The following is a 57,671-nucleotide window of genomic DNA, read 5'->3' as shown; positions in this document are numbered from 1 at the left end:
GAATCTGTTTCGCAAGGTGTTTTTGAGAACGGGATATTTATTACAAATGAAGGAAATAGCGCTTTATCTACTGCTTCAATTTCATTTATTGCAGAAGACGGAACAGTAGAACAAGATATTTTTAGAGCAATTAATCCAAACGCAGAAGAACTTGGAACGTATTTACAAGATATGTTTTTTGATGATACAAGAGCCTTCATTATCTCGGGAAGCGCTAACAAAATTACAGTTGTAGATCGTTATACTTTTCAATATATCGCAACTATTTCAACCAATATTAACAACCCAAGATATGGAGTTGTAGAAAACGGAAAAGCATTTATTGTAAACCAAGCGGATTGGTCTACTGGAGCTGATGATTACGTAACGGTTGTGAATTTATTAAATTACACCACATCTACTATTGCTTTAGAAGTTTCGTCTGACCGTATTACAAAAGCAAATGGCAAAGTTTATGTTTCCAATGGTTATTATGGAAGTGGTAATTCTGTTTCTGTTATTAATCCTGCTACAAACGTAGTTGAAGATGTAATTGATTTAGGAGCTGGTAATTCACCTTCTACATTACAAGAGAAAAACGGAGTGCTTTATGTTTTAGCGGGTGCTGAAATTTTTAAAATAAATACTGTTGATAATCTTATTTCAGGTTCTACTGCAATTCCTACAACAATTGAAAGACCAAAAAATCTGACTATTGCAGATAGTAAAATTTATTTCACAGGAAATTCAACTTCGGTTTATGCAACAGAACTTAATGCTACAACAGTTTCATCAACAGCGATTCTAAGTTACACTTCTACTTCAGCTTATGGTCCTATGTATGGTTTTGCTGTGAATAATGGCAAGATTTATATTTCTGATGGTGGGGATTTCGCATCGGACAGTAAAGCGTATGTGTATTCAACTTCAGGATCTTTATTAAATACTCACACTGTGGGCGTTGGTCCAAACGGATTTTATTTCAATTAATTATCTCAAATTATAAGCAGAGGCTCTCATTGGGCCTCTGTTTTTTATACCATATTTTAAATTTTCAATAATGACAAAAAATTACCTTTTATCCTTTTTATTTTTATTTTCTTCTTTTTTCACATTTGCTCAAAGGGAATTCTTAGATGGAATTTTGGTATTAAACGAAGGTGGACGTTCTACTGTCAGCTTTATTTCAGAAACAAGTACAGTAACTAATAATTTATATGGATTGTCAAACGACGACGGTCAAATGGGGAATATTGGTCAAAGTTTAACAATGCACGACGATATTGCAATTATAGCTATAAACGGGTTTGATAAAGTCGTAATTGCAAATAATAAAACTTTTGTGAATATTGCTACAATTAGTTCAGGCGTTGTTAACCCAAGATATACCGCGGTTTATAATAATAAAGCTTATGTTACATGTTGGGGAAGTGGTGTCAATGCAACGGATGATTATTTAGCAGTTATTGATTTAACTACTAATACTTTAGAGGCTCCAATTCCAATGCCAGAAGGTGTGGAGAAAATTAAAGAAATAAATGGGAAGCTTTATATTGCTCATCAAGGTGGCTATAATACAGGTAATATTGTTACGGTTTATGACATTAGTGCTGGAACTACAACAACTATTAGTGTGAATGACGTTCCTACAGAAATGATAAAAGCTGGGAATTTTTTATATGTGTTATCAGCAGGTTTACAACCTTGGCAGACAGGCGGACCAACAGCTGCAAGTTTAGCAAAAATAGATTTAAGTACCGATACCGTTCTTTCAACTGTAAATTTTGATGCATCTGTAACTGCTTTTCATATGGATACTGATGGAACAAATTTATATATTACTTCAAATGTTGATATTTATAGATATAATTTAACTACAGATACTTTAGAAGCGACTTCGTTTATTACAACTACTGCTACTGGATATTCGGGAATTTATGGACTAAATGTAATTGATGATAAAATATATGTTGCTGATGCTAATGATTATGCACTTACGGGTTTTGTATATGAATATAATTTAATGGGTAGTTTATTACAAACTTATACAGTAGGTCAAAATCCAAATCACATTTATAAATCGGCTCAAAGTAATTTAGGTAACAATACCAATAATTTAGCACGTATTTCTGTATATCCAAATCCAACAACAGATTTGTTTTATGTGAATTCAGTAAATGATTTGAAAGTTAAAATTTATGATTTATCAGGAAAAATGCTAAAATATGTAAATTCTTCGAAAGAAGCTATCGATGTTTCTGATTTTTCAAACGGACTTTATCTTATAGAATTAGCAGGAGAAAATCAAAAACAAATAATTAAATTAATTAAGAAGTAATTCTTTTAAACGGATCATGAAACAACTATTACTAATATTTTCTATTTTTATTACAAACAGCATCAATTCACAATCGTACGCTCCTGCCGCAGGTTTACCTGGGTCTACAGCGATACATAAAGATGATACTCAATTCGTGGCTTGGGCTACAGGAGTAAAGGTAACTAGAGGTTATAAAAACATTGCAAATCCTTCTTTAGGCTACACAACTGTTGGAAATCCTGAAGATGTTTTAGGTATTCCAAGTGGTCCACTAGTGAGTTTAGGAGATAGAGGAGAAGCAACAGTTACTTTTGCAAATCCTATTTTTGATGGACCAGGTTTTGATTTCGCTGTATTTGAAAATGGTGGCGTAAGTTTTCTGGAATTAGCAATTGTAGAGGTAAGTTCTGATGGCGTAAATTTTTTCGGATTTCCAACACATAGTGAAACTCAAACGGCTACTCAAATTGGTTCTTTTGGATCACCTGCAGCAGAATATTTAAACAACATAGCAGGAAAATATGCTGGAAATTATGGAACTCCTTTTGATTTAAATGAAATTCCAAATAATCCACTTTTAGACAAGCAAAATATTACACACGTAAAAGTGATTGACGTAGTAGGAAGCATTGATCCAATTTACGCTACATTCGATAGTTTTAATAATCCAATAAATGATTCTTACCCAACACCTTTTCCTTCCGGAGGATTTGATTTGCAAGCAGTAGGTGTTATTAATGAAAAAGTTTTGAGCAGTGAAACATTTACCTCAGAAAAATTTGTTCTCTATCCAAATCCAGTAAAAGATGTTTTCTATATCAATTTTACGGAAAATGTTCTAGTTGAAATTTATGATATTACTGCTCGTTTGGTGAAGAAAACGGACTCTGTTGAAAGCAATGGAATCAATGTTTCTGATTTACCTCCAGGACCTTATTTTGTACATTTTAAGTACGAAGAAGGTAAAATTGTAAAGAAGATAATAGTACAATAATTAGTTTTCAAGCATAAAAAAAAACTCAAAACGATTTTGTTTTGAGTTTTTTTTGTGCCTTCTTTTACTTATAAAGCTAAGAATATTGATTACTTAAATTAGTCTAAAGGATTATCTAAATACATCTCGTTACCAAATAATCGCATTGATTTAGAATCTTCAAAGTGATTGAACAGTTTAGCCGGTGCTCTTTGCTGAAATCTTCCGTTTATATTAATGTAATTTAGTGCTGTATTTAAAAGAGGATCGGAGTTTTCTCCAAGTGCACCTAGATTACCTAAATCTTCTAATTGTGTTTGGTCAGGTTCTAGGCCATTAGTGTAGTCACTAAAATCAGCATTATTTGCAATTTTAAGAACTATAGGTTGCATTGCATATTTATGTGTTGGATTTACATTTTGTTTTCGGAAAGATGGCGAATCATATACTGTAATTGAACCTACATTTTTACCAGCAGTAATGTCACCGATTTGAATTACATCAATATAAGGTGCAAGTCCATTAATAACTAACTCACTAGCTGATGCCGAACGTTTCGTAGTTAAAACATAAACCTTATTTAAATTTAAATGATTGATTCCATTACCATTTGACAATGAACTGGTAAATCTATTTAAAAGATCTTCTGGATTGTCTATTATATTTCCAATTTTGTAATTCCACTGTTGTTTCGCAAAAACTTGATTGTTAAATTGACCAGTTATCATACTTGCTAATCTTGTAGCGGTATTTACAGAACCTCCAGAATTATAACGAAGATCTAAGATTAAGTGTGTAATTCCTTCTCCTTGAAAATAAGCAAAAGCATTATTTAGTTCGTTCTCATAATTGCTATAAAATCCATTGTACATCAAATAGCCAATCTTTTTTGAACCGTCAACAAAAACCTTTTTCATGTAAACTGGATTTTCTGAGAAGTTTGTTTTAGTTAAAGAAACAGAAGTACCATTAGGTGTAATTGCACCAGCGTCATAAGATGCAAAGTTTAAGGTGTAATTAACTTCGTTAAGCAAACTTTTGTAATTAGAAGTTGTAAGTGGAGTTCCATTTACTGCATAAAAAATATCACCACGATAAATAGTCTTGGTCGAAGCATCTGAATTAGGTAATACGTAACGAACCCAACCAAATAATTCTGTAGAACTTCCTTGTTTGTAGCGCAACTCAAAATCAACGCCATTATTCATTTGTGTTCCTGTCAGTGCTTGTTCTAATTGTGTATAATCAGAATACAAAACACTAAATCGGTCAATAGAAGGATCAACTAATAAATGACTAAATAAAGCTTCAGGTGAATTATAAGAATTAATAAAATTGTTATATTCACCAATAGTTGCGAATCGATTGTCAGCTAAATCAGGAGAATCAGTAAGCCAATAGTAATATTGATTTAGTCCTTTCCAGATAAAACTATTAACAGATCCTTGTGGTACTTTATCATCAAAGTCGTCAGAACATTTTATAAAACTCTGTGCTAGAAGTACTAGTAATAAAGTAATACCTATTTTCTTCATGAATTTTTTTGTTAAATATAATTATATTTTTAATTGTAACAAAATCAATTTACATTCGTCTTCTTAATATATCAATCTATTTCAATGAACCAAAACGAGTTTATAAAGGTCATAACTCCTTTCAAAGACAAATTATTTCGTTTAGCGAAACGAATGCTTGTGAGCACGGAAGAAGCCGAAGACGCTACTCAGGAAGTAATGGTGCGCTTGTGGAATAAAAATGGTGACTTAGAACGTTATAATAGCGTAGAAGCTTTAGCGATGACAATGACTAAAAATTATTGTTTGGATCAGTTAAAAAGCAAAAGAGCCACTAATTTACAATTAGTTCACAGCAATTACCAAGACCATCAAGTGAGTGTCGATAAGCAAATTGAACATCAAAACACATTGCAATGGGCAGAAAAACTGATCAATGATTTGCCCGAACAACAACGATTGATTTTACAACTTCGTGAAATAGAAGAATATGAATTTTCAGATATTGCAAATGTATTGGAAATGAATGAAACAGCAGTTAGAGTCGCTTTGTCACGAGCACGCAAAACGCTAAGAATACAAATTGAAAAAACACATAATTATGGAACTTACGTTAATTGAACAATTAGTAGAAAAATATTTTGAAGGAGCGACTACTATAGCGGAAGAAAAACAATTAAAAACGTACTTCTCGTCTGATGATATCGCACCACATTTGGTAAAATACCAGTCGTTATTTGGTTACTTTGAAACTGAAAAGGCAACGAAATTTGAACAAAAGTTGAAAGTACAACCTAAACAAATTAAAATCGCGAAATGGATAGGAATTGCAGCGAGTTTTGTGGTTCTGTTTGGGTTAGCAACATTTTTTCTATATCCATCGGAAATTAAAAATACGGATCTAGGAACTTATGATAATCCAGAAGAAGCCCTTGAAGCAACGCATAAGGCTTTATTAATGGTATCAGAACAAGTGAATATTGGCATGGAAAGTGCAGTATATTTAGAAGAATATGAAAATACAACAAAAATAATTTTTAAATAAAAACAAAATGAAAAATCTAATAGTAATAATCACTTTTTTAATGGCTTCAGCTTCATCTTTTGCACAAAGTGTGTTCGATAAATTTGAAGACAAAGATGAAATTGTCTCAGTAATTGTAAACAAGAAAATGTTTGAAATAATGAGTAAAGTTAAAGTTGATGCAAAAGATAAAGAAATGCAACAATATATGAATTTACTTAAAAAATTAGATAATTTAAAAGTATTTACAACTAGTAGTGCAAAATATGGAGCAGATATGAAAGCAACGGTAACAAGTTACTTAAAGTCAAATCCATTGGAAGAGTTAATGCGCGTTAATGGCGATGGCAAAAACGTAAAAATCTACGTGAAATCTGGTGCGAATGATACCATTGTAAAAGAACTTTTAATGTTTATAGAAGGTGCCAATAAAAAAGATGCAAACACAATTGTTTTATCATTAACAGGAAACTTTAATTTAGATGAAATAGCAGTATTGACAGAAAAAATGAATTTACCTGGAGGTGATGATTTGAAAAAAGCTTCAAAAAAATAAGCACATGAAAAATTTAGTTATACTTCTATTTGGAACACTTTTTTTAGTAAGTTGTGCAGATAGACCGTCCCTTCAAAAGTACTTTGTAAAAAACACGGAGTCGAGCGCGTTTATAGCGGTTGATTTACCGCCAAGTCTTATAAAAACGGATAAATTTGTTTTGTCTGAAGCAGAAAAAGAAGCTTTGAAATCGTTTGACAAGATGAACATTCTGGCTTTTAAATCAGACTCATCTAACGCGGTTGCTTACGATAAAGAGATTTTAGAAGTTAAAACAATTCTGAAAGATGAAAGCTATCAGCAATTAATGAAAGTAGGATCTGGTAGTGACGGAGCTTCAATTTATTTTGTAGGTGCTGATGACGAGCACATTGAGGAGTTTGTAATTTTAGCTGGTAAAAAAGAAAATGGTTTTGCAGTAATTAGAGTTTTAGGAACTAACATGAATCCGACACATGTTTTTAATATGATTGCTATATTACAAAAATCAGATGTAAATTTGGAACAGTTAAAGCCTTTACAAGCATTAGTTAAATAATTTTTTCTATACCAAGAAGAAGTTGTAAATTGCTTTACAATACAAGTTGAAATATATTATGAAAATTAAAACAGCATTATTTTTTGTATTTTGTTCGCTATTTTCTTTCGGCCAAGTGCCACATTGCGGGTTTGATTTCACATCTTATTTAGTTGTAAAAGCACATGAAGAAGGAAAGTCAGATAACATTACAGATTTGAAAATTTCGTTAGTCACTGAAAGTGGAGAAGAAGTGATTAACGAGAATAATAAATACAGTTGGAAAAACGGAAACCAGCCTTTAGTTTTTACAAAAAATTATTTAATTAGTAAACCGGAAGAAGCACCAAAGTGGTTTTTCCCTTATTCGGAAGACACCTATTTACTTTCGGTAACAAACACATTTCCTGCTGCTGACTTTTATATAAAAATTCAAGATGCCAAAGGGATTTACAAAGAACAAATTTTGCAATTGCAATCGTTCAATATGTATATTTTATGTTCCAGTGAAAACGAAAGACAAGCTAGGTCATTTGGACCTCGAAGTAATAATCCAATAGAAGTGATTCTGGAGAAAAACAAAAAAAACACCAAGTAAATTTGGTGTTTTTTTTATAACTATGTTTTTTTGCTACTAGTTCAAGTAGATCTTTTCTTGTAATTGCTTTTTCTCTTTTTCTTCTTGAGAAAAGTAAATGTCTTTGAAACTAGCATTTGTATTTTCATTAATTCTTCTAAAGAACGTATCTGCATTAATTTCTTCTGGATTTTCGTATCCACAAGCTCCGATAAATTCTGACAAGGCTTTTAAAGTGTTTTTATGGAAGTTAGCCACACGAACTCTTTTATCTGAAACATCTAATCCTTTGTATAAAGATTTGTCCTGTGTTGCTATTCCTACGGGACATTTTCCGCTATCACATTGTAACGCTTGAATACATCCTAAAGCAAACATCATTCCTCTTGCACTGTAACAAGCATCTGCTCCAAGCGCCATTGTTTTTGCAATATCAAAAGCAGAAATAATTTTTCCAGAAGCAAGAATTTTAATATCTTTTCTTAAACCGTAATCTTTTAAAACTTGGTTTACTAAAACAACAGCATCTTGTAATGCCATTCCCATATAGTCAATGAATTCTAAGGGAGCAGCTCCAGTTCCACCTTCAGCACCATCAACGGTAATGAAGTCAGGTATAATATTAGTTGCTAACATTGCTTCAACGATATCAACAAATTCTTGTTTCTTACCAATACAGATTTTAAATCCAATCGGTTTTCCGTTTGATAAAGTTCTTAATTTCTTTAAGAAATATAACAATTCAGTCGCATTCGAAAAAGCCGAATGACCTGAAGGCGAATGAACCGTTGTATGCGGTTGTATTGCTCTAATTTTCGCAATTTCTGGTGTGTTTTTCTCTGCTGGCAGTAATCCTCCGTGACCTGGTTTAGCTCCTTGAGAAAGTTTAATTTCCACCATTTTCACTTCTTTATAATTGGCTCTTTCTGTAAAAAGCGCATCATTAAAGAATCCTTTATCATCTCTACAACCGAAATATCCAGTTCCAATTTGCCAAATTAAATCACCACCTTTTAAATGGTAGGCACTAATTCCACCTTCACCCGTATTGTGTGCAAAATTTCCTAGTTTAGCGCCTTCGTTTAAAGACGAAATAGCAGTTTTACTTAAAGCACCATAACTCATTGCACTAATATTAAAAACACTAGCACTGTAAGATTGTGAACACTGTGAGTTCCCGATTAAAGTTCTAAATTGACTAAAGTCATTTACTTTTGGATATACCGAGTGCGCTGCCCATTCATAACCAATACGGTTAGGCTCATCTTGCATTCCAAATGATATAGTTTGTTTTTCATTTTTTGCTCTTTGGTAAACAATAGAACGTTGTCTTCTGTTGAATGGTTTTCCATCTAATTCACCTTCAAAAAAGTATTGACGAAATTCAGGACGAACCGATTCAAAAAAGTAACGTAATCTACCAATAAGAGGATAATTTTTTCTAACAGAATGTTTGGTTTGGAAAGTGTCTATAGCTACTAAAATAAAAAGTAGTAAAGGACCAGTTAAGAATATTAAATGTAATTTGGTGAATAAAATAAGAAATAAGGTTCCTGCTAAAACTGATGAAGCAATTAACCAAATTATTTGTCTTGCATGAAGCATTCCAAAAGGATTTTTTTGTGACATTATTCTAATTTTTTTTTAAAGTATTCTTGGGATTTAAACGCTGAAATTGTTTTGTTATAATTTAAAATATATCCTCCGTCTTAAGAAGTAATTGAACAGACGGAGGCCTTGACGCCGAAGGCCTTAACGTGGCAAAATTTTGATACTTTAAAAGGTAAAGTATGATTAGAGAACATTATATTTAAACTCTTTAATCTCAAAAGATTCGTTTTTTATTAGGGCAAAGATATATAAACTTATTAGTTATATAAAAGAATTTACTTCCATTTAACATTGCATCCAATGCTTGGTTTTTGTTCCGGGTTAATTCCTCTTCCAGAAACTACGCCATCAATAGCACTTCTTAAATCTGAACCACTCACTGAAACCCCATTGTCTGGGCGACTATCGTCCATTTGACCTCTGTAAACGAGCTTGTTTAAATCATCAAAAAGATAGAAATCAGGTGTGCAAGCAGCCTGATAAGCTTTCGCAACTTCTTGAGAAACGTCAAACAAATACGGGAATTCGAAGTCATTGTTGTAAGCAAATTCTGTCATTTGTTCTGGACCGTCTTGCGGGTACTTAATAATATCGTTACTTGAGATGGCCACAAAGCCAATTCCTTGCACTCTATAATCATTTACAATTCGAATCATTTCTTCAATTACATGCAAAACAAACGGACAGTGATTGCAGATAAAAAAAACTACAGTTCCTTTTTCGCCTCTGCAATCTTCAAAGCTAAAACTATTGTTAGAATTAGTGTCTCTTAAATAGAAATCAGGAGCAATTGTTCCCAGAGGAATCATAGTAGAAGGTGTGTTTGCCATTTTAATTTTTAATTTAGAAATCAGTAGTATTAAATTTACTCTAGTAATTGATTTTGAACTTGTTCTTCCTAATTATACGTGCTAAATCTTTTATTGTTACAAAACTTCGGAATACTTTTTTCTTGGATTACTATTTTATACTTTTGCAAAACAACAACCTTACTATGTACAAAATTTTAATTCGTCCGCTACTTTTTTGTTTTGATCCAGAAAAAGTACATTATTTCACATTTTCATTGATTCGTTTTGTGAATAAAATCCCTGGTTTTTCAAGTTTATATCAAGCGCTTTATGAAGTAAAAGATGCCCGATTAGAACGTGAGGTTTTCGGAATTAAATTTAAAAACCCAGTTGGGTTGGCTGCAGGATTTGATAAAGACGCCAAATTATATCAAGAATTATCAAATTTTGGATTTGGATTTATTGAAATCGGTACATTAACACCTGTTGGACAAGAAGGAAATCCTAAAAAACGTTTGTTCAGATTAAAAGAAGACAATGCCATTATTAACCGAATGGGCTTCAACAATGGTGGTGTAAAAGAAGCGGTAGAACGTTTAAAAAAGAATAAGGGCGTTTTGATTGGTGGAAACATCGGTAAAAATAAAATCACACCTAATGAAGAAGCCGTTAAAGACTACGAAATCTGTTTTGATGCTTTGTTTCCTTATGTAGATTATTTTGTGGTGAATGTGAGTTCGCCAAACACCCCGAATCTGCGCGAATTACAAGATAAAAAACCATTAACTGAATTGTTGCAAACGCTTCAAGACAAAAATAATGCACTACCAACGCAAAAACCAATTCTCTTAAAAATCGCTCCGGATTTAACAGATGAGCAACTTTTAGATATTATCGATATTATTAAGGAGACAAAAATTGCGGGAGTAATTGCTACAAATACCACAATTTCGCGCGAAGGTTTACAATCAGATAACAAAACAGAAATGGGCGGATTATCGGGTAAACCATTAACCAATCGTTCCACAGAAGTGATTCGTTTTCTTTCCGAAAAAAGTAATAAAGCATTCCCAATCATTGGAGTAGGAGGAATTCATACAGCTGAAGATGCTATTGAAAAATTAAATGCGGGAGCGAGTTTAATTCAGTTATATACTGGATTTATTTATGAAGGACCGGCTTTAATTAAAGCAATCAATAAAAAGATTTTAGAAAACAGCTAAAATTTATATCTTTGAAGCTATGAATGATATCAAAATTATTGAATGTCCACGTGATGCTATGCAAGGCATTAAACCTTTTATTCCCACAGAAAAGAAGGTAAAATATATCCAATCGTTGTTGCGTGTTGGTTTTGATACCCTTGATTTTGGAAGTTTCGTTTCGCCAAAAGCCATTCCTCAGATGCAGGATACGGTTGAAGTCTTGGCTCAGTTAGACTTGTCGAAAACCACTAGTAAACTGTTGGCGATTATTGCCAATACAAAAGGAGCTGAAAACGCTTCTATACATAAAGAAATTCAATATTTAGGTTTTCCATTTTCTATTTCGGAGAACTTTCAAATGCGAAATACACATAAAACAATTGCCGAAAGTCTAGTTACTTTACAAGAAATTCTAGAAATCGCGGATAAAACCAACAAAGAAGTCGTGACTTATATTTCTATGGGTTTTGGAAATCCTTATGGCGATCCTTGGAATGTTGAAATCGTAGGCGAGTGGACCGAGAAATTAGCGAATATGGGTGTGAAAATCTTATCGCTTTCGGATACGGTCGGAAGTTCTACGCCAGAAGTCATTGATCATTTGTTTTCTAATCTGATTCCTAAATACCCAAACATTGAATTTGGAGCGCATTTACACACCACGCCAGACAAATGGTTTGAGAAAATTGACGCTGCTTACAATGCGGGTTGCCGTCGTTATGATGTTGCTATTCAAGGCTTTGGAGGTTGTCCTATGGCGAAAGACGATTTAACAGGCAACATGCCAACGGAGAAATTATTGTCATATTTCACTACCAAAAAAGAAAATACTAATACAAGTCCTATGAGCTTTGAAAGTGCTTATAACGAAGCGACTAAGTTGTTTAGTGAGTTTCATTAGAAGCTATTTCCAGCTATACATTACAAGATTTTAGCAACAATTCTTTTTTTGCAAGCACTAAAAAGAGCTTCTTTAGGTCGCTTTTTTAGCACAACAAAAAATAGAATTCTTTTCTAAAATGCTTTCCATTCCTATCTGGGCTAAAACACATTTACTCTATTACTCTTTAATTTCGTAAAAGTCTTTATATAAATTTTTGTTGATTTTAAAATAGATATACTGATTTTTATAATCGAGAATTATATCGAATTTCTTCAAAAAAGCATTGCCAAAAAAACCGGCTAAATCATCGGTTGCATCAATTCCTTCGGTAGAATTAGAAAGAGCAGTCGGAATATTATACAAATGTTTACCTGCAAATACAATTTCCGGACATAATACAATGGGCAATTCGTATTTTGAACCATCAGAACCTTGAAACTTTACTGCACCTATTTTTTTCGTTTTAGCAATGAAATTGTTCTTTTTAGTAAACGGTGAGGCTAACGTTAAGGCGTCTTGCGCTCCTGTATCAATTCCAAACATACCTTTATATTTTTTGCCATCAACGATTAGTGTGCTTGTTACGCAGGTAGGATAAACAGCATCCGACATTTTTAATTTGGTATAACCTTTATAGTTTATACTCTTATCATTTTCATCATAAAAATTAAGCACTTGTTTTTCATAGTCAATTTCTATAATGTGTCCGTTCATTACGTCTGTTCCCATAACACCATCAAAGGAGGTAGTTCCCATTTCAATAATGGCTAACACCACTTCTTTTTTGTTAATCTTTCCTATGAAAATATTATTTCCTGAGCTTTCTTCCACTTCATTAACTCCGTTAGAACCCCTATTTGTGGAAAGCCCATCAATTTTAAGTTGTACTTTTTTTATTGCTTCTTTATTCATACAAGTGCCATCTGCACCGGTATCAAAAAGAAATTTCAAGCTATCGATTTCGTTTACTTTAGCATAAAAGAAAATGTGATTCTTTTCCAACTCAAACGGAATAGATTCAATAGGCTGAGATTGCGAATAAAGAGAAAGTGAAACAAAAGTCACTATGAGAACGAGTATTTTTTTCATTTTAGCTGCTGGTTTTGTGAAAGTCTAACTTCGTTCTCTTTATGCAAATTCTTGATACATTGCATTAAATCTTCGAGCTAAAAACCGATTGACTTTGGATTATTAAAAACTAAAAATCTTTAAAACATCTTTAATTTTCTTTGGGTGCGTAAATCTATGTTTTTTACCAATTATGTTTAAATACAAATAAATGGTAACTGAGAAAAAGACAACAGTAATCTGTTTACCTATAACATTACCAATAATTAAGTCTAAATATATATCGTCAGAAAAATTATTTAAGGAATAATAAACCACAGAATCAAATAAGCAAACTAAAGAAGTGGGAAGTAAAATCTTTAAAAATAAAAATTTATTCTTGAATTTATAATTCATCAATTCGTATAAAATTATTAAAAAAATGGAATCTAAATATAATAAACACGTACCAAGTAAGAATAAATCAGTATCATGATTAAAGATGTTTTTTATAAACTCCACATTATAAGACTTGTTGTCTAAATAAATTTGTTGCAGTGAAATATAGCAAAGTAGCGTAATGGCTATGTTAGAAAGTAGCAAACCGTAAATTAAACTTCGCACTTTTTTTATACTTTCTGTATGAAATACCAAGAGGATACAGAATAAGGTGGAGGTGAATAATACACTGGAACCTGGAGAAAATATATACTTGTCAAAATATAAATTATAAACACTGCTGGTTAAAATAATTAAGAAAAACTGCATAGAACCCATTAAAACAAAGAGTGGGCCCATCCCGAAATTTCTAATAGCACTATGGAAAATCACGATGATAAGTGCCATTACCATAGTTTCCAGTAAAAGATAAAATAACGCTTCCAATTTGTTAATTATTAAAAATTTATTGTAAAAATACTTTTTTTAAGGTGATAACAAGGTTTTGTGGTACATTTTTAACTAAAATTTTAATTTCTTATCAACATTAAATTTTTATTTTAATTTATTCTAAATAAAGCTTGTGTAATAAAATTTCTCTTATTATTTTTGTACTTTAATTTTTATACAATCTAAATAATAATAATATGCGTTTAAACAAAATTACTCTTGCATTGCTATCCGCTACTTTATTTGTAGCAAGTTCATGTTCAGACAACGATGATAGTTCAGACAATTCAGTAGTAACTCCAACAAGTTACACATTTGAAAGAAATGGTTCATCTTCGGTAAATTATGAAGGGCAATCTAGCAGGATATTAATGCTTAACGAGTTAGGAAATTATATAAAAGATCAAGCAACTACTGGCGATCTTATAGATGTAGCGGTTTTAAATAATATGTATACTAATGTTAGTAATCCTTTTTCTACTACAGCATTAAATACTTCTGAGAAACAGTTGAGAAATAAAGTTGCAGCATCTAGAGATTATTTTGTTAATCTTGGAGGCGCAGGTTCTACAGTGGAGCAAACTGCAGTTAGAAATTTTTTCGCAAGCCAGTTTAATGATGCGAATGAAGCTAGCACTGGAAATGTTGCTGCAGCAAACGTTGCAGGTTCTTATATAGACGGATCATCTGTTCGTTTATTTGCTGCAAATGGTTTAGAGCCACAACAAATTTTATTAAAAGGAATGATGGGCGCTTGTTTTATGGATCAAATTGCGAATCATTATTTAAGTACTGCTGTATTAGATGAAGGTGGTAGTAAAATAGAAAACACAAATAAAGTGTTAGAAGCAGGTAAGAATTACACCTCAATGGAACACAAGTGGGATGAAGCTTATGGCTATATTTATGGTGCTGGTGGCTCAAAATTCTGGGATAGTTATATCAATCAAGTGAATGCAGATTCAGATTTTAACACAGTTAAAGAAGCTATTGAAGTTGCCTTTAGAAAAGGAAGAGCTGCTATTGTTGCTAATAATTATGACGTTCGTGATGCACAAATTGCAATAATTAAAAGTAAAATTGCAATGATTCCAGCGGTTAGAGCCGTATATTATTTAAAAAGTGGTAAAGAGAAATTAGTTACTGACAATGGTGCAAAAGCTTTTCATGCACTTTCTGAAGCGTATGGTTTTATTATGTCACTTCGCTACACGCAAAACCCAGCCACTAACGAGCCATATATGTCTAAAGTTCAGGTGGATGCAATCTTAGCAGAATTAACTGCAGGTACAAATGGCTTATGGGACGTAGATTATTTAAATGAAAAATTAGACGGTATTGCTGCTCAAATTGCTGCTCCTTTTGGTTTTACAGTAGAGCAAGCACAAACGGTTAACTAGAAAAACATAAAAATAAGTAGCTTGCTTTAAGAGATGAGCTACTTATTTCATTAATTTTGCAAAAAAAAATAAAACGATGAGAAAGATTCTTTTTTTAACTGCTATTCTTGGTTTATTTGCGTCGTGCTCTAGCGACAGTGATTCGCCTGCTTCCTCGGGTGATAATTATGACAGAGTAGCGCTACTAACTAACTGGGCTGATAATATAATTATCCCTAGGTTTGAAGATTATCAAAGTAAGGTTGTTTTATTAAATAATGATGTTGCGACATTTACAGCTTCTCCGAGCCAAGATAATTTAGAAAACCTGAGAACAAGTTGGTTAAATTCATACAAATCTTATCAATACGTGAATATGTTTAATATTGGTAAAGCCGATGATATCAATTTCACAGATTGTACTAATATTTATCCCTTAAATACGCAGGGAGTTCAGGAAAATATTGCAGCTGGAAATGTAAATTTACAGTTAGTATCACAATATAGCAAGCAAGGGTTTCCTGCCCTAGATTATATGTTGAATGGTTTAGCTACTTCGGATAGTGATATTCTATATTTTTACACAACAGATGCAAGTGCCTTAAATTATAAGGAATACTTAGTTGCATTAACAACAAAATTAAAGTCAGATGCTGATGCAATTGTTAACGATTGGAACGGTTCATATAGAGCAACTTTTATCGCTAGTAGCGGTAATTCTGTAAGTAGTTCTTTAAACAGAATGGTTAATAATTTTGTAAAGTATTTTGAAAAGGACATTAGAGCCGGAAAAGTGGGTATTCCTGCCGGAGTTTATTCTGATGGAGCAACTTTACCTGATAAAGTAGAGGCATATTACAAAAACGATATTTCAAAAATCCTATTAGAAGAATCTGTAAAAGGTTCTCAAGATTTTTTCAATGGAAAACATTTTAATAGTGCAACGGAAGGTAAAAGTTTAAAATCGTATTTAGACTTTTTAAACACTGTAAGAAATGGACAAAATTTAAGTGCAATTATAAACAATCAGTTTACCTTAATTAACCAAGCAAATGCAAATCTGAGTGCTAGTTTTTCTTCTCAAGTAAGTACGGGAAATGCTCAGATGCTTATTAGTTTTGATAACTTACAGCAAAATGTAATTTATTTTAAACTGGATATGATGCAAGCTTTAAATATTACTGTTGACTATGTAGATGCTGATGGCGACTAATAATGATTAAAAACACTATAAATTCATACTTGGATAGGAATGTACCAGCTTCAACGCTAGCTTTTTTTAGGCTAGCGTTTGGTTTAATGATGCTTTTTAGTCTCGTTAGATTTGTAAGTTATGGATGGGTGGATAAATTTTACATTCAACCTCAATTTCATTTCACTTATTATGGATTTGATTGGGTTAAACCTTTTGGAAATCTAACTTATTTGTTGTTTTTAATTTGTGGTTTAGCTGCTTTTATGGTGGCAATTGGCTACAAATATAAAATAGCGATAATTACTTTTTTTCTGACTTTTACTTACATTGAGTTAATGGATAAAACGACTTATTTAAATCATTATTACTTTATTTCAGTTGTCAGTTTTATACTTATCTTTTTACCTGCAAACGCAAATTTTTCGGTAGATGCTTATCGCAACGACAAAGTTAGATCGTTAGTAATACCAAAATATACTGTGGACGTTTTGAAATTGATGTTGGCTATAGTGTATTTTTATGCAGGCTTAGCTAAGTTGAATTCAGACTGGTTATTGCACGCAATGCCACTAAGAATTTGGTTGCCAAATCAATCTAATATTCCATTAATTGGAAATTTAATGCACGAAACGTGGGTCCAATATAGTTTTTGTTGGGCGGGTGCCCTTTATGATTTAGCAATTCCATTTCTGTTATTTAATAAGAAAACTAGAAATTTCGCCTTTTTCCTAGTGGTAGTTTTTCATATCATGACGAAGATATTGTTTCCTATTGGTGTTTTTCCGTACGTAATGATTATAAGTTCGCTTATCTTTTTTGAAGCTTCATTTCATGAAAAAATATTGAATTTCATCGGGAAGATAATCAAAATACGATCTACTGTTTTCACCACTTCGGGAAATTTCGTAACTAGTTTTTCTTCTCGATTGAATAATTTGAAAATTACTTTCTTAGCATTTTTCATGCTGTTTCAATTAGCATTTCCATTTCGATATATGTTATATCCGGAAGAATTATTTTGGACTGAAGAAGGTTTTAGATTTTCATGGCGCGTTATGTTGATGGAAAAAGCTGGTTATGCCCAATTTTACGTTACGGATTCCAAGACCAATAAAAAAATATTTGTTGATAATACGCATTTCCTAACAGCTTTCCAGGAAAAACAAATGGCTTTTCAACCCGATTTTATTTTACAATATGCCCATTTTCTTCATGATTATTATGAGAAAGTTGGCTACAATGATCCAAAAGTTACAATCGATAGTTTTGTTGCTTTAAATGGTCGTTTAAGTAAAAGATACATTGACCCAGAAGTAGATTTAGCAAAAGAATACGAATCATTCCAACATAAAAATTGGATATTACCATTTAACGATGAAATTAAAGGATTTTAAATTAGTAATAGTACTTTTAATAAGCATTTTCAGTTTTTCTCAAAACAATCTGAAAGGTGTGGTCACAAATGCTGATAATCAACCATTAGCAAATGTTGAAGTTTATAATAAAACCACAAGCACTAAAATGACTTCTAATGCAAAAGGTGAATTTATTGTTCTAAATACCTTTAGTGGGAAGAACGTACTCGTCTTCTTTTTATACGGTTATACCATCTTAGAAAAGGAAATTGATGCAACTGCACAAAATGGCTCGTTAAAAATAAAATTAGATATTATTGCTACAAATCTATCTGAAGTTGTAGTAATTCAACAAAAGCAAAAGGCATTTGCGCTCAATAAATTAAAAGATATTGAAGAAACTGCAATTTATGCCGGTAAAAAAACAGAAGTTGTATCCGTAGAAAATTTAACAGCTAATAAGGCAACAAACAATGCGCGTCAAATTTACGGTCAAGTTGTTGGTTTGACTATTAATGAAAGTAATGATGGTGGATTGCAGTTATCAATAGGAGGAAGAGGGTTAAACCCAAATAGAACATCGAACTTTAATACGCGTCAAAATAATTATGATATTAGTGCCGATGTGCTTGGATATCCTGAAAGTTATTATGCGACTCCAACGGAAGCATTAGAATCTATTCAGATTATTAGAGGAGCCGCGTCTTTGCAATATGGAACGCAATTTGGAGGTTTAGTAAACTTTAATATTAAAAAGCCAAGCCTTCAACCTGTGGAAATTATAACGAGAACTACTTTAGGTTCTAATAATTTGTTTACCAACTTTACTAGTTTGAGCGGTACTAATAAGAAATTTAGCTACTACAGTTTTTATAATTACAAACAAGGTGATGGTTTTAGACCCAATTCTCAATTTGATTCTAAAACATTTTTCGCAAATTTAAATTATCAATTTACTGAAAATACATCTTTGCATTTTGATTATACCCATTTTGATTATTTGGCACAGCAACCCGGCGGATTAACAGATGTAATGTTTTCGCAAGATCCTACCCAAAGTAATAGAAGTCGAAATTGGTTTAAAGTAGATTGGAATTTATTTGCACTTCGATTTAAACATCATTTTGAGCATAATGCTGATTTTTCTTTGCAATTATTTGGTCTTGATGCCAGTCGGAAGGCTATAGGATATCGATCAAATCGTGTTTCTAACGCAGATACGCCAGGAAGTGTGAGAGATTTGATTCTTGGAGATTTTGTGAATTGGGGTGCCGAAGCCCGTTATTTAAAAAGATATGATTTCTTCGGAAATACAAATGCATTTTTAATAGGTGCTAAATATTATCAAGCAAAAAATTCAGGAATTCAAGGTCCAGGAAGTTCAGGCAGTGGGCCCGATTTTAATATCGCTAATACTGAATTCCCAACGTATGCCAATCAATCCGAATATACATTTCCAAATGTAAATGTCTCTATTTTCGGTGAAAACATTTTTAGAGTTTCATCTTCTTTTTCAATCACTCCCGGTTTTAGATATGAAAAAATAAAAACACAAGCAGAGGGATACTTCAGAGAAGTTAGAACAGATTTAGCTGGAAATGTTATTTACGATGAATTAGAAAACGAAAATAATATCAAAGAACGAAATTTTTTATTATTAGGAATTGGACTGAGTTATAAAATGGATAGTGGTGTTGAGGTTTATGGTAATGTATCACAAAACTATCGCTCTGTTACGTTTAATGACATCAGAACAGTTAATGCAAGTGCGGCAATTAGCGAAAATATTACGGATGAAAAGGGATATACTTCGGACATTGGTATTAGAGGGAAAATTTTAAATAAAGTTTCGTTTGATGCAAATGTTTACGGTTTATACTATAACGATAAAATAGGGGAATATTTAACGCAAGTTGCAAATGCTGCTAGTTTAGTGCGTTATAGAGATAATATTGGGACGGCCTTTACCTATGGTTTTGAATCATTAATCGACTGGAATATTGGTAAAACACTTTTTCTCGATAAAGAAGATTTCATCTGGAACTTATTTTCAAATGTAGCGATAACAGATTCTAAATATTTAAAATCAGATGTCGCTAATGTTGAAGGAAATAAAGTTGAATTTGTACCGAATTATAATGTGAAATTAGGAACTGGTATTGGATATAAAAACTTTTTAACAAGTTTGCAATTTAGCTACGTTTCTTCACAGTTTACAAATGCTGAAAATAACAAAACCGATGTAAATGATAATACTTATGGTATTTTTGGAGAAATTCCAGCTTATAATGTAGTTGATTTTTCAGCATCTTATAAATGGAAAAACTTCAAGCTAGAAGCAGGCGTTAATAACGTCTTGAACAATTGGTACTTCACAAGAAGAGCTACGGGTTATCCAGGTCCTGGAATTATTCCATCGGAGCCAAGAGTAATTTATACTACTTTAGAAATTAAATTTTAAAGAAAATTAGCAATATTAATTTTTTTTATTGCTAATACATATTCACTTTAATAAAATTACATGGATAATAGTTTTTATTCATGTAATTTTTATTTTTTTAATCTTATTTTCGCGAAATCATAACTAATTAATTTGAAAATGGATTTTGCTAAAAATTACAAAAACCTTACTGACGACAAAATCATTTCTTTACTAAAAGATGCGAATGCGCTAAAACCCGAAGCACTCGTAGCTTTGAAAAATGAAGTTTTAAGTAGAAAGTCTTTGTTTAATGATTTAGCAGATAAGATCGCCTCCGAACAAGCTGAAAAAGTTGAAAATATTGTGCTGAAAAAAAAATCTTATTTTATTAAACTTAGATTCAAAGCATTAGCTTTCTGTGTGTTTAATCTATTGCTATTTTTGGTAATTCGTTATTTTATTTTGAAATTATTTTTTATTCAAATAGTGCTACTTTCATTCCTCTTAACTTCATTTTTTCTAGTTCTTTTTAGAAAGTCAAATCCAGTTGTGACAGTCAAAAGTGATTCCATAGCAATAAGTAAGTACAAGAAAATACCTGTTTTAAGTTCTTTTATGGAATTTAAAATAGTAGAAAGATTTTTTAATATTATTCTGATCGCTATAAGATCATCAAAAATTCATGAAATTAAGTACGAAGATATTATTGAAATTGATGTTCGTTCAAATGAAATATACTACTATAGTGATGAAATGTCAATGGAACAGATATTGAAAAGTTTGGAGACCATATTTGAAGAGAAGAACTTCTCAACTCAGCAACAACCGAGAAGAATATTGAAGGCCACATTAATGCTTGGATTCATAAAAAACAAGCCTGAACTTCTAAAGGTATTACGAGTAAAAAAAGTCAAGATCATAGTTTAACATGATTGAGTTTTTTCTATTTTTCGAAATGATTTCTTCTAATTGTTGTTATTAAGCAAGAATTAATTTGAGTTTTAGCTTTAATTAGCATAATATTTTAATTTTAATTAAAAAAAATCAACTTTTTAAGTTCTAAATTCTAACTTTTCCTTATATTTGCATGCAATTTAACAACTACAACAAAATTGCACATGAAAGCACACGCATCAAAAATCGTTGGCGAAGGACTTACATACGACGATGTTTTACTTATCCCGAATTATTCAGATATTTTACCGAGAGACGTTAGCATCAAATCTAAATTTTCAAGAAATATTACATTAAACGTTCCTATTGCTTCGGCTGCTATGGATACCGTTACCGAAAGTTCGATGGCTATTGCTATGGCGCAAGAAGGTGGTATTGGTGTTTTACATAAAAACATGACTATTGAACAGCAAGCTGCTAAAGTAAGAAGAGTAAAACGTGCTGAAAGCGGTATGATTATCGATCCAGTAACGTTGCCACTGACTGCAACTGTTGGTGATGCTAAAGCTGCAATGAAGGAATTTAGTATTGGTGGAATTCCTGTAGTAGATGAAAATGGAATATTAAAAGGAATCGTTACGAACCGTGATTTGCGTTTCGAAAAAATAAACTCCCGTTCTATTTTAGAAGTAATGACTACTAAAAACTTAGTAACGGCTGCGCAAGGAACTACTTTGCAAGAAGCAGAAGGAATTTTACAAGAAAATAAAATTGAGAAATTACCAGTAGTTGATGCTACTTATAAATTAGTAGGATTAATTACTTTTAGAGATATCACAAAATTAACGCAAAAACCACAAGCTAATAAAGATAGATTTGGACGTTTACGCGTTGCTGCTGCTTTAGGTGTTACGGCTGATGCAGTTGAAAGAGCTACAGCTTTAGTAAACGCAGGAGTTGATGCTGTAATTATCGATACGGCGCACGGTCACACAAAAGGCGTGGTTGATGTTTTAAAAGCAGTTAAAGCTAAATTTCCAGATTTAGATGTTGTAGTAGGAAATATTGCAACGCCGGAGGCTGCTTTGTATTTAGCAGAAAATGGTGCTGACGCTGTAAAAGTAGGAATAGGACCTGGTTCAATTTGTACAACTAGAGTAGTGGCAGGTGTTGGATTTCCTCAGTTTTCAGCTGTTTTAGAAGTTGCTGCAGCTTTAAAAGGAACAGGAGTTCCTGTTATCGCAGATGGTGGAATTCGTTATACAGGAGACATTCCAAAAGCAATTGCAGCTGGAGCAGATTGTGTAATGTTAGGTTCATTATTAGCCGGAACAAAAGAATCACCTGGAGAAACTATTATTTTTGAAGGAAGAAAATTCAAATCATATAGAGGAATGGGTTCAATTGAAGCGATGGAAGATGGTTCTAAAGACCGTTATTTCCAAGATGTTGAAGATGATGTAAAGAAATTGGTTCCTGAGGGAATTGTAGGTCGTGTGCCGTATAAAGGAGAATTAAACGAAAGCATGCAACAATTCATTGGCGGTTTAAGAGCTGGAATGGGTTATTGCGGTTCAAAAGATATTGTAACATTACAAGAAACAGGACGTTTCATTAGAATTACTGCAAGTGGAATTGGCGAAAGTCATCCACATAATGTAACAATAACTAAAGAAGCGCCAAATTATTCTAGATAATATAGAATGTTCTAAAAAGTAAAAACCTGACAGATTTAATTAGCTGTCAGGTTTTTTTATGCTTTCAAAAAAGCTTTAATCTTTTTCTTGTTTCCGGCTAACCAGAGAATATCATCGGATTGTAAAACTAAATCTGATTCAGGATTTAGAATTCGTTGGCCATCGCGCTCTAGTCCAACAATAATACTGTGTGTTTTTTCTCGAATCATCGATTCACGAATACTCTTGCCGATACAAACTCTATCTTTTAATTCTAGCTGTTGAAGTATAATTTCTTCCTTCTCAGTATCTTCAGGATCTTCTCTTTCATTTTTATCTAAATACTCATTAAATAATTGAACTTGTTCGTCTGTTCCAATGATGCTAATTTCATCACCTGGAAATAATCGTTCACTACTTTTAGGAATATTGATTGTAATTTCTCCCCTTCTTATAGTTGCAATGTTAATCCCAAAAGACTCTTTAATACTTAATTCGTTTAATGTTTTTCCGGCTAAATTGGATTCGGTAGCGATAACAAAGTTCGCCATATGCCCATCCCAAGGCGAAAGTACAATTTGTCGTTTACTACTTTTTGCGCTATTTTCTCTGTCATTATAATTTCGAACAAACTGTCTTTCAATCTTATTGTAAAGCGCGTGTAATCTTTTTGGAAATAAAACGTAAGAAATTAAAGCAATTACTAGAGCAACAAAAGCAACTATTGGTGAGAAAAACACATTTAATATAAATCCGAAATAGAATAAACTAAGTGCTATTCTGCTGAATATAAGCACTATAATGGGTCCTTGGTATTTTCTAACTTGCATTAATTCATGCACTTGTTCCACCGCCACTCTTCGCAGCGATAAAGCCCATAAAAAAGGAGACAAAATAATAACTGTAATGGTGGCTGCAATCGCATTTCCAAATCTTGAATCTTGGACTAACGGCAGTAGATATTTTGAGGAAAGTATAATAATCGAGACTATAATAATCGAATGGATAATTACTTGCGTTAAATAGGCTTTTAATACGATTTGCCAAGTACTAACTGATTTTATGGCTTCTGTATTGGAACTGTATCGTTCGATTCGCTTTACCCATCTTCTCGGCAGTTTCCGTTCTAAGTAATTGGAAAAAGGAGTGGATAGTTTTATCATAAATGGCGTCGTAAATGTCGTAATTGCAGAAACAGCTACAACAATTGGATACAAGAAATCACTCGTAACTTTTAATGTCATTCCTAAAGTAGCAATGATGAATGAAAATTCTCCAATTTGCGATAGACTCATTCCCGTTTGTATGGATTGCTTTAGCGGTTGGCCCGAAAGTAATGTTCCAATCGTAGCACTAAAAGATTGACCAATAATCACTACAAAAGTTAGAATCGCAACCGGAACTGCGTATTTCACAAGCATTTCAGGGTCAATCAACATTCCAACCGACACGAAGAAAACCGCTCCAAATAAATCTTTTACTGGTTTTACTAACTTTTCAATATGTTCAGCTTGCGTAGTTTCAGCAATAATTGAACCCATAATAAACGCACCAAGAGCAGGCGAGAAGCCAACATTTGCTGCAAATAACACCATTAATAAACAAAGTGCTAACGATACAATCAGAAGCATTTCATCCGTTAAAAGATGTTTTGCTTTTTTTAATATTGTTGGGATGAAAAATATTCCCGCTACAAACCAAATTGTTAAGAAGAAGCCTAACTTTAAAACCGACTGTAATAATTCAGTACCTGAAAATTGTTGACTCACTGCAATTGTTGACAATAAGACCATCATTAAAATGGCTAAAATATCTTGTACAATTAAAGCACCGATTACATTTCCGGCAAATTTTTTGGTTTTTACACCTAATTCATCAAAGGTTTTTAAGATAATAGTTGTGGAAGAAACCGAAATAATAACTCCTAAAAATATAGAATTCATAGTTCCCCAACCCATTAATTGTCCTACATAATAACCCAAAACTATCATACAAACTGCTTGGGTGAGTGCGGTTATGGAGGCAGTTCCTCCAACTTTCATCAGCTTTTTAAAACTAAATTCGAGTCCTAAACTAAATAAGAGGAAGATTACTCCAATTTCTGCCCATACGTTTACACTGTTGACATCTTTCACCGTAGGGAAAAAGTCAGACTGTGTCCCAGCTAAAAATCCAGCCACTAAATAACCTAAAACTAAAGGTTGTTTTAGCCAGCGGAATAAGATAACTGAAATGGCAGCAGTGACAAGGATTAAACCTAAATCACTAATTAATGCAGGTACGTGAAGTGTAGATGCAGTAAGGAATATTGGCATATATTTGATTTTTGACTAAAATAGTGAAAATCGTTTATTAATCAAAATTTGTGAAAAATAAAATCTCGTTAAAATTGCTTCTAACGAGATTTTCAATCTTATTTATTAAGTATTTTAAATCCCCAAGTAATTACTAGGTGTAATTTGCATTAATTCAGCTCTAACTTCTTCTGAAACTTTTAAATTTTTGATGAAATTATGAATCGCCTCTTTGTTAATTACAGTATTTGTTCTAGTTAAATCTTTCAAAGCTTCGTAAGGATTTGGATAAGCTTCACGACGTAAAATAGTCTGAATTGCTTCCGCCACAACTGCCCAGTTTTTCTCTAAATCTTCGGCAAATTTCTCTTCGTTTAAAAGTAATTTATTCAAACCTTTTAAAGTCGCTTCAAATGCAATGATTGTATGACCAATCGGCACACCAACATTACGTAAAACTGTACTATCTGTTAAGTCACGTTGTAATCTTGAAAGTGGTAATTTAGCCGAAAGATGTTCAAAAATAGCATTTGCAATTCCTAAATTTCCTTCCGAATTTTCAAAATCAATTGGATTAACTTTATGTGGCATAGCCGATGAACCGATTTCACCTGCTTTTATCTTCTGTTTGAAATATTCCATTGAAACATAAGTCCACACATCTCTGTCTAAATCTATTACAATGGTATTAATACGCTTTAAAGCGTCAAAAAAGGCCGCGAAATGATCGTAATGTTCTATTTGTGTTGTAGGAAATGAATGGTGTAATCCCAAACTATTTTCAACAAAATTAGATCCAAATTTCTTCCAATCTGTGTTTGGGTATGCTACTTTGTGTGCGTTATAATTCCCGGTTGCTCCACCAAATTTAGCCGCAAAAGGAACATTAAATAACAAACGCATTTGCTCTTCTAAACGCTCCACAAAAACCAAAATTTCTTTTCCTAAACGAGTAGGAGAGGCTGGTTGTCCATGTGTTCTTGCTAATAATGGAATATCTTTCCATTCCATAGCTAACTCTTTTAATTTGGCAATTACGCTAATTAAACTTGGTAAGTATACGTTTTCAAACGCTTCTTTTGTAGAAAGTGGAATCGCCGTGTTGTTAATATCTTGAGAGGTTAAACCAAAGTGAATAAATTCTTTAAATTCATCCAATCCTAAACCTTCAAACTTTGATTTTATAAAATATTCAACCGCTTTCACATCGTGATTGGTTGTTTTTTCAGTTTCTTTGATCCAAAGTGCATCTTCTGTACAGAAGTTTTTATAAATGGCTCTCAACGAATCATAAACCGATTTGTCAATTTTAGCCAATTGAGGCAAATCAGCTTCGCGCAAAGCAATGAAATATTCAATTTCAACTAAAACTCGGTACTTAATTAAAGCTTCTTCAGAAAAATAAGGAGCTAATGAACTGGTTTTGCTTCTATAACGTCCATCAATTGGCGATATAGCATTTAATTCTGTTAATTGCATTGTTGTTGTGTGTTGTGTGTTGTTTTAAGAAGTGCAAATTTACTAATTACTTAGGAGTTTCGTACGCTAATTTTAATAATTCTTCCTTTACAATTTTCATTCCTGCGGCAGCGGTTAATGGTAGGATTTTTAGTTCATTTGGCAAGTCATAAATTGTAGCTGGTTTTGGATCAATATAATACACCAAAACATTTTTATCTACATAATTCATCAAGCCAGCAGCAGGATAAACTTGCAATGAAGTCCCAATTATAATTAAGATATCGGCGGTTTCTACAATTTCGACAGCAGTTTCAATCATAGGAACTTCTTCTCCAAACCAAATAATATGGGGGCGCATTTGATTGCCATCCAAATCGAAATCACCTAAATTTAAATCATTTTCCCAATCTAGAATATAATCCTGATTAATAGTGCTTCTCACCTTTGAAAGTTCGCCATGCAAATGTGTAACTTTTGTGCTTCCGGCTCTTTCGTGAAGATTATCTACATTTTGAGTGATAATATGAACATCGAAATACGCTTCTAATTCGGCTAATATTTCGTGTCCTCTATTTGGTTTTACGGTTGGTAATTGCGCGCGTCTTTTGTTGTAGAAATCTAAAACTAAAGTTGCGTTATTAGTCCAGCCTAGAGGCGAAGCGACTTCCATAATATCATGTCCTTCCCACAATCCACCTGCATCACGAAAGGTGTTGATACCGCTTTCAGCACTAATTCCTGCTCCTGTTAATATTACTAATTTCTTCATTTTCATTTTATATTTTAAAAAAAATGCGCCTTCGAAAAGACGCATTTGGTATTATACTTTTCCTAAGGTATAGAGTTGTTCCATTGTAGGTCCGGCACTTCCGCCAGCTGGTTCTAATGTAATTCCAAAGGCTTGAGGCGCTTCGGCATTATCAACTTTAATCACTTTTGTTGTACTGCTTGCATACGTATCTAACAATCCAATACTTGTAGGTGTCAATACAGGTTCTAATTGTAAAGCCCAGACTTGATAAACCATTCCTTTTGGCGGTTCTGGCAATCCTGAAGCGTCGATGTAAACAGATTTCGTTGTTTTATTATAATAAGCTTTCGCGTAAGCATCAGGATTCACTTGTTGTCCTGCTAAAGCCACGCTAACACTTCCGTTGTCTCTTAAAACGGCTAAAACTTCATCTGATTCTTTGTTTTTCAACTCTAAATCAACTACTGATTCTTGAAGTTTAGTTCTTTCGACCGCTAAATTATCAATAATTGAATTCGATTCATTTAGTTTATAAAACTGAACGCCCATTCCCAGAACGAAAACAGCAGCTGCAGCCCAACCCATATATTGTGTCCAAGGTGCTTTTGGTTGCAGTTGGACCACTTTTTGTTTGTCAAGGAGTTGATTTCTAATTTTATCAAAATTTGCGGCAGATAAATGAGGTGCAATTCCATATGATAAGTTGATTACAGCTCTTTCTATAGCGGTAATTTCGTCTTTTACTTCAGTATGCTGCGTTGCCATTTGATTCACTTCTTCCATTTCTTGTTCAGAAAGTGTTCCAAAAACATACAATTCTAAGATACCTGATTCGATATATTCTTTACTATTCATTGATTAATAGTCTTAATTCGTTCATACAATTTCTATTTTGAGTCTTTACGGTACCTAAAGGTATTTCTAATTCATCGGAAGTTTCTTGTTGCGTATAGCCTTTGAAGAATAACAAATCGATAATCTGAATACACTTTGGTTTCAATTTCTTAATAAACTCCTTTATACCAATCGCATCTATTTTATTGACTGCTTTGGAGTTGTCATCATGTAGATGTACGAAATTATCGGTAGAGAGGTTTTTTTGATTGTTGTTAAAGTTCTTAGAACGTAATTTATCAATGGACGAATTTCGAGAAATATTCAGCATCCAAGTGTACAAACGCCCTTTTGAGGTGTTATATGTATCGATATTTTTCCAAATTTTAATAAAAACTTCTTGAAGCACATCTTCTGATTCCTCTTTGTCTCTGATGAGATTGTAGATGACACCATATAAACTCTTAGCATAGTTGTCATAAAGCAACGTAAATGACCTATCATCTTTTTTTAATAATAGGGGCAATAATTCTTCTTGTGTCATGCAATTTTAATTTTCCACTAAAATAATAAAAAAAGTAGTATTATGTTTGCAAATAAAATATATTTAAGCAAATGGTTGATTTAGATTTATTAAATTATCTGGAAGATTTTATTTCTGAAAATAGAAAAGAAGGATTTTTACGCGTTTTAAAAAATCGTACGAAGCATTTTACTATCGCAATGGAAGATATTTTTCAATTGCATAATACAAGTGCCGTAATGCGCAGTTGTGAAGTTTTTGGTATTCAAGAATTAAATGTAATTGAAGAAAAATTCGGTAAAAGAATTGATACTGAAATTGCAATGGGCGCCCAGAAATGGGTGGATGTAAATCGCTTTAATTCAGTGCAAAGTTGTATTGATGCCATGCGATTACAAGGCTACCAAATTATTGCTACGACACCTCATAATGATTCGTGTTTATTGCATGAGTTTGATATTACGAAGCCGTCAGCATTATTTTTTGGAACAGAGCGCGATGGACTTTCTGATGAAGTGATTCAACAAGCAGATGGTTTTTTGAAAATTCCGATGGTAGGATATACCGAAAGCTTAAATATTTCAGTTTCTGCAGCAATTGTAATTCAAGATATAACAAATCGGTTGAGACAAACGGATATCAAATGGCAGTTAACGGAAGAAGAAGTGCTTGAAAAACGCTTAGATTGGACTCGAAAAACAATAAAAGATATCGAATTTATAGAGCGAAATTATCACGAAAAGGTTCAGAAATAATTATCTTTTCTTTAAAACTTTATATTCTTCGTAGCAAGCATTAATAGCGTCCATGATTTGCAAGTCATTGGCTGTTTTAATGAAATACTCGGAATAATTACAATTTTCTAAGATTAGTGGAATATCGTCTTTGCTGATTTCCAGCAAGGTAGCTAAGGTTTCTCTATCAAATTTGGTGGACAAAAGATTTCTCACGGTATCATCTTTTTTCATTTCCTTAAGCTTCTTCATTTCTTTTGGTCTTTTTCCAAAAACATTATAAAGAAAATCTGCCGGATTGAAAATTGAACCTAATACTTTAGAAACTGCACCTGGCGATTTATCACCAACTTCATAGCCTGCTTGAAGTCCTGTAATGTTATAGCGATAACTATCAGATGCTACCGGAATTAACTTGGTGTCTACTTGAATAAATCCTGTTAAATTGTATTTGTAAACGGTAACTTCGTCTAAAACATAGGATTTTTCACTTAAATAAATTTTGGTAGGATTTTCTTTTACCCAGTCATTAGTTACTTTAACTTTAATTGTTTCAAAGCCTAAAAAACTAAATAGTAGTGTATCGTTTACTTGTGCAACGATTTCAAAAAGACCACTTGGGGTGGTTATGGTACCGGTAACTTTTGTAGCATTAATAACGTGAACGCCTCCCATAGGCAAGCGTGTGTCGTTTTGAATAACGGTCCCTTTTAATGTTTTAGCAATAGTATCATTTTGTGCAAAAGTGCTGCTGCATACTAATACAAAAAGAAAAACTACAAAATATCTCATTTCTTTATTTAATGATTCAAAAATACGAATCTAAAGATGATATTTTGTAGTTTCTCTAAAAATTATAAGAAAATTAACGAATTAGGTTAACTTCTTCTTGGTCTTTTTGGTTTTGAGTCGTCGCCAGAGCTATCTGAACGTCTTGGAGCTCTTTCAAAAGCACCAGGAGTTCCTTCTCTTTTTGGAGCAGAACTACTTCTTTCTCCTCTGAAACCACCTTCTCTTTTAGGAGCTGAACTGTTTCTGTCGCTTCTGAATCCACCTTCTCTTCCGCCAGAATCTCTTCCGCCTTCTCTTCTTGGTGCAAACCCACCGCTTCTTTCACCTCTAAAACCACCTTCGCGTTTTCCGCCACCGAATCCACCACCAGAACTTCTTCCGCCATGGTCTCTTCTAGAATTACTTCCGCCGTCGTTTTTAGAAATTTCTACATTGATTCTTCTTCCGTTTAAATCATATCCGTTAAGAACGCCCATAACTTTATCCGTAAATTCTCCGTCTGTATTAAAGAAAGAGAAACCTTCTTTAACGTCTACTTTGAATACGTCATCACGACCTAAGTCTAACGTGTCTTTTAAGAAATCTTTCAATTGCATCCAGTCGAAATCATCTCTAGAACCAATGTTGATGAAATATCTAACAGGATCACCTGCTCTAATTTCTCTTGGCTCAGAACTTCTTTCTCTGTCATTACCTCTACTATCACCTGATAAATCACGTTTAGTTTTGTAATAGTTGATGAATCTGTTGAATTCTACAGATACCATTTTCTTAATTAATTCTTCTTTAGACAATCCGTCTAAAACATCATTAATTGCAGGTAAGTAAGTTTCAATTTCTGTACCTACTTCAGTATCTTTAATTTTATTAGCTAAGTGTAGCAACTGAATTTCGCAAATTTCAATTCCAGAAGGAATCGTTTTTTCTTGAAATTTTTGTTGGATAGTTCTTTCAATTGAAGAAATTTTACGTAATTCACTTTTCGTGATAATTACTATAGAAGTTCCTAATTTTCCAGCTCTACCAGTTCTTCCTGAACGGTGATTGTAGATTTCAATTTCGTCAGGTAATTGATAGTTTACAACGTGTGTAATGTTATCAACGTCAATTCCACGAGCAGCAACGTCTGTTGCAACAAGCATTTGGATTTGTCTACCTCTAAACGATTTCATAACACCATCACGTTGTGCTTGAGATAAATCTCCGTGCAACGCTGCAGCGCTATATCCGTCTTCAATTAATTTTTCAGCAACAGCTTGTGTGTCTCTTTTAGTTCTACAAAAAACTACAGAGAAAATGTCTGGATTAGCATCTGCTAATCTTTTCAAAGCTTCATAACGATCACGAGCATTTACACAATAGTATTCATGTGATACCGTTGCAGATCCCGAGTTTTTATGTCCAACTGTAATCTCTACAGGGTCAGACATAAATTGTTTTGCAATACGAGCTACTTCAGCTGGCATTGTTGCAGAGAATAACCATGTGTTTTTCTCTTTTGGTGTGTCCGATAAAATGGAACAAATATCTTCGTAGAATCCCATGTTTAACATTTCATCTGCCTCATCTAAGATACAGAAATCAATGTTTTTAATGTTAACAAGACCTCTATTAATCATGTCTTGCATTCTACCCGGTGTAGCCACAATAATTTGGGCTCCGCGTTTAATGTCTCTAGCTTGGTCTGTAATACTTGCACCACCATAAACAGCCACTGTATGTAACCCTTTTATGTACTTAGAATAATCTTTAATTCCGTTGGTGATTTGTAAGCATAACTCACGTGTCGGCGATAAAATTAATGCTTGTGTTTCTCTGTTTTCAGCGTTAATTTTTTGAATTAGTGGAAAACCAAAAGCTGCGGTTTTCCCTGTACCTGTTTGCGCTAGGGCAACTAAATCTGTGTTTTGTTCCAATAGTATTGGAATCGCTTTTTCTTGTACTTCTGACGGATTCTCAAATCCTAGATCTTTAATCGCCAGCAGTAGCGACTCATTCAATCCTAATTGTTCAAATTTATTCATATATTGTTTTAATATTGGGTGCAAAGGTAGAATTAAAATTTTACATAAACTAATTTGTTAAGTGTTGATTTTCAATTCATTGTGATTTTCTTTCGCGAAGCTACATTCTAAAAAATATTTAATTCCAAAGAAGGTGGTGCGAAAAATGAAAATCTTAGGTATTTTTGTAAAAAAAAAGCATGTTTGAATTTTTAGATAGTCTTGGGACTTTGGTATTCGCCATTTCTGGAGCATTGACTGCTATTTATAAGAAACTCGATTTGTTTGGTGTTTATTGTATTGCCTTTGTAACCGCTTTAGGAGGCGGAACAATTAGAGATGTGATGATTGGGAGAACGCCAGTAGGGTGGATGCTCGACATGAATTACGTATATATTATCACAATTGGATTTTTACTTTCTATTATATTCAATCGGTATTTAGATAAATTACGAATCTCAATGTTTTTGTTTGATAGTATCGGTTTAGGTGTTTTTACCTTAATAGGCTTGGAAAAAGGAATCGAATACGGACTAAGTCCATTAATATGTGTAATATTAGGAACGCTAACGGCCACTTTTGGAGGTGTTATTCGTGATATCTTGTGTAACGAAATCCCTGTTTTATTTCGAAAAGAAATTTATGCTACGTTATGTATTGCAGGAGGTATTTTGTTTTTCATTCTAAAAGAACTGCATTTTGAACAAAATTTTATCTCTTTAGCAGTAACTATATTTATTATTGGATTTCGTTTAATTTCCTTTAAATACAATTGGAGTTTACCTAGTGGGACGATTTTTGTAAGAAAGTAAGCAATTGTTTTACTGCAATACCGCGGTGACTAATGGTTGCTTTTTCTTCCAGACTTAATTCTGCAAATGTTTTTTCGTATTCATTAGCTATAAAGATTGGGTCATATCCAAAACCATTCGTTCCAATTTTTTCTAAAGTAATTTTCCCGAAAATCATTCCAGTAAAAAGTTCTTGCTTCCCGTTAAGGTTAAGTGCAATTACTGTTTTAAAATTAGCCTTTCTATTCGTTTCATTTTCCAAATCCAACAATAATTTATCCATATTATTGTTGTCGTTTTTCGGTTCACCCGCATATCTTGCCGAATAAACGCCCGGAGCGCCATCTAAAGATTCAACTTCTAGCCCAGTATCATCTGCGAAACAGTCAAATCCATATTTCTCAGTTACATAATTAGCTTTTAAAATTGCATTACCTTCAATAGTGGCGGCAGTTTCAGGAATATCTTCAGTACATCCAATATCTTCTAAGCTCACTATTTCAATATAAGCGGGAACTAATAATTGAATTTCTTTAATTTTATTTTTATTGTTGGAGGCGAAGACTAATTTCATGATGTTTTGTTTAAAGAGGTTATAACTGTTTCAATTAAATATGATTTATTCGTCAAATTTATTAATCGTAACCTTTATATTTGTCTAAATCTAACTATTTTTTTCGAATAATTTAAAATTTTAGGTATGAAAATTAAATTTCTGATTATTGTTTTTTTTAGTACAATTTTAAGTTTTTCGCAAAACACAGCACCAAGTTTTAAGGAAGTTGTTACTGAATTTTATAACCAGTATGATGTTCGTTCTACTGTAGAAAGCAATTATGTGCAATTTGAAAAAAGAGATTCAGGATGGAATGTTGTAACAATCAGCCCTACATTAAAAGATACTTTGAATGAAGTTTTTTGGGATAATAGTAAGGAGAGTTACAAAACAATTAATTTTCCGCCAAAATTAAAGCAGAAAGACGAAGAAGTTGCTATTGCGAGTTTTATCAATAACGCATCTTTTAAAAGATTTGATAGCTTGCTATATTATGGATATGTTGGTTGGGAAAAAGATTTGATAGCATTCTACGAAAGTAAGAATGGATTAAACGAAATCGAAATTTATCAACTTGGCTATGCTTATTCAAATTATGCAAACGGACTATTGAATGATAATTTTGGTTTTTCAGATAAAAAAGTCAAGTTTAATTTACCGATTTTTTCAAATTCAATGACGAATGAGCAATTGCAAACTTATTTATTTTGGGAAAATAAATCAATTGAGGCATACTTAAAGCTGTTTAAGATAAATCCAAATTTTGAAACCATTCCGGGCCAAATCGGAATTAAATATTACAATGAAATAGCAAGTAATTTTCTGAATTTAAGGATTTATCAGAATGAGGAAATTGCATTGGCTCAGTTAAAGGATAAAGATTTGTATTCAAATAACTATAGAGAGTATGCTAAAAACATATTAGATTCATGTGAAAAAGATGGAATTTTATTTACAATGGGAGATAATGATACCTTTCCACTGCTAGTTTATCAAGCGCAGAATAACTACAGGACAGATGTACTAATTGTAAATACAACTTTGCTTCAAGTACCGCATTACATAAACGCAATGATGAATAAGGTTTTAGACTCCGATGGAATTAAGTTATCTGTAAATTCAGATTTTATAAAAGATAATTTAAACGAAGCTTTTGTGTTTACAAAAAGGAATAAAGATTTCATTTCTATTGACAACTTAAGCTTAATTGTCTTAGATCCTTCTAATTTATACAAAACTCATACGAACTCATATCGATCAATCCCTTCAAATAATTTTAAATTTAATAAAAATAAATCAATCTTAAATTGGAGTATTGATGGACATGTAATGTATAGAAAAACTTTAATGGCACTAGATGTTATTGGAAAAAACAATTGGAAAAGGCCAATTTATTTTGCTATAAACGGTTCAATTGATTCCTATTTAGGGCTATCTAAATATTTACAGCTTGAAGGACTAGTTTATAAATTAGTTTCAACTGAAGGTAAAATTACTGATGACGAAATTGGCTTTGTAAATCCTTCTAAGTTGGAACATAATATGAAAACTATGTATCAATTTAAAGATAAATTCAATCTATCCATTGAAGAAAGACAGCTTGGTATGGATTACAGATTGATATACAATAGACTTGCAAATTACTATATCGAACAAAATGATTATAAAAAAGCGCAATTTATATTAGATGATTGTATAAAGCTGTATCCAAATGATCTAGCTTCTTATAGTTTTGATTTGATTTCTATTTTAGAAAGTTATTATAAACTAAAATCATTTAAAAAAGCAAAAGTGTTGGAAAACCAATTGTTACAAAATTTAAATAACGGATTTGATAATTACATCTTTTTAACGAGCGATGAAAAAGAGGCTAGACACGGAAGAACAAAAAACACTTTACAACGTCTAAAGGAAATTTATGGTGTAAAATAATTTTGAAACACAAACTCCTATAAAGTACAAAAGCCGATCTGGAGCGATCGACTTTCGTGGTGAACGTGTAACCACATTTCTGTGTCGTTCGGTGCAAATATAAGACCATTTTTTGAATTAGCAACAACAAATGTATATTTATTTTTTAGCGTGTTTTATTCATAACAAATAAATTATTAAAACACCTTTTTTCTTCTTACTTTTGTCCCGTTTAAAAAACACCTATTTATATTATGGTAAAAGATTTATTCGAAAGAATTCAAAACAATAAAGGTCCTCTAGGAAAATGGGCTTCACAAGCAGAAGGATATTTTGTATTCCCAAAGTTAGAAGGCGAATTAGGACCAAGGATGAAATTCCAAGGAAAAGATATTTTAAATTGGAGTTTGAATGATTATTTAGGATTGGCAAATCATCCAGAAGTTAGAAAGGCAGATGCTGAAGCTGCATTGGCTTACGGTGCTGCTTATCCAATGGGAGCTCGTATGATGTCTGGTCACACAAAATACCACGAACAATTAGAAGAGGAATTAGCTGCTTTCGTAATGAAAGAAGCTGCTTATTTATTGAATTTTGGTTACCAAGGAATGGTTTCTATCATTGATGCTTTGGTTACTAAAAACGATATTATTGTTTATGATGTTGATGGTCACGCTTGTATTATTGACGGTGTACGTTTGCACATGGGGAAACGTTTTACCTACAAACACAACGATTTAGAAAGTATGGAAAAAAACCTGCAACGTGCTACTAAAATGGCTACGGAAACAGGCGGAGGAATCCTTTTCATCACTGAAGGTGTTTTTGGAATGCGCGGACAACAAGGGAAATTAAAAGAAATTGTTGCTTTAAAAGAAAAATATAACTTCCGTTTGTTAGTTGATGATGCACACGGTTTTGGTACACTTGGTAAAACAGGAGCTGGAGCAGGTGAGGAGCAAGGTTGTCAAGATGGAATTGATGTTTACTTCTCTACTTTTGCAAAATCAATGGCTAACATTGGTGCATTCGTAGCGGCAGATCAAAAAATTATCGACTACTTAAAATATAATTTACGTTCTCAAATGTTTGCGAAATCATTACCTATGATTCAAACTATTGGTTCGTTAAAACGATTGGAATTGTTACGCAATCACCCAGAATTGAAAGATAAACTGTGGGAGAATGTGAATAAATTACAAAGTGGACTAAGAGCTAAAGGATTTAATATTGGCGATACAAATACATGTGTAACTCCAGTATATCTTGAAGGAAGTGTTCCTGAAGCAATGATTATGGTAAATGATTTGAGAGAAAATTACGGAATTTTCTTGTCAATTGTAATTTATCCAGTTATTCCTAAAGGAATGATTTTATTACGTGTAATTCCTACTTCATCACATACGTTTGACGATATTGATCAAACTTTGTCCGCATTTGAAGCAATTCGTGAGAAATTAGTAAACGGAACGTACGCTAAAATTGCAGAATCAACAGTTCAAAATGTAGAATAAACACTACTTATTTATATAATAAAAAAGGGATTCCAATTGGAATCCCTTTTTTTATAACTCTTTTCTATACGTTCTTCTTCTTTTAGTAATTTTGGAATTGAAGTTCTTCCACAAATTATGAATCGCATGATTTTCTTCTAGTTCAGGAGTTCTGATGCATAAATCAATTCCTTTTTGAAGAGAGATTTTATAATATTCATCAAAAATAATTGCGGTTACTCCTTTACTTTGATATTCTGGCGTAATTCCTATTAGATAAAAAACAATTTCTTTTGAATGTTTTCTAGCTTTCAGTAAATGATAAAAGCCAAACGGAAATAATTTTCCATTCGCTTTTTTCAATGCACTTGCAAAACCAGGCATTACAATAGCAAAGGCAATCATCTTATCTTCTTTATCAACTACGAATTTTATGTATTCTGGATTGATAAAGCTAATGTATTTCTTTTTGAAATAGGCTTTCTGAATGTCATTAATGGGAACAAAAGATTGTAATTTAGCATAAGATTCATTGAACAAGTCAAACATTTTGTCCACATAAGGCATAATGTCTTTCGTTTTTGTGAAATTTAAACAGCGTAATTCGTATCTTTTTTGAATTAATTTACTAGCTTTTTGAAATGGTTCTGGATTGATGTTATGAAATGAAAAATCACTTTCTTGATATTCCTTTTCGATGGTTAGACCTAGTTTTTCAAAATGTGTTATATAATAAGGTAAAGAATACCAAGTTATCATATTTCCCATTTGGTCAAAACCTTCGCTCAAAACACCAACTTTGTCGAGATTTGAAAACCCCATTGGACCTTCCAGATGATCCATTTGGTGTTTTTTTCCTAATTCTTCTACCTTCTGCAATAAAGCTTTGGTTACTTCAATATCATCAATTACATCAAACCAACCAAAACGAACCTTTTTCTTCTTTAATATATTTACTTCTTCCCAGTTTATTATTGCTGCTAATTTTCCAACGATTTTATCATTTTTATAAGCCAAATAAAAATGGGCTTCTGCTGTTTGTAAAGCAGGATTTTTTGTTTTATCAAACGTTTCTAATTCGTCTGCAATTATGGGTGGAATCCAATTCAGATTATCTTTGTATAATTCGAAAGAAAACAGGACGAATTCTTTCATTTCTTTTTTGGTAAGCGCTTCTTTTATTGTTATCATTTTATTCGTCTACTGCGTCTTTACGCTTTTTTTCTTCTTTTTCTGCTTGTGCTTTCTTCTTCTTGTCCATCTTGCTGCTCTTGTCTTTTGCTATTTTGACTTCTTTGTAGTTTTTTGCAAAACGCCAAGAAAACCCTAAACCACCAGTCATGATGTCCGGTGTGTCTTTGATGTTTTTTCCAATGGAAGCATCAATTTGCATATCTTTATTGAATAAATATGCTGCGCCAATTCTAAATAAACCATCAGAATAATAATCACTGTTATAACCTTGATGTTCAATAAAACCAGACCATTTTTTATTAAATCCTCTAGTTAATGTAACAACATAATCAATACTTGCGAAATCGGTTCCTATTTTGTTGTATGCTAAATTTGTCACTAAAACCCATCGTGTTCCAAAGTGATTTTGTGCAATAACCATTACTTTCGGACTTATAATCGGTTCTTCAATTCCTGCGGGAGCATAATTAAATTGATTATCCGAAAAATTCAAATTAGCTCCAGCATAAACTCCTACTGCCGGAATAAATTGTCTCCATTTAAATTTCTGATTAGCTTTCCAGCTGTATATATTCGGTTTTTCCTCGTAGTTTTTAAATGGATCATACACTAAATATTTTGCACCTAATAATGTCTTCTTTAAAGCGCTTCTGTTTTTATCCACTAAAGCACTAGTATAACTATCATTTTGGTACTGAAGTTCCGCAATTAATTCTAACTGCTCAAAAAACAATCCCCATCTAAGATCTAATTCAGCCATAAAACCATTCGCTTGGTAATCAAGTGTGTTGTGGTCTTCTCTAACATAATTAAAGCCCGTTTCTGTTTGAATAACTGTTTTTCCAACGGAGAAAGCCATCATCGAACGCCCCGGACGGTTAGAATTGACATCATCGGTGAACTGACCAAATGAATTTTGAAAGCAAACGATGAAAATAAAAAGTAAAAATGATTGATGTAATTTCATAGGAAAAGATTTATCTTCAAAAATAGTTATTTTATAATAATTTTAAGAGACAAAGTTGAAGTTTTCCGCGGAATAGGTGTATTTTTGGTTTTTAAAATTTTTATAGATGGAAATGGCTTCTTTTTCGGGTTTTTTGAGAACCTTAGGAATTATAGTTTTGGTTTATTACTTATTTAAGTTCGCCGTGCGAATCTTTGCACCTGTGCTAATGCGAAAAGCAGTAAATAAGATGAAAGAGAAAATGGAAAACCAATACAATCAACAACAAGCACAACAGACTAATACCGGCTCTTCAAACAAGCAAATGCCCAAAGAAAAGAAGAAGGTAGGCGAGTATATTGACTATGAAGAAGTAAAATAATTTTATTTTTGGCATACACTAAAGGATATTTTAACGATATCCTTTTTTTAGTTATTTTAGCACCTTATTATATTATAAATTACCTATGAAAAAAATTAATGCAATAATTCCTCATCTATTAGTTCTTGTTGGATTTATTATAGTTTCGCTTGTTTATTTTTATCCTGTTTTACAAGGAGATAAAATTTATCAATCGGATATTGTTCAATACACCGGAATGGCAAAAGAACAAAACGATTTCAGAAAAGAAACAAATCAAGAGCCATATTGGACAAATAGTGCTTTTGGAGGAATGCCAACCTATCAGTTAGGAGCTAATTATCCTAATGATGGTATAGGAATGCTGGACGATGCATTGCGTTTTTTACCACGCCCTGCTGATTATCTGTTTCTATATTTCTTAGGTTTTTATATTTTATTAATGGTATTGAAAATCGACCCATTAAAAGCTTTTTTCGGAGCGTTAGCATTTGGATTATCAACCTATTTGATTATTATTCTAGGTGTTGGGCATAATGCAAAAGCGCACGCTATAGCTTATATGCCGATGGTAATTGCTGGTGTTATGCTAGTGTTCCAAAGGAAATATATATTAGGAGGTTTGTTGACAATGGTCGCTGCGGGATTAGAGATCAACGCGAATCACTTCCAAATGACCTACTATTTATTGCTATTGTTAGCAATTATTGCTATTTATTACACAATAACGATCGTAAAAAATAAAGAATACAAGGAATTTGGAAAGATAATTGGAGTGTTTGTAATTGCTGGAATTTTAGCTATTGGAGCAAATGCTACGAATCTAATGGCTACTTCGGAATATGCTAAATTTTCTACTCGTGATAAAAGTGAGCTAACAGTTAATCCTGATGGAACGCCAAAAACGGATAGTAACGCAATGTCTTATGATTATATCACTGAATATAGTTACGGAATTGCCGAAAGTTTAAACTTAATCGCTCCAGGACTTTTTGGTGGATCAAATAACGAGAATTTAGGTGTTGAATCGGAAACTTTTCAAAATTTTGTAGCACAAGGTTATCCAGCCGATCAAGTGAAAAGTTTCGTAGAACACGCTCCAGCTTATTGGGGGAATCAACCAATTGTGGCAGCTCCCGCTTATATTGGAGTAGTTGTTTTCTTCTTATTCGTAATGGCATTTTTTGTAGAAAAAAGAAGTATAAAGTATTTATTTCTTGCAGGAGCTATTTTTTCATTAGTACTATCTTGGGGTAAAAACTTCAATATTATTACCGATTTCTTCATTAATTATGTTCCTTTTTATAATAAGTTTAGAGCTGTTTCTTCGATCCAAGTGTTGTTAGAATTATGTGTTCCCGCTTTAGCGATTATTGGGTTATACCAATTTTTTAAACAAGATGAAAAGGCAAAATGGAATGCACTTTGGAAATCTGGAGCCATTACATTCGGAATCTTAATTGGATTATTTTTGATAAAAGGGCTATTTAATTTTTCTTCGGCAAACGATTCTATGTATGCGCAAGCGTATGGACCTGAGTTTATTCGCACTTTAAAAATAGATAGAGAAGCACTTTATACTTCAGATGTATTACGTTCAATGCTATTTGTGGCCTTAGCATTTGCTGTTCTGTATTTATTTATAAAAAACAAGATGAAGGAAACAACGGCGATTATAATTGTGGGACTTTTAATGGTTTTCGATTTATTTATGGTCGATAAACGTTATGTAAGCAACAATCCAAATCAATTTAAAAGCGCAAGTCAAGTAGATATTCCTTTTCAAGCGACTGAAGCGGATGAAATGATTTTGTCCGATACCACGTATTTCAGAGTTTTTGAGGTTGAAGCTGGCTTAAATAGTGCTAGATCGTCTTATTTTCATCAATCAATTGGAGGTTATCATGCTGCAAAACCGAGACGTATGCAACAATTATTTGATTACCAAATCACAAAAAATAATGTGCGAGTTTTGAACATGTTGAATGTGAAATACGTGATTCAAACGGATGAAAATGGCGAAAAATTGCCTTTGGTAAACGCTGCAGCGAATGGAAATGCATGGTTTGTTGAAAAAGTTGCTTTGGTAAAATCTGCCAATGAAGAAATGAAAGCATTGGATAGTTTAGATACTAAAAAAGAGGTGGTAATTAATTCATTAGTAGGTGATTATAAAGGAGCTACAACTATAGTAAAAGATTCTACTGCAACGATTGATTTAATGGATTATCAGCCAAATCATTTAAAATATGTTGCAAATAATGCAAATGCAGGTTTTGGAGTATTTTCAGAAATGTATTACAAAAACGGCTGGATTGCTACTATTGACGGCAAAGAATCTCCAATTTATAATGTAAATTACGTATTAAGAGGTTTAGAAATTCCAGCAGGAAAACATACGATTGAGTTTAAATTTGAACCTCAAGTGGTGAAAACGGGAAGTTCAATTTCTTTAATGAGTACGATTGGAATGATCTTATTAATAGGAGTAGGAGTTTATTTTGAATCGAAAAGACAAAATAAAGTATAAATAGCTGGTTGCAATTACATCACGCTAATGAAGTAAGCAACTGTTTCTTTAAAAAATAAACTTCAAAAATTTATCGCTAATTAAAAAAGTATTAAAAATGAACTTAATTAAAATCATAATTTCAGCTTTTATTATGTTTTCAGCATTACAGAGCACTGCACAGAGCAATTATTTAAAAGATATGGAAAGTGCAAAGATGATTTCGAAAGATGTTGCTCAACTATTCAAGGAAAATAAAATAAATGAAGCTTTAATAAAAATAAAGAAATACTGGCCAATAGCAGATAGCGAACTTGATAACTTAGAATCCAAAACAATTGAAGCAATGAAAGTAGTTGCTGAGCGGTTTGGTAATTCTGAAGGAATAGTTAAAGTTTCAGAACACAATATCAAGGAAACTGCATTCAAAGAGACTTATTTGGTTAAGTATGAAAAGACGGCAATAAGATTGATTTTTATCTATTATAAAAATAATAAAGGTTGGATAATAAATGCTTTTAAATGGGATGATAATTTTAAAGAAGAATTTAAATAAGTATTGCCAACTTGGATTTTTAAAAAGCAACTACAAATGTGCAAGATTGATTTATTTATTTCGCAACAAAAATATTATTTTAAAGTAGCAGCTTATGAAGTTCGGTACTTCTTGTAATAATAAAACGAATTATAATTTGGAAAATAGTCTTAAAAAAGTTTTAATCATTTCCTATTATTGGCCACCAGCAGGCGGACCAGGAGTACAGCGATGGTTGAAGTTTGTGAAATATTTGCCAGATTTTGGTATAGAACCACACGTTTATATTCCCGAAAATCCAACTTATCCCCTGCTTGATGTAAATTTAGTAGATCAAGTTAATAAGGATGCAATAATTATAAAACGACCAATTTTTGAACCTTATGCTTTAGCTGCTATTTTCTCAAAAAATAAATCAAAGAAAATCAGTTCGGGAATCATTCCAAATGCTCGAAAACAATCCTTTGTTGAAAAAACAATGCTTTGGGTTCGGGGGAATGCTTTTATTCCGGATGCACGTGTTTTTTGGGTGAAACCATCTATTAAATTCCTAAAGAAATATATTCAAGAACATCAGATTGATACAATTATTACAACTGGTCCGCCGCATAGTTTGCACTTAATTGGGCTGGGCTTAAAAAAAGAATTAAAGATTACTTGGTTGGCCGATTTTCGCGATCCTTGGACCACAATTGGCTATCACAAACAATTGAAATTGAGCACCTCTTCTGCTAATATACACAAACAGTTAGAGAAGGAAGTAATGAACACTTGTGATCGATTAATCGTGACTTCTCCAACCACAAAAAAGGAATTTGAAGCGATAACTTCTAAACCAATTACGGTCATTACAAACGGTTATGATGTTGAAAAAGTGATTAAGAAACCTTTGGATGAAGCCTTTACTTTAGCGCACATTGGTTCATTTTTATCAGCAAGAAATCCGAGGATTTTATGGAAAGCTTTGAGCGAACTCATGAGAGAAAATCACGAATTTAAAAAGCATTTTCAGCTGAAGTTGATAGGAGCGGTGAGTGTTGAAGTCCTACAGGCTATAAAAGAATTTAAATTGGACAATTACGTCAATCATTTAGGCTATTTACCTCATAATGAAGCGATTTCAGAACAAAGAAGTTCGCAGGTTTTATTGCTAATCGAGATCGATTCTGATGAAACGAAGTGCATTATTCCTGGTAAACTCTTCGAATATATGGTATCGGAACGACCAATAATTGCTATTGGACCAGAAAATGCTGACTTTGCCCAAATTATTAAGGATACGAATTCGGGAAAATTCTTTAAATATGATGAATTAGAAGCGTTAAAAGCACATATTTTCACTTGCTTTGAACACTATCAGCAAAATAACTTAAAAGTATATCCAGTTCGATTGCAGCAATATAGCCGAAAATCATTGACTGAAAAGTTAGCGAAACTTTTAATTTCTAAATTCTAAATTCATACTGCAACAATGGGAATCGTCATTAAACAATCCATTAGAAATACCATTATTACCTTTTTAGGTTTTGGTATTGGTGCTGTGAATACGTTGTTTATGTATCCTTATTTTTTAGGAAAAGAATATTTTGGAATCACAGGTTACGTGCTAGCATTAGCGAATGTATTGTATCCTATTATGTCCTTTGGGATTCAAAATACTTTAATTAAATTTTTCGATGAAAACAGTAAATCTGATAAAGAGTTAAACAGTTACATTACTTATATGTTGCTTGTCCCCGTGTTTTTTATAATACCAATCTTAGTTTTGTTCTTCTTCTTTTACGATACAATTGCCTTATATGAATCTCAAGAAAATAGTGTAGTTTATCCTTTCGTATGGGTAATTCCTATTATTGCAGTTTTTATGGGTTATTTCGAGATTTTTTATGCTTGGTTAAGAGCACATATGAAGTCGGTTTTTGGAAGCTTTGTTAAGGAGGTTTTTGTTAGAATCTTAGTGAGTGTTTTACTTTTTGGTGTTTATTTTGGATATATTTCACCTTCTGATTTTATTTATTCGTTAGTTTTAGTGTATGGAATTGCGCTATTATTAATTGTTTTTTACGCAAATAAAGTTCGAAAAATCAGGTTATATTTCAAAACTCCAAAGTCGAGTAAGGCAATTTTAAGGTATACGTTTTTCATAATATTATCGGGAAGTATTGCAAATATGCTTTTAGATATTGATAAATATATGATTAAGCACTATATGAATGTGGAGAATATCGCCTTTTATTCGGTAGCAATATTTATAGCAATGGTCATTTCTGTACCTAGTAGAGCGATGCATCAAATCACTTATCCTATCACTGCAAAGTTGATAAATGAAGGGAAATGGGACGAATTAAATGCCTTATATAAGAAGTCTTCTATAACATTACAAGTTGTTGGAGGATTACTTTTAATCGGAATTTTAGTCAATATTAAGCAACTCTATTTGCTTTTACCGCCAGAATACAGTCAAGGATTATTTGTGGTTTTTACGATTGGTTTGTCTAAATATTTCGATTTAATATTAGGTAATAACAACGCAATCATCTTCAATTCGAAGTATTATCGGGCGGTTTTATTACTAGGATTGGTATTAGTTGTGTTGATAATTACGCTAAATTTGTACTTCATTCCAAATTACGGCTTGAATGGAGCCGCTATGGCGACTTTAATTTCAATTTCCTTATATAGTGTTGCTAAGTTGTTATTTGTGGTTTTAAAAATGAAATTATATCCATTTACCTCAAAAACACTAGTAGCTTTAGCAATTACGGGGTTAAGTTTTGGCCTGTTTTACTATTGGGAATTCTCTTTTCATCCTATTGTAAACATCATCCTAAAATCAGTTTTAGTTAGTCTGTTATACGTAGGGTTATCTTATTTCTTAAAAATTTCGTCGGATATAAATTACGTAATTAATTCTTTTTTGAAGAAATTAGGATTGAAATGAAGGTTTATTTAAATTCTTTTGCCATGCAAAATTCATTTCAGCATCTAGAAATCACCTTTAAATTGTACAAATAATAAAGAGTATGAAATATGATTGTTCCTTGTTTTAAGTTTTTCTAACCGCAATATTTGTCATGCTGAATTCATTTCAGCATCTCGAAAACACCTTTAGATTGTACAAATAATGAAGTATAAATAAGAAATTTTCACTTTATATTTATCGTAAAAGCATAAACTTTTATATTTATTTTAGTGATAATTCCTGCTAATTTTTAAACATATAAGTCATATAAGGATTGAAATTTAAGTTCAATTTGTCGCTAACTATAGAACATATTAGGACAAAATAAGTAAATTTTAAGTTGCTCTAACTACATTATTTGTTATGCTGAATTCATTTCAGCATCTCGAAATTACCTTTAAATTTTACAAATAATAACTAGTACAAAATAAGATTATTCCTCTTTTCAAGTTTTTCTAATCACAATATTTGTCATGCTGAATTCATTTCAGCATCTCGAAAAAACCTTTAAATTTTACAAATAATAACTAGTATAAAATAAGATTATTCTTCTTTTTAAGTTTTTCTAACCGCAATATTTGTCATGCTGAATTCATTTCAGCATCTCGAAATTACCTTTAAATTGTACAAATAATGAACTATAAGTAAGAAGTCTTTGCTTTATATTTATTGTAAAAGTATAAAATTTCACACTTATTTTAGTGATAATTCGTGCTAATTTTGAAACATATAAGTCATATAAGGACTGAAATTTAAGTTCAATTTGTCGCTAACTAGAGAATATTTTACGTTGAAACAGGCCGTTTTTTAAGCTTCTCTAACCACATTGTTTGTCATGCTGAATTCATTTCAATATCTAGAAATTACCTTTAAATTGTACAAATAATAAAGAATATAAAATATAATTATTCCTTTTTTTTAGTTTTTCTAACCATAAAATTTGTCATGCTGAATTCATTTCAGCATCTCGAAATTATCTTTAAATTTTACAAATAATAACTAGTACAAAATAAGATTATTCCTCTTTTTAAGTTTTTCTAACCGCAATATTTGTCATGCTGAATTCATTTCAGCATCTCGAAATTACCTTTAAATTGTACAAATAATGAACTATAAGTAAGTAGTCTTTGCTCTATATTTATTGTAAAAGTATAAAATTTCACACTTATTTTAGTGATAATTCGTGCTAATTTTGAAACATATAAGTCATATAAGGACTGAAATTTAAGTTTAATTTGTCGCTAACTAGAGAATATTTTACGTTGAAACAGGTCGTTTTTTAAGTTTCTCTAACCACACTATTTGTCATGTTGAATTCATTTCAACATCTCGAAATCACATTTAAATTGTACAAATAATAACGATTATAAAATATGATTATTACTTGTTTTAGGTTCTTCTAACCGCAATATTTGTCATGCTGAATTCATTTCAGCATCTCGAAATCACATTTAAACTGTACAAATAATAACGATTATAAAATATGATTATTACTTGTTTTAAGCTTTTATAACCACACTATTTGTCATGCTGAATTCATTTCAGCATCTGAAAACAACTATAAATCGATGAAAAAATAAATGATATTTTGTTGTAATTAACTTGATCGTTATTTAGCCATAACATAAACAATTAGGTATCTATTCGCATCTAAACTTACTGTCAATAAGCGCATAAAACCAAAAAAAAATCCTGCTTCATCTTCTCAGAATCCACAGGATTAACCAAACAAACTATAACCAATTAACATACTTAACTAACCAATAAAACTATTTACTTCTTTTTAATTCTACTGTTTCTCTTTTTATTTCTTTGACATCAGTATCGTCCATTTTCGCTTTTGTACCGTCTTTTCTGTAGTAGTATAAGTCTTCGTCATTATCATCATAACTGTTGTCATATCCATTGTTTCCGTTGCCATTATATCCATTTCCTCCAGAGTAGTTTCCACCACCAGGGTTGTAGTTTCCACTGTTTGATGTGTTAACAAAACCTGATATGTTGATGATTCTACCTCTGCGGTCATAAGTAATTCGCATGTTTCCTACTTTAGTTAAAGCAAAGCTGTTGTAAGTCATATATACAGTTCCAACGCGTTTTACTCTTCCATATCCATCATAATTGATATACACATTTCCAATTCTTCTTACTCTTCCATAATTGTCGTGTTCTACTTTTACGCCTCTTTCAGAAGTTCCATAGTAAACTCCAGATCTTGGTGCTCCGTAAGTTCCATTAGTTCTTGGTCTTGCAGCCGGCTTTGTGTTGAAATCGAATTCTCCATTAGGAAACAACATAAACTCAATGCCACGCTCATTAAATAGTATTGGCTCGGCATCGCGATAATCGATTGAATAGCCTCTGTTGTTTGTTCTGTCAGAAAAAACAGGATTTCCTGACGCATAAGCCATACTTCCTACCAGTATGAAGCTGGCTACTACTAAAAGTGTAAATTTTTTCATAATACAAATTATTAGAGATTAATAAACAACTTCATTTTAAAATTCGTTTCTAAAACGGTTGCTTGAAATGGTATTTCCAATAGCTGTGCCAAAATCAAAAAAAGCACTGTGAATAACTTGTTAATGAGTTGTTATGAAATAAAAAAAGACAGCTAATGAGCTGTCTTTTAAAGTTTTGAAGATATTTAATTTATTTTATACCAAAATATTCATTTAGTCTTTCTGTAAGAATAGCTTGATCTTGCATTGCGTCCCATCCAAATGTGTAAACTGCCCAAGCAACAAATATTAAGTAAATAGCACCTAATACAATTCCAATAATATTCAATACTTTACCTATTTTAAGATTGTTATAGTTTACGTATAACTTTGGGTTTGCAGTATAAAGTTTTACATCTTTATTGGCCAATACTATTCCGATGACTCCTAAAACAATACTAATAATACCATAACAGCAACATGTTAAAATTGATAAAATTCCTAAAATAAGGACTGCAGTGGCATTGGGTAATTTTTGATTTTCCATAAATATAAAGTTAATTGGTTACGTGATTGAATACATTTTTAAGGCATAAGAAACTAGAATTACAATGCCATTTAAGATTGCAATTGCAATAACTACTGTGGTGTAATTTCTTTTTTTGTCTAATAAATGAAGTAGTAAAAATATAAAAAACAGAGCAAAAGTGTAGATGGCAGGGAAGATTTTAAAGGCTTCAAAGAACTCGCCTTCTAGTAAAAAAGCAATGGCTCTTTGAGTGCCACAACCTGGACATTCAATTCCGAAAAGCTGCTTATTCATGCAGGGCAACATATGTTCTTCCATCTCTTTTTTTCAGCATTGTGATTATTGTACAAGTGTACAAAAAAAAGTTTAAAATCAATTAATAAATTTAAAAAGACTACTTTTGATTTCATTAAATAGGTAGGAAGATATGAAGCAATTTTTATACGTTTTGCTGTTTGCAGCAGTCGGGATTTTAGCCTTAATTGAACAGGCAAAACCAGAACCAAATCGTATCATTATGATAGGAGCAATGGCCGTTTTTATGTATGGCTTATTCCAGATTATGAAAAAAGTATCCTCTAAAAAAGAAGAAGATAATGACACAGATATTTGAAATAGGAGATAAGGTGGCTGTTCTTGATGATGCGATTTCCGGAACAGTAGTCAAAATAAATAACAAGGAGATTTCGATAGAAACTACGGACGGATTCATGATGACATTTTTTGTCAACGAACTAATTAAAACAAACAATACGAGTGAGTTAAGTGGTTTTTTCTCAACACAAAGTTTAAGTTCTGTTTTGAAGGATAAAGAAGCACCAAAAAAGCATAGTTTTGTAAAAGAAAAGAAATCTCGTAAGGATGAATTTGTATTAGAAGTAGATTTGCATATCGAGAAATTAGTACCTTCAAAACGTGGTATGAGCAATTACGATATTTTAAATTTGCAGATGGATACTGCCAAAAGACAAATGGATTTTGCGGTTAGAAATAGGATGCCAAAACTAGTTTTTATTCACGGTGTTGGTGAAGGTGTTTTGAAAGCGGAATTGGACTTTTTATTAGGTCGTTATGAAAATATTTCTTTTCAAGATGCCAACTATCAAAAATATGGAATTGGTGCAACTGAGGTATATTTTAAGCAAAATCAAAAATGATTTTTGAATATTAATTTCATTAATATTGTTCAATTTTCGAAATAAAAAAAAGGGCTACTCATTTTTGAATAGCCCTTTTTTTTTAATTTTTTCTCTACAGAAGTTTCTCATAATTACCAAAAATATATTCTGTAAAACTGAACGAGTTTTCAGGGTTTGAAAAATTCACATTCAAGAATTTAATGTTGTGTGTATAACCTGTTATTGTAATTTCATCTGCCGCAAAAATTGCGTTGGTGATAATCTCAATTGTACCTCCAGTAGCATTCCATTCTTTTTGAACTGTTGGAGAAGCTGGAGGCAAAATAGAACAAATAGTTTGCTCCGAAACATTGTCTGAATATAATCGGTAGACAATTCGATTATCTGCATTTACGTTAACAATTCTCGGACTTCCATCAATAGTTACTTCATTAGCAAAAAAGGTTTCAGGAATGCTAATTAATAATAATTCATTGCCATTAATTTTATAAACCAAATTGTTAGTTGGGCATTTTTTAGCCGTTACGCTATCAAAATTAAATGACTCCAAAGTAATATCGCCATCATCACAAGCTTGCAACATAAAGACCGCCGCCAGTAAAATAATTATTTTTTTCATCTGCTATTTTTATTTAAAGAACAAAAATAAACGATTTTATCTATTTTCCGACAATAAGTATCTGTTTTAAAATTGTAATGTAATTTTTAATCGTGTCAATTAATGCTTTTGTATCTTTGCCAAATGAAAAAAGTATATTTAGACAGTGCTGCAACAACGCTAATTCATCCGGAAGTAATTTCGGTAATGATGGACGTTCTTCAAAATGATTTTGGAAACCCTTCTTCAACACATAGTTTTGGTAGAAGTGCCAAAACCTTGTTAGAGTCTTCTCGAAAATCTATTGCTAAAATACTAAATGCACAAGCATCAGAATTGATCTTCACATCAAGTGCAACCGAAGCGACTAATTGGGTTTTAAGAAGTGCTGTGAAAGATTTAGGCGTAAAACGAATACTTACTTCTAAAATCGAACATCACGCAACATTGCACACCATTGATCATTTAGCCACTGAGTTTGGAACCAAAGTCGAGTATATTGGCATTTTGCCTTCGGGACAAATCGATTATCAAGATTTAGCTGCCAAGTTATTGTCGGACGAATTCACCTTGGTATCATTAATACACGTTAATAACGAAATAGGGACGGTTTTAGACGTTAAACGCGTCAGTGACTTGTGCAAGTATGCCAAAGCACTTTTTCATTGCGATACAGTTCAATCTGTAGCTAAAATGAAGATTGACGTACAAGAACTGGGAATTGATTTTTTGGTCGCGACTGCTCATAAATTTCACGGACCAAAAGGAGTTGGATTTGCCTACTTAAAGAAAAATTCAATGTTGCAACCGATGATATTTGGAGGCGAGCAAGAAAAAGGAATGCGTGCAGGAACTGAAGCCGTGCATCAAGTTGTGGGAATGGCAAAAGCGATTGAACTAGCTTACGCGAATTTGGAAGCGGATGTCGTATACATTTCCGATTTGAAAAAGTATTGCTTAGCCGGATTAGAAACTATTTTTCCAAATCTTAAAATTAACGGAACAGAAACATTTTATAATTTGATAAATGTGCAATTACCCTTGTCGGAAGAAAAAACAGCCATGTTGTTATTTACTTTGGACATGAAAGGAATTGCTGTTTCAAGAGGAAGTGCTTGCCAAAGCGGAAGCATAAAACCTTCACACGTTTTAGCCGAATTTTTATCAGAAGAAGAAAGTAAGAAACCAAGTTTACGAATTTCATTTTCTCACTTCAATACAAAAGAAGATATTGACTTTTTGTTTGAAGCTTTGAAGACGGTTTAAAATTAGTACTATTTTCATAGTGAGTTTATTTCTCGATTTTCATTTGTGTGAGATCCTGAAATAAATTCAGGATTACAAATTGGTTAGTTTTTTCAGAATGACAAAGCAAGTGAATTTTTTGTAGTAGCACATATCGACAAAACTTGTCATGCTGAACTCGTTTCAGCATCCAGAATTTATCTCAGCAATTGTTTTCATTAGTACGAGATCATGAAACGAGTTCAGAATGACAAAGCGTGTGTTTTTTCCAGAATGAAAAATTGTATATATTTTCCAACATCGCATATCCACAAAACTTGTCATGCTGAACTCGTTTCAGTATCCAGAATTTATCTCAGCAATTTTTTTCATTAGTACGAGATCCTGAAATAAATTCAGGATGACAAATTGGGTGAATTTTTTATAGTAACACATATCCGCAAAACTTGTCATGCTGAACTCGTTTCAGCATCTGCAATTTATTTCAGAACTTTTATTAGTAGTATGAGATCCTGAAACGAGTTCAGGATGACAAAGCGTGCGTTTTTTTTCAATGAAGAATTGTATGTTTTTTCTAACATTGTATTTCCACAAAACTTGTCATGCTGAAATCGTTTCAGCATCCAGAATTTATCTCAGCAAGTTTTTTCATTAGTACGAGATCCTGAAACGAGTTCAGGATGACAAAGCGTGTTTTTTAATAGTAACACATATCCACAAAACTTGTCATGCTGAACTCGTTTCAGCATCTGCAATTTATTTCAGAACTTTGATGAGTAGTACGAGATCCTGAAATAAATTCAGGATGACAAAGCGTGTGTTTTTTCCAGAATGAAAAATTGTATATATTTTCCAATATCGCATTTCCACAAAACTTGTCATGCTGAACTCGTTTCAGCATCCAGAATTTATCTCAGCAATTTTTTTCATTAGTACGAGATCCTGAAACGAGTTCAGGATGACAAATTGGGTGAATTTTTTGTAGTAACAAATTTCCACAAAACTTGTCATGCTGAACTCGTTTCAGCATCCAGAATTTATCTCAGCATTTTTTTTCATTAGTACGAGATCCTGAAACGAGTTCAGGATGACAAAGAGTGTGTTTTTCAGGATGACAAAGCGGGTGGTTTTTTCAGGATGGCAGAAAAGATAATTTTTATACATTAGTATAAAAACAAAAAAAAAACACGAATCAATAAATTCGTGTTTTTTTATAAATCAATTTAGAGAATTATAATTTCCCCATATTTTGAGCTAAAGTTTCAATAAATTTGGAAATAGGACCTTTGATCATCATTGCCATCATCGCGTTGAATTCACCATCAAAATGCAATTGCACATCTGTTGTGTCATTTACTTCTGTAATGTTAGCCGTTAATGTAAAAGGTAATTTACTTGAAGCCGCTCCTAAAACAATTTTAGAATTTGGAATAGCTTCTTTTTTCACTAATTTAATTTCTGGCATTCCCTTTAAACCGAATTCGAAACAGTTTTCATCAATTACTTCAAACTTCGCGATATTGTCGGGCATTAATTTTTCAAAATTCTTAACATCACACAATTCGTTGAAAATATATTCAGCTGATTTTGCTACGTTTACTTTTGGACTTTCTAAGTTCATTTTTTTTTGTTTTAAAGATTACAAGTTTAAAAGCGAAGTTGTACTTCCAACTTTAAACATTTAAATATAAATTATACTTCTGGATTCCATTCCGCAGGATTCGAGTTCCAAGCGCTTAACGTTTCTAATTCGTCTTCTGAAACATAACGTTTGTCAACCGCTTTCTGTAATAAATTTTCATAATTACTTAAAGTGATCACATCGATATTAGCTGCTTCAAAACGTTCTTTAGAAATTGCGAAACCATACGTAAAAATAGCTGCCATGCCTTTAACATTGGCACCTTCATTGCGCAAAGCTTCAACGGCTAATAAACTACTTCCTCCAGTTGAAATTAAATCTTCAACTACCACCACATTCTGACCTTTATGCATAAAACCTTCCACTTGATTCTGTCTTCCGTGCTTTTTTGGCTCGGGTCTAACATAAACAAAAGGCAGTCCCATAGCTTCTGCAACAAGTATACCAATACCTATTGCACCAGTTGCTACGCCCGCAATTACATCTGGTTTACCAAATTTTTCTTCGATATGCTTTGTAAATTCATCCCGAATATAATTCCTAACCGCTGGAAATGAGAGTATTACACGATTATCACAATATATTGGTGACTTCCAGCCTGAAGCCCACGTAAAAGGATTTTTAGAATTTAATTTAATTGCGTTTATTTGTAAAAGCAATTCGGCTGTTTGTTGCGCTGTGTTGTTATTAAAAATCATATTGCAAATGTATAAAGTTTTTGTGAACGATAAGCCACTTTTTTTAACAAATGAAGTTCAGAAGGAAACAGACTTCAAACTTTTTCTGTTAGAAAGTGTAGATATTGAGAAATTGATCGTTAAATTTTTTCAAAATAAGATACAGAAAGCCTTACTGTATCATCCGGATGAAAAATTAATAATGAAAACGCTTCGTGCTAAACTACCTGTTGAAAAAGCAGGCGGTGGTTTAGTTTATAACAAAAATGGCGACATTCTTTTTATTTTCAGAAATGGAAAATGGGATCTACCAAAAGGCGGCATGGAGAAAAACGAAACCATTGAAGAAACTTCTATGAGAGAAGTGGAAGAAGAAACTGGCGTAAATAAATTAGTAATTACAGAAAAATTACAAAAAACTTATCATATCTTTAAACGAAATGATCGGTATAAATTAAAAATAACGCAATGGTTTGAAATGCAAACTACCTTTGAAGGAACGCCAGAAGGACAAGCTGACGAAGGAATTGACTTAGTAGAATGGGTTAACCCAAAGGATATTTCTAAGTATTTAGAAAACTCGTATGAAAATATCAAATTGCTGTTTGAAGACTTAAAATGAAAACTAAATTATTAATTTAAACTATATAAAAATGAAAAAAAGAATTGTATTATTTGCTTTCGCGATCGCATCAATGACATTCGTTTCTTGTAAAGAAGAAGCAAAAGACGCAACAACTGTTGAAATTAAGGACGCACACGCAGGTCATAATCATGCAGAAGGCGAAATGCACGCATCTTATGCTTGTCCTATGGATTGCGAAAAAGGAAAACACTACGAAGAGCCAGGAAAATGTCCGGTTTGTGAAATGGATCTAGTAGCAGTAACTGCAACTACTGAAGGACACGAAGGACACAATCATTAATCTTTAATGATTTTTTAAATAACGATCACGAATTGACTCAGGTTGATTCGTGATTTTTTATTTTTACTTAATACCGCCTAAAATCTTCATGAAGTAAAATTTTATAAACAATTCGAGAAATTTTGTAACATGGCTACCCGCAATTTTGATGAAATTTGTAGTATATAAATCAATAAACAAATTACTATGGAAACTCAAAAAACTATATCGATCTTAGACAACTTAATTGTGGTTTTAGAAGATGGAAGAGAAGGATATTTAAATGCTTCACAGAATACAGAAAACGCAAATTTAAAAAGTGAATTTTTAACATTTTCGAGAGAACGTTCTCTTTTAGTTGTAGAACTTCAAGATGAAATCAATAAATTAGGTAAATCAACTGATTCTGAAAGCGGAGCACTTGGTGCTTTACACAGAGTGTGGATTGATTTCAAATCTTTATTAACAGGACACGACACTACAGCAATTATCGAAGCTTGTATTACAGGTGAAGATTATGCTATTGAAAGATATCAAGAAGCATTGAAAAATGACGACTTATTAACTTCGTTACGACCAATTATTGTGTCGCAATTAGCATCAATTGAGATGTGTAAGGCGAAGATTAAAGCTATGGAAAGTATTCAATAGTTTTATTAAAAAATGCCTTAATTTTTACATTAAGGCATTTTTTTTATCTTATTTGATTCGGTAAACCGGATATTGTAAGTGCGCTTTCTCATAGTAGGGCGATTGACGATAGACCCAATCCAATTGCTCATAGGCGTTTTCGGCGAAAGCCTTATCTTCTTTTTTCTTCTTCTCGAATTCCGCTTTTACTTTCGGATTTTCAGTTAGAAAGTCTTTGGCCAAATCTTCAAAAACATAAGCTGAATAACCTTCTTTACGTTGTAATATCGGATCGAAAAAATTCCAATTGAAATATGAATCAACTGCTTCAGGTTCTAATGTTTCTAATAAATACTTCACACTAGTTTGATTGGTCGAAAAAACATAATCACCTGCATAAAATTTTAATTTTTTGATACTTTTCGAAACTGTAGTATTGTAATGCGAATAATGACCTTCGTATGCCGAATTTGAAGTTTTATAACTTTCAATTTTATAGGATTCTACTTCAATAATGGTATCTTTTTGAAGTTGAGAATAGTTAATTCCGTTCAATTGCAACAAATCTAAAACTTGCCATTGCGATTGCGGAATAATATAAGCAGTCGGAATCTTTATATTTTTTGAAGGTTTATAATCGCCATAAAAAGGAATCTTTTTAGTAAATGGTTTGCTTCTGTCATAATATAAACGGTCTTTTCCGGAAATATCACTTGCTTTATAATCGCCTTTAAATCCTTTAAAATCAATATAAGAAACTTTTGTAGAATCAATTGTCCAATCTAACGGATAATTCATTCCGGGTTGGAAATCTTTCATCGCATCCTGACGCATTTGTTTGATTTTCATCACATTGGCATCGGCATATTTTATCGAGCTAATCATAAATTCGTACGTTACTTTCACGCGTTCTTTATACGCTTTTAACATGTGCGTTTCCGGAACAAATCCCAAAGTGTGAAATAATGTGGTATAACCTGTCGCATATCTTGGCGTATCAGTAAATTGCTCAAAACCTTTGTCGGGCGTTGTGCTGTGGACATTTACATACGGAACCACATCGATTTTCTTATGTTGCATATCTTTTACGATGGTCGGATATAAATCGGTGATGAAGAAATTTCCTAATTGATTTCCTAATCTTTCGTGTTGCGTGGCGATGCAAGTAAACGTGTATTGATAATCGGCACCATTTGAACAGTGATTATCCAAAAATAAATCGGGTTTTAATTCCGTAAACAACTGCTGAAAACTTCTCGAATTTTTAGTGTCCGATTTAATAAAATCGCGATTCAAATCATAATTACGGCTATTTCCTCTAAAACCATATTCTTCTGGACCATTTTGATTGGCTCTTGAATGGGAATTTCGATTCAACATGCCGCCCACATTATACACTGGAATTACCGCGATAAAAGTGTTTTTAGCCGTTTCGACTTTTCCCATTGCCAAATCACGCATTAGCATCATCGAAGCATCAATTCCATCAGGTTCACCCGGATGAATTCCGTTATTGATTAAAATTACTGCTTTTTTATTTGCGTTTTCACCTTCATAATCAAATTGGCTATTATTGGAATATAAAACCAAATACAAAGGTTTTCCGCTATCAGTTGTGCCTTTTTGAACCATTTTAATGGTTGAATAGGCTTCGTCTAGAGCTTCATAAAACGAAATACATTCTTCGTAAGTGGTCGATTGATTGCCATTTCCCTTTTCAAAAGGCGTAACAAACTTGTTTTGAGCAACTACCGAAATAGAAAAAAGAAAGATAATTAATTTATAAAAACGCATAATATATAAGGATTTGACTTCAAAAATAAATAAAGTTTTTGATGTATAATTTTATAATTCTGAAAAATCACGTTTTTCAATAAAATACTTCTGGTTAATTCGATTTGCCACAGTTTAAATAATTTAAAAGGAATAAAGTTTGACGATTAAAAATTAGTGATAATCTGTGTAATCAATGGCTTATAAATTATAAATTTAGTTTGGTTTAGTTTTTTTTAATTAATTGGCTTTATCTTTGCCAAATGAGTCAAAATCCATTTTCCAATAATGTACTTTTAAATTTGGGCATTCCGAGTTTAAATAAAATGCAAGAAGCAGCCCAAAAGGCTATTTTGAATGAAGATAATATTTTATTGCTTTCGCCAACAGGTTCGGGGAAAACATTAGCGTTTTTATTGCCAATTTTCCAACTTCTAGACGAAGAAGTCAAAGGAGTTCAATGTTTAATTTTAGTACCTTCTCGTGAATTAGGTTTGCAAATTGAGCAAGTTTGGAAGAAAATGGGAACGCATCACAAAGTAAATATGTGTTATGGAGGCCATTCATTAGAAACTGAAATCAACAATTTAAGTAACCCGCCAGCGATTTTAATTGGAACGCCAGGTAGAATTGCCG

The 57,671-nt window shown here is 32.4% G+C and carries 54 protein-coding genes (2 of these 54 running past the window's edge); 32 read left to right on the top strand and 22 right to left on the bottom strand.

The annotated features are described in order from the left end of the window. The 3 genes from ACFSX9_RS12115 to ACFSX9_RS12105 all read left to right on the top strand — a co-directional run. A protein-coding gene (locus tag ACFSX9_RS12115) for a DUF5074 domain-containing protein (RefSeq protein WP_379808024.1) crosses the window boundary here: on the top strand, positions 1–969 show its 3' portion. 84 nt of this gene lie to the left of the window's left edge; only the last 969 of its 1,053 coding nucleotides appear in the window; the start codon falls outside the window, past its left edge; it ends in the stop codon at positions 967–969. Between the two features lie 70 nt (positions 970–1,039). Beyond that, entirely contained in the window at positions 1,040–2,317 is a 1,278-nt protein-coding gene (locus tag ACFSX9_RS12110; protein ID WP_379808022.1) for a T9SS type A sorting domain-containing protein, read from the top strand. Positions 2,318–2,333: 16 nt separating this feature from the next. After that, on the top strand, positions 2,334–3,293 hold the full coding sequence (locus ACFSX9_RS12105; protein WP_379808020.1) for a T9SS type A sorting domain-containing protein: 960 nt from the start codon (positions 2,334–2,336) through the stop codon (positions 3,291–3,293). A 98-nt stretch (positions 3,294–3,391) separates the two neighbouring features. Here the strand turns inward: ACFSX9_RS12105 and ACFSX9_RS12100 are convergent, their stop codons facing one another. After that, complete coding sequence (locus ACFSX9_RS12100; RefSeq protein ID WP_379808018.1) at positions 3,392–4,807, bottom strand: S41 family peptidase; 1,416 nt, start codon at positions 4,805–4,807, stop codon at positions 3,392–3,394. A gap of 84 nt (positions 4,808–4,891) precedes the next feature. Between ACFSX9_RS12100 and ACFSX9_RS12095 the strand changes: the two genes are divergently transcribed. From ACFSX9_RS12095 to ACFSX9_RS12075, 5 genes are read left to right on the top strand one after another with little or no spacing between them, the layout of a single operon-like run. Then, complete coding sequence (locus ACFSX9_RS12095) at positions 4,892–5,407, top strand: RNA polymerase sigma factor (protein ID WP_379808016.1); 516 nt, start codon at positions 4,892–4,894, stop codon at positions 5,405–5,407. After that, positions 5,388–5,831: a hypothetical protein gene (locus ACFSX9_RS12090; protein WP_379808014.1), complete on the top strand. Its 444-nt coding sequence runs from the start codon at positions 5,388–5,390 to the stop codon at positions 5,829–5,831. Before ACFSX9_RS12095 ends, ACFSX9_RS12090 begins: the two co-directional genes overlap by 20 nt. 7 nt (positions 5,832–5,838) lie before the next feature. Further along, the gene (locus tag ACFSX9_RS12085) at positions 5,839–6,366 is read left to right on the top strand and encodes a DUF4252 domain-containing protein (RefSeq protein WP_379808012.1); all 528 of its coding nucleotides are present in this window, start codon (positions 5,839–5,841) and stop codon (positions 6,364–6,366) included. A 4-nt stretch (positions 6,367–6,370) separates the two neighbouring features. Next, positions 6,371–6,904, top strand: coding sequence for a DUF4252 domain-containing protein (locus ACFSX9_RS12080; RefSeq protein WP_379808010.1), 534 nt, complete (start codon positions 6,371–6,373; stop codon positions 6,902–6,904). 58 nt (positions 6,905–6,962) lie between these two features. Then, a complete protein-coding gene (locus tag ACFSX9_RS12075) occupies positions 6,963–7,481 on the top strand; it encodes a hypothetical protein (RefSeq protein ID WP_379808008.1) in 519 nt (172 codons plus the stop codon). Positions 7,482–7,517: 36 nt separating this feature from the next. On the opposite strand, the gene ACFSX9_RS12070 is transcribed toward ACFSX9_RS12075, so the two are convergent. After that, a complete protein-coding gene (locus tag ACFSX9_RS12070; protein WP_379808335.1) occupies positions 7,518–9,065 on the bottom strand; it encodes an FMN-binding glutamate synthase family protein in 1,548 nt (515 codons plus the stop codon). Positions 9,066–9,346: 281 nt separating this feature from the next. Further along, entirely contained in the window at positions 9,347–9,901 is a 555-nt protein-coding gene (locus ACFSX9_RS12065) for a thioredoxin family protein (protein WP_379808006.1), read from the bottom strand. A gap of 164 nt (positions 9,902–10,065) precedes the next feature. Between ACFSX9_RS12065 and ACFSX9_RS12060 the strand changes: the two genes are divergently transcribed. Both ACFSX9_RS12060 and ACFSX9_RS12055 read left to right on the top strand, forming a co-directional pair. Further along, positions 10,066–11,085 (top strand): quinone-dependent dihydroorotate dehydrogenase, encoded by a 1,020-nt coding sequence (locus ACFSX9_RS12060; RefSeq protein ID WP_379808004.1) that lies wholly within the window; start codon positions 10,066–10,068, stop codon positions 11,083–11,085. 19 nt (positions 11,086–11,104) lie between these two features. After that, positions 11,105–11,968, top strand: coding sequence for a hydroxymethylglutaryl-CoA lyase (locus tag ACFSX9_RS12055; RefSeq protein WP_379808002.1), 864 nt, complete (start codon positions 11,105–11,107; stop codon positions 11,966–11,968). A 159-nt stretch (positions 11,969–12,127) separates the two neighbouring features. Here ACFSX9_RS12055 and ACFSX9_RS12050 read toward each other — a convergent pair whose 3' ends face one another. Both ACFSX9_RS12050 and ACFSX9_RS12045 read right to left on the bottom strand, forming a co-directional pair. After that, the gene (locus ACFSX9_RS12050; protein WP_379808000.1) at positions 12,128–13,039 is read right to left on the bottom strand and encodes a retropepsin-like aspartic protease; all 912 of its coding nucleotides are present in this window, start codon (positions 13,037–13,039) and stop codon (positions 12,128–12,130) included. Positions 13,040–13,141: 102 nt separating this feature from the next. Then, positions 13,142–13,843, bottom strand: a complete 702-nt coding sequence (locus ACFSX9_RS12045) for a hypothetical protein (protein WP_379807998.1) — start codon at positions 13,841–13,843, stop codon at positions 13,142–13,144. 239 nt (positions 13,844–14,082) lie between these two features. On the opposite strand from ACFSX9_RS12045, the gene ACFSX9_RS12040 reads away from it, so the two are divergent. From ACFSX9_RS12040 to guaB, 6 genes are all read left to right on the top strand, one after another. Further along, complete coding sequence (locus ACFSX9_RS12040; RefSeq protein ID WP_379807996.1) at positions 14,083–15,285, top strand: DUF4856 domain-containing protein; 1,203 nt, start codon at positions 14,083–14,085, stop codon at positions 15,283–15,285. Between the two features lie 76 nt (positions 15,286–15,361). After that, positions 15,362–16,477: an imelysin family protein gene (locus ACFSX9_RS12035; protein ID WP_379807995.1), complete on the top strand. Its 1,116-nt coding sequence runs from the start codon at positions 15,362–15,364 to the stop codon at positions 16,475–16,477. Positions 16,478–16,482: 5 nt separating this feature from the next. Continuing rightward, a complete protein-coding gene (locus ACFSX9_RS12030) occupies positions 16,483–17,853 on the top strand; it encodes an HTTM domain-containing protein (protein WP_379808333.1) in 1,371 nt (456 codons plus the stop codon). Next, positions 17,834–20,275: a TonB-dependent receptor domain-containing protein gene (locus ACFSX9_RS12025; protein WP_379807993.1), complete on the top strand. Its 2,442-nt coding sequence runs from the start codon at positions 17,834–17,836 to the stop codon at positions 20,273–20,275. Before ACFSX9_RS12030 ends, ACFSX9_RS12025 begins: the two co-directional genes overlap by 20 nt. A 138-nt stretch (positions 20,276–20,413) precedes the next feature. Further along, positions 20,414–21,163, top strand: a complete 750-nt coding sequence (locus tag ACFSX9_RS12020) for a hypothetical protein (protein ID WP_379807991.1) — start codon at positions 20,414–20,416, stop codon at positions 21,161–21,163. Positions 21,164–21,354: 191 nt separating this feature from the next. Next, the gene (gene guaB / locus ACFSX9_RS12015) at positions 21,355–22,827 is read left to right on the top strand and encodes an IMP dehydrogenase (RefSeq protein ID WP_379807989.1); all 1,473 of its coding nucleotides are present in this window, start codon (positions 21,355–21,357) and stop codon (positions 22,825–22,827) included. A 56-nt stretch (positions 22,828–22,883) separates the two neighbouring features. Here guaB and ACFSX9_RS12010 read toward each other — a convergent pair whose 3' ends face one another. From ACFSX9_RS12010 to ACFSX9_RS11990, 5 genes are all read right to left on the bottom strand, one after another. Continuing rightward, complete coding sequence (locus ACFSX9_RS12010; protein WP_379807987.1) at positions 22,884–25,121, bottom strand: cation:proton antiporter domain-containing protein; 2,238 nt, start codon at positions 25,119–25,121, stop codon at positions 22,884–22,886. A 114-nt stretch (positions 25,122–25,235) separates the two neighbouring features. Further along, entirely contained in the window at positions 25,236–26,579 is a 1,344-nt protein-coding gene (gene purB / locus ACFSX9_RS12005; protein ID WP_379807985.1) for an adenylosuccinate lyase, read from the bottom strand. A 46-nt stretch (positions 26,580–26,625) separates the two neighbouring features. Next, positions 26,626–27,330, bottom strand: coding sequence for a Sir2 family NAD-dependent protein deacetylase (locus ACFSX9_RS12000; protein ID WP_379807983.1), 705 nt, complete (start codon positions 27,328–27,330; stop codon positions 26,626–26,628). Positions 27,331–27,381: 51 nt separating this feature from the next. Continuing rightward, a complete protein-coding gene (locus ACFSX9_RS11995; RefSeq protein ID WP_379807981.1) occupies positions 27,382–28,167 on the bottom strand; it encodes an anti-sigma factor in 786 nt (261 codons plus the stop codon). Further along, the gene (locus ACFSX9_RS11990) at positions 28,160–28,690 is read right to left on the bottom strand and encodes an RNA polymerase sigma factor (protein ID WP_379807979.1); all 531 of its coding nucleotides are present in this window, start codon (positions 28,688–28,690) and stop codon (positions 28,160–28,162) included. The genes ACFSX9_RS11995 and ACFSX9_RS11990 overlap by 8 nt, the downstream gene beginning before the upstream one ends. Positions 28,691–28,761: 71 nt before the next feature. On the opposite strand from ACFSX9_RS11990, the gene ACFSX9_RS11985 reads away from it, so the two are divergent. Further along, entirely contained in the window at positions 28,762–29,424 is a 663-nt protein-coding gene (locus tag ACFSX9_RS11985) for a TrmH family RNA methyltransferase (protein WP_379807977.1), read from the top strand. Here the strand turns inward: ACFSX9_RS11985 and ACFSX9_RS11980 are convergent, their stop codons facing one another. Beyond that, entirely contained in the window at positions 29,425–30,195 is a 771-nt protein-coding gene (locus tag ACFSX9_RS11980; RefSeq protein WP_379807975.1) for a carboxypeptidase-like regulatory domain-containing protein, read from the bottom strand. It lies immediately after the preceding gene. 86 nt (positions 30,196–30,281) lie between these two features. Further along, entirely contained in the window at positions 30,282–32,219 is a 1,938-nt protein-coding gene (locus ACFSX9_RS11975) for a DEAD/DEAH box helicase (RefSeq protein ID WP_379807973.1), read from the bottom strand. A gap of 179 nt (positions 32,220–32,398) precedes the next feature. On the opposite strand from ACFSX9_RS11975, the gene ACFSX9_RS11970 reads away from it, so the two are divergent. Continuing rightward, the gene (locus ACFSX9_RS11970; RefSeq protein WP_379807971.1) at positions 32,399–33,010 is read left to right on the top strand and encodes a trimeric intracellular cation channel family protein; all 612 of its coding nucleotides are present in this window, start codon (positions 32,399–32,401) and stop codon (positions 33,008–33,010) included. On the opposite strand, the gene ACFSX9_RS11965 is transcribed toward ACFSX9_RS11970, so the two are convergent. Then, on the bottom strand, positions 32,982–33,563 hold the full coding sequence (locus ACFSX9_RS11965; protein ID WP_379807969.1) for a non-canonical purine NTP diphosphatase: 582 nt from the start codon (positions 33,561–33,563) through the stop codon (positions 32,982–32,984). The genes ACFSX9_RS11970 and ACFSX9_RS11965 overlap by 29 nt on opposite strands. 126 nt (positions 33,564–33,689) lie before the next feature. Here ACFSX9_RS11965 and ACFSX9_RS11960 point away from each other — a divergent pair, with 126 nt between their 5' ends. Together ACFSX9_RS11960 and ACFSX9_RS11955 are read left to right on the top strand one after the other, a co-directional pair. Then, positions 33,690–35,477, top strand: coding sequence for a tetratricopeptide repeat protein (locus ACFSX9_RS11960; RefSeq protein ID WP_379807967.1), 1,788 nt, complete (start codon positions 33,690–33,692; stop codon positions 35,475–35,477). Between the two features lie 233 nt (positions 35,478–35,710). After that, entirely contained in the window at positions 35,711–36,970 is a 1,260-nt protein-coding gene (locus tag ACFSX9_RS11955; protein ID WP_379807965.1) for an aminotransferase class I/II-fold pyridoxal phosphate-dependent enzyme, read from the top strand. Positions 36,971–37,021: 51 nt separating this feature from the next. On the opposite strand, the gene ACFSX9_RS11950 is transcribed toward ACFSX9_RS11955, so the two are convergent. Next, on the bottom strand, positions 37,022–38,140 hold the full coding sequence (locus tag ACFSX9_RS11950) for a GTP cyclohydrolase (RefSeq protein ID WP_379807963.1): 1,119 nt from the start codon (positions 38,138–38,140) through the stop codon (positions 37,022–37,024). Position 38,141: 1 nt separating this feature from the next. Beyond that, a complete protein-coding gene (locus ACFSX9_RS11945; RefSeq protein WP_379807961.1) occupies positions 38,142–39,110 on the bottom strand; it encodes a transporter in 969 nt (322 codons plus the stop codon). Positions 39,111–39,216: 106 nt separating this feature from the next. On the opposite strand from ACFSX9_RS11945, the gene ACFSX9_RS11940 reads away from it, so the two are divergent. The 5 genes from ACFSX9_RS11940 to ACFSX9_RS11920 all read left to right on the top strand — a co-directional run bounded on the left by ACFSX9_RS11940 (position 39,217) and on the right by ACFSX9_RS11920 (position 45,435). After that, a complete protein-coding gene (locus ACFSX9_RS11940) occupies positions 39,217–39,471 on the top strand; it encodes a DUF4834 domain-containing protein (RefSeq protein WP_379807959.1) in 255 nt (84 codons plus the stop codon). An 85-nt stretch (positions 39,472–39,556) separates the two neighbouring features. After that, the gene (locus ACFSX9_RS11935) at positions 39,557–41,980 is read left to right on the top strand and encodes a YfhO family protein (protein WP_379807957.1); all 2,424 of its coding nucleotides are present in this window, start codon (positions 39,557–39,559) and stop codon (positions 41,978–41,980) included. A 97-nt stretch (positions 41,981–42,077) separates the two neighbouring features. Beyond that, complete coding sequence (locus ACFSX9_RS11930; RefSeq protein ID WP_379807955.1) at positions 42,078–42,515, top strand: hypothetical protein; 438 nt, start codon at positions 42,078–42,080, stop codon at positions 42,513–42,515. Between the two features lie 94 nt (positions 42,516–42,609). Further along, positions 42,610–43,950, top strand: coding sequence for a glycosyltransferase family 4 protein (locus tag ACFSX9_RS11925; protein WP_379807953.1), 1,341 nt, complete (start codon positions 42,610–42,612; stop codon positions 43,948–43,950). A gap of 15 nt (positions 43,951–43,965) precedes the next feature. Then, positions 43,966–45,435 carry a lipopolysaccharide biosynthesis protein gene (locus ACFSX9_RS11920; protein ID WP_379807951.1) on the top strand — a complete coding sequence of 490 codons (1,470 nt, stop codon included), beginning with the start codon at positions 43,966–43,968 and terminating at the stop codon, positions 45,433–45,435. A gap of 1,790 nt (positions 45,436–47,225) precedes the next feature. Here the strand turns inward: ACFSX9_RS11920 and ACFSX9_RS11915 are convergent. From ACFSX9_RS11915 to ACFSX9_RS11905, 3 genes are all read right to left on the bottom strand, one after another. Next, positions 47,226–47,918 (bottom strand): hypothetical protein, encoded by a 693-nt coding sequence (locus tag ACFSX9_RS11915; protein ID WP_379807949.1) that lies wholly within the window; start codon positions 47,916–47,918, stop codon positions 47,226–47,228. 190 nt (positions 47,919–48,108) lie between these two features. Beyond that, entirely contained in the window at positions 48,109–48,444 is a 336-nt protein-coding gene (locus tag ACFSX9_RS11910) for a CCC motif membrane protein (RefSeq protein WP_379807947.1), read from the bottom strand. Positions 48,445–48,462: 18 nt separating this feature from the next. Then, positions 48,463–48,720: a DUF2752 domain-containing protein gene (locus ACFSX9_RS11905; RefSeq protein ID WP_379807945.1), complete on the bottom strand. Its 258-nt coding sequence runs from the start codon at positions 48,718–48,720 to the stop codon at positions 48,463–48,465. Positions 48,721–48,853: 133 nt separating this feature from the next. On the opposite strand from ACFSX9_RS11905, the gene ACFSX9_RS11900 reads away from it, so the two are divergent. Further along, complete coding sequence (locus ACFSX9_RS11900; RefSeq protein ID WP_379807943.1) at positions 48,854–49,039, top strand: hypothetical protein; 186 nt, start codon at positions 48,854–48,856, stop codon at positions 49,037–49,039. After that, positions 49,023–49,583, top strand: a complete 561-nt coding sequence (locus tag ACFSX9_RS11895; protein WP_379807941.1) for a Smr/MutS family protein — start codon at positions 49,023–49,025, stop codon at positions 49,581–49,583. Before ACFSX9_RS11900 ends, ACFSX9_RS11895 begins: the two co-directional genes overlap by 17 nt. A 94-nt stretch (positions 49,584–49,677) precedes the next feature. Here the strand turns inward: ACFSX9_RS11895 and ACFSX9_RS11890 are convergent, their stop codons facing one another. Further along, positions 49,678–50,184, bottom strand: coding sequence for a hypothetical protein (locus ACFSX9_RS11890; protein WP_379807939.1), 507 nt, complete (start codon positions 50,182–50,184; stop codon positions 49,678–49,680). 123 nt (positions 50,185–50,307) lie between these two features. Here ACFSX9_RS11890 and ACFSX9_RS11885 point away from each other — a divergent pair, with 123 nt between their 5' ends. Continuing rightward, on the top strand, positions 50,308–51,429 hold the full coding sequence (locus ACFSX9_RS11885) for a cysteine desulfurase family protein (protein ID WP_379807937.1): 1,122 nt from the start codon (positions 50,308–50,310) through the stop codon (positions 51,427–51,429). Between the two features lie 1,210 nt (positions 51,430–52,639). Here ACFSX9_RS11885 and ACFSX9_RS11880 read toward each other — a convergent pair. Together ACFSX9_RS11880 and pyrE are read right to left on the bottom strand one after the other, a co-directional pair. Next, the gene (locus tag ACFSX9_RS11880) at positions 52,640–53,029 is read right to left on the bottom strand and encodes an SRPBCC family protein (protein ID WP_379807935.1); all 390 of its coding nucleotides are present in this window, start codon (positions 53,027–53,029) and stop codon (positions 52,640–52,642) included. Between the two features lie 71 nt (positions 53,030–53,100). Continuing rightward, positions 53,101–53,748: an orotate phosphoribosyltransferase gene (gene pyrE, locus ACFSX9_RS11875; protein ID WP_379807933.1), complete on the bottom strand. Its 648-nt coding sequence runs from the start codon at positions 53,746–53,748 to the stop codon at positions 53,101–53,103. A 7-nt stretch (positions 53,749–53,755) separates the two neighbouring features. On the opposite strand from pyrE, the gene ACFSX9_RS11870 reads away from it, so the two are divergent. The 3 genes from ACFSX9_RS11870 to ACFSX9_RS11860 all read left to right on the top strand — a co-directional run bounded on the left by ACFSX9_RS11870 (position 53,756) and on the right by ACFSX9_RS11860 (position 55,283). Continuing rightward, entirely contained in the window at positions 53,756–54,349 is a 594-nt protein-coding gene (locus ACFSX9_RS11870; RefSeq protein WP_379807931.1) for an NUDIX hydrolase, read from the top strand. Between the two features lie 31 nt (positions 54,350–54,380). Then, positions 54,381–54,653 carry a heavy metal-binding domain-containing protein gene (locus ACFSX9_RS11865; RefSeq protein WP_379807929.1) on the top strand — a complete coding sequence of 91 codons (273 nt, stop codon included), beginning with the start codon at positions 54,381–54,383 and terminating at the stop codon, positions 54,651–54,653. Positions 54,654–54,839: 186 nt separating this feature from the next. Next, positions 54,840–55,283: a ferritin-like domain-containing protein gene (locus ACFSX9_RS11860; protein ID WP_379807927.1), complete on the top strand. Its 444-nt coding sequence runs from the start codon at positions 54,840–54,842 to the stop codon at positions 55,281–55,283. 48 nt (positions 55,284–55,331) lie between these two features. Here the strand turns inward: ACFSX9_RS11860 and ACFSX9_RS11855 are convergent, their stop codons facing one another. Beyond that, on the bottom strand, positions 55,332–57,056 hold the full coding sequence (locus ACFSX9_RS11855; protein ID WP_379807925.1) for a M14 family zinc carboxypeptidase: 1,725 nt from the start codon (positions 57,054–57,056) through the stop codon (positions 55,332–55,334). Positions 57,057–57,298: 242 nt separating this feature from the next. On the opposite strand from ACFSX9_RS11855, the gene ACFSX9_RS11850 reads away from it, so the two are divergent. Next, positions 57,299–57,671, top strand: the beginning of a protein-coding gene (locus ACFSX9_RS11850) for a DEAD/DEAH box helicase (RefSeq protein WP_379807923.1). The gene runs 1,028 nt beyond the window's last position; only the first 373 of its 1,401 coding nucleotides appear in the window; its start codon is at positions 57,299–57,301; the stop codon falls past the right edge of the window.

It is taken from the genome of Flavobacterium ardleyense (assembly GCF_042686085.1).
GTDB classification, from domain to species: Bacteria; Bacteroidota; Bacteroidia; order Flavobacteriales; family Flavobacteriaceae; genus Flavobacterium; species Flavobacterium ardleyense.
The sequence above is the reverse complement of the archived record's forward strand: the minus strand, read 5'-3'. Positions and strand labels throughout refer to the sequence as shown.

Coding starts and splice junctions, on each gene's coding strand:
- ACFSX9_RS11960 (WP_379807967.1), top strand. CDS start 33,690: ATGAAAATTAAATTTCTGATTATTGTTTTTTTTAGTACAATTTTAAGT.
- ACFSX9_RS12110 (WP_379808022.1), top strand. CDS start 1,040: ATGACAAAAAATTACCTTTTATCCTTTTTATTTTTATTTTCTTCTTTT.
- ACFSX9_RS11895 (WP_379807941.1), top strand. CDS start 49,023: ATGACACAGATATTTGAAATAGGAGATAAGGTGGCTGTTCTTGATGAT.
- ACFSX9_RS11900 (WP_379807943.1), top strand. CDS start 48,854: ATGAAGCAATTTTTATACGTTTTGCTGTTTGCAGCAGTCGGGATTTTA.
- guaB (WP_379807989.1), top strand. CDS start 21,355: ATGAAAGCACACGCATCAAAAATCGTTGGCGAAGGACTTACATACGAC.
- ACFSX9_RS12105 (WP_379808020.1), top strand. CDS start 2,334: ATGAAACAACTATTACTAATATTTTCTATTTTTATTACAAACAGCATC.
- ACFSX9_RS11855 (WP_379807925.1), bottom strand. CDS start 57,056: ATGCGTTTTTATAAATTAATTATCTTTCTTTTTTCTATTTCGGTAGTT.
- purB (WP_379807985.1), bottom strand. CDS start 26,579: ATGCAATTAACAGAATTAAATGCTATATCGCCAATTGATGGACGTTAT.
- ACFSX9_RS11935 (WP_379807957.1), top strand. CDS start 39,557: ATGAAAAAAATTAATGCAATAATTCCTCATCTATTAGTTCTTGTTGGA.
- ACFSX9_RS12040 (WP_379807996.1), top strand. CDS start 14,083: ATGCGTTTAAACAAAATTACTCTTGCATTGCTATCCGCTACTTTATTT.
- ACFSX9_RS11885 (WP_379807937.1), top strand. CDS start 50,308: ATGAAAAAAGTATATTTAGACAGTGCTGCAACAACGCTAATTCATCCG.
- ACFSX9_RS11925 (WP_379807953.1), top strand. CDS start 42,610: ATGAAGTTCGGTACTTCTTGTAATAATAAAACGAATTATAATTTGGAA.
- ACFSX9_RS12080 (WP_379808010.1), top strand. CDS start 6,371: ATGAAAAATTTAGTTATACTTCTATTTGGAACACTTTTTTTAGTAAGT.
- ACFSX9_RS12100 (WP_379808018.1), bottom strand. CDS start 4,807: ATGAAGAAAATAGGTATTACTTTATTACTAGTACTTCTAGCACAGAGT.
- ACFSX9_RS11920 (WP_379807951.1), top strand. CDS start 43,966: ATGGGAATCGTCATTAAACAATCCATTAGAAATACCATTATTACCTTT.
- ACFSX9_RS11945 (WP_379807961.1), bottom strand. CDS start 39,110: ATGAAATTACATCAATCATTTTTACTTTTTATTTTCATCGTTTGCTTT.
- ACFSX9_RS11985 (WP_379807977.1), top strand. CDS start 28,762: ATGGTTGATTTAGATTTATTAAATTATCTGGAAGATTTTATTTCTGAA.
- ACFSX9_RS12025 (WP_379807993.1), top strand. CDS start 17,834: ATGAAATTAAAGGATTTTAAATTAGTAATAGTACTTTTAATAAGCATT.
- ACFSX9_RS12055 (WP_379808002.1), top strand. CDS start 11,105: ATGAATGATATCAAAATTATTGAATGTCCACGTGATGCTATGCAAGGC.
- ACFSX9_RS12035 (WP_379807995.1), top strand. CDS start 15,362: ATGAGAAAGATTCTTTTTTTAACTGCTATTCTTGGTTTATTTGCGTCG.
- ACFSX9_RS11980 (WP_379807975.1), bottom strand. CDS start 30,195: ATGAGATATTTTGTAGTTTTTCTTTTTGTATTAGTATGCAGCAGCACT.
- ACFSX9_RS11970 (WP_379807971.1), top strand. CDS start 32,399: ATGTTTGAATTTTTAGATAGTCTTGGGACTTTGGTATTCGCCATTTCT.
- ACFSX9_RS11990 (WP_379807979.1), bottom strand. CDS start 28,690: ATGACACAAGAAGAATTATTGCCCCTATTATTAAAAAAAGATGATAGG.
- ACFSX9_RS11910 (WP_379807947.1), bottom strand. CDS start 48,444: ATGGAAAATCAAAAATTACCCAATGCCACTGCAGTCCTTATTTTAGGA.
- ACFSX9_RS11975 (WP_379807973.1), bottom strand. CDS start 32,219: ATGAATAAATTTGAACAATTAGGATTGAATGAGTCGCTACTGCTGGCG.
- ACFSX9_RS12085 (WP_379808012.1), top strand. CDS start 5,839: ATGAAAAATCTAATAGTAATAATCACTTTTTTAATGGCTTCAGCTTCA.
- ACFSX9_RS12095 (WP_379808016.1), top strand. CDS start 4,892: ATGAACCAAAACGAGTTTATAAAGGTCATAACTCCTTTCAAAGACAAA.
- ACFSX9_RS11870 (WP_379807931.1), top strand. CDS start 53,756: ATGTATAAAGTTTTTGTGAACGATAAGCCACTTTTTTTAACAAATGAA.
- ACFSX9_RS11905 (WP_379807945.1), bottom strand. CDS start 48,720: ATGAATAAGCAGCTTTTCGGAATTGAATGTCCAGGTTGTGGCACTCAA.
- ACFSX9_RS12070 (WP_379808335.1), bottom strand. CDS start 9,065: ATGCTTCATGCAAGACAAATAATTTGGTTAATTGCTTCATCAGTTTTA.
- ACFSX9_RS12000 (WP_379807983.1), bottom strand. CDS start 27,330: ATGAAGAAATTAGTAATATTAACAGGAGCAGGAATTAGTGCTGAAAGC.
- ACFSX9_RS11955 (WP_379807965.1), top strand. CDS start 35,711: ATGGTAAAAGATTTATTCGAAAGAATTCAAAACAATAAAGGTCCTCTA.
- ACFSX9_RS11950 (WP_379807963.1), bottom strand. CDS start 38,140: ATGATAACAATAAAAGAAGCGCTTACCAAAAAAGAAATGAAAGAATTC.
- ACFSX9_RS12045 (WP_379807998.1), bottom strand. CDS start 13,843: ATGGCACTTATCATCGTGATTTTCCATAGTGCTATTAGAAATTTCGGG.
- ACFSX9_RS11865 (WP_379807929.1), top strand. CDS start 54,381: ATGAAAAAAAGAATTGTATTATTTGCTTTCGCGATCGCATCAATGACA.
- pyrE (WP_379807933.1), bottom strand. CDS start 53,748: ATGATTTTTAATAACAACACAGCGCAACAAACAGCCGAATTGCTTTTA.
- ACFSX9_RS12065 (WP_379808006.1), bottom strand. CDS start 9,901: ATGGCAAACACACCTTCTACTATGATTCCTCTGGGAACAATTGCTCCT.
- ACFSX9_RS12050 (WP_379808000.1), bottom strand. CDS start 13,039: ATGAAAAAAATACTCGTTCTCATAGTGACTTTTGTTTCACTTTCTCTT.
- ACFSX9_RS12010 (WP_379807987.1), bottom strand. CDS start 25,121: ATGCCAATATTCCTTACTGCATCTACACTTCACGTACCTGCATTAATT.
- ACFSX9_RS11880 (WP_379807935.1), bottom strand. CDS start 53,029: ATGAACTTAGAAAGTCCAAAAGTAAACGTAGCAAAATCAGCTGAATAT.
- ACFSX9_RS12075 (WP_379808008.1), top strand. CDS start 6,963: ATGAAAATTAAAACAGCATTATTTTTTGTATTTTGTTCGCTATTTTCT.
- ACFSX9_RS11890 (WP_379807939.1), bottom strand. CDS start 50,184: ATGAAAAAAATAATTATTTTACTGGCGGCGGTCTTTATGTTGCAAGCT.
- ACFSX9_RS11915 (WP_379807949.1), bottom strand. CDS start 47,918: ATGAAAAAATTTACACTTTTAGTAGTAGCCAGCTTCATACTGGTAGGA.
- ACFSX9_RS12020 (WP_379807991.1), top strand. CDS start 20,414: ATGGATTTTGCTAAAAATTACAAAAACCTTACTGACGACAAAATCATT.
- ACFSX9_RS12090 (WP_379808014.1), top strand. CDS start 5,388: ATGGAACTTACGTTAATTGAACAATTAGTAGAAAAATATTTTGAAGGA.
- ACFSX9_RS12060 (WP_379808004.1), top strand. CDS start 10,066: ATGTACAAAATTTTAATTCGTCCGCTACTTTTTTGTTTTGATCCAGAA.
- ACFSX9_RS11965 (WP_379807969.1), bottom strand. CDS start 33,563: ATGAAATTAGTCTTCGCCTCCAACAATAAAAATAAAATTAAAGAAATT.
- ACFSX9_RS11860 (WP_379807927.1), top strand. CDS start 54,840: ATGGAAACTCAAAAAACTATATCGATCTTAGACAACTTAATTGTGGTT.
- ACFSX9_RS11995 (WP_379807981.1), bottom strand. CDS start 28,167: ATGAATAGTAAAGAATATATCGAATCAGGTATCTTAGAATTGTATGTT.
- ACFSX9_RS11940 (WP_379807959.1), top strand. CDS start 39,217: ATGGAAATGGCTTCTTTTTCGGGTTTTTTGAGAACCTTAGGAATTATA.
- ACFSX9_RS11930 (WP_379807955.1), top strand. CDS start 42,078: ATGAACTTAATTAAAATCATAATTTCAGCTTTTATTATGTTTTCAGCA.